50 protein-coding genes (2 of these 50 cut by a window edge) are annotated in these 57,671 nt (G+C 29.9%); 45 read left to right on the top strand and 5 right to left on the bottom strand.

The features are described 5' to 3' along the window. Positions 1-2,113, top strand: the 3' portion of a protein-coding gene (locus GXK56_RS08785) for a helicase C-terminal domain-containing protein (protein WP_160687095.1). It extends 845 nt beyond the left edge of the window; only the last 2,113 of its 2,958 coding nucleotides appear in the window; the start codon falls outside the window, past its left edge; the stop codon is at positions 2,111-2,113. Between the two features lie 305 nt (positions 2,114-2,418). On the opposite strand, the gene GXK56_RS08780 is transcribed toward GXK56_RS08785, so the two are convergent. Further along, positions 2,419-2,760, bottom strand: coding sequence for a helix-turn-helix domain-containing protein (locus GXK56_RS08780; protein ID WP_160687094.1), 342 nt, complete (start codon positions 2,758-2,760; stop codon positions 2,419-2,421). Positions 2,761-3,036: 276 nt separating this feature from the next. Here GXK56_RS08780 and GXK56_RS08775 point away from each other — a divergent pair, with 276 nt between their 5' ends. The 8 genes from GXK56_RS08775 to GXK56_RS08740 all read left to right on the top strand — a co-directional run bounded on the left by GXK56_RS08775 (position 3,037) and on the right by GXK56_RS08740 (position 12,437). Next, on the top strand, positions 3,037-3,672 hold the full coding sequence (locus GXK56_RS08775; RefSeq protein ID WP_160687093.1) for a flavodoxin family protein: 636 nt from the start codon (positions 3,037-3,039) through the stop codon (positions 3,670-3,672). A gap of 119 nt (positions 3,673-3,791) precedes the next feature. Next, positions 3,792-5,516, top strand: a complete 1,725-nt coding sequence (locus GXK56_RS08770; protein ID WP_160687092.1) for a sigma-54-dependent Fis family transcriptional regulator — start codon at positions 3,792-3,794, stop codon at positions 5,514-5,516. A gap of 282 nt (positions 5,517-5,798) precedes the next feature. Beyond that, a complete protein-coding gene (locus GXK56_RS08765; protein ID WP_160687091.1) occupies positions 5,799-7,343 on the top strand; it encodes an acyl CoA:acetate/3-ketoacid CoA transferase in 1,545 nt (514 codons plus the stop codon). Between the two features lie 75 nt (positions 7,344-7,418). Next, complete coding sequence (locus GXK56_RS08760) at positions 7,419-8,813, top strand: GntP family permease (protein ID WP_160687090.1); 1,395 nt, start codon at positions 7,419-7,421, stop codon at positions 8,811-8,813. 61 nt (positions 8,814-8,874) lie between these two features. Continuing rightward, a complete protein-coding gene (locus GXK56_RS08755; protein WP_160687089.1) occupies positions 8,875-9,291 on the top strand; it encodes a MaoC family dehydratase in 417 nt (138 codons plus the stop codon). Between the two features lie 198 nt (positions 9,292-9,489). Further along, entirely contained in the window at positions 9,490-10,488 is a 999-nt protein-coding gene (locus GXK56_RS08750) for a hypothetical protein (RefSeq protein WP_160687088.1), read from the top strand. 73 nt (positions 10,489-10,561) lie between these two features. After that, on the top strand, positions 10,562-11,209 hold the full coding sequence (locus GXK56_RS08745; protein WP_160687087.1) for a class I SAM-dependent methyltransferase: 648 nt from the start codon (positions 10,562-10,564) through the stop codon (positions 11,207-11,209). A 208-nt stretch (positions 11,210-11,417) separates the two neighbouring features. After that, on the top strand, positions 11,418-12,437 hold the full coding sequence (locus GXK56_RS08740) for an Rpn family recombination-promoting nuclease/putative transposase (protein ID WP_160687086.1): 1,020 nt from the start codon (positions 11,418-11,420) through the stop codon (positions 12,435-12,437). A gap of 177 nt (positions 12,438-12,614) precedes the next feature. On the opposite strand, the gene GXK56_RS08735 is transcribed toward GXK56_RS08740, so the two are convergent. After that, positions 12,615-13,454, bottom strand: coding sequence for an AraC family transcriptional regulator (locus GXK56_RS08735; protein ID WP_160687085.1), 840 nt, complete (start codon positions 13,452-13,454; stop codon positions 12,615-12,617). Between the two features lie 196 nt (positions 13,455-13,650). Between GXK56_RS08735 and GXK56_RS08730 the strand changes: the two genes are divergently transcribed. The 13 genes from GXK56_RS08730 to GXK56_RS08670 all read left to right on the top strand — a co-directional run bounded on the left by GXK56_RS08730 (position 13,651) and on the right by GXK56_RS08670 (position 28,197). Next, entirely contained in the window at positions 13,651-15,168 is a 1,518-nt protein-coding gene (locus tag GXK56_RS08730; protein ID WP_160687084.1) for a glycosyl hydrolase, read from the top strand. Positions 15,169-15,170: 2 nt separating this feature from the next. Continuing rightward, on the top strand, positions 15,171-16,928 hold the full coding sequence (locus GXK56_RS08725) for a glycosyl hydrolase family 28 protein (RefSeq protein WP_160687083.1): 1,758 nt from the start codon (positions 15,171-15,173) through the stop codon (positions 16,926-16,928). A 233-nt stretch (positions 16,929-17,161) separates the two neighbouring features. Next, entirely contained in the window at positions 17,162-18,652 is a 1,491-nt protein-coding gene (locus tag GXK56_RS08720; protein WP_160687082.1) for an HTH domain-containing protein, read from the top strand. A 291-nt stretch (positions 18,653-18,943) separates the two neighbouring features. Beyond that, positions 18,944-19,960, top strand: a complete 1,017-nt coding sequence (locus GXK56_RS08715) for an oxidoreductase (RefSeq protein ID WP_160687146.1) — start codon at positions 18,944-18,946, stop codon at positions 19,958-19,960. Between the two features lie 27 nt (positions 19,961-19,987). Then, the gene (gene rpiA / locus GXK56_RS08710) at positions 19,988-20,671 is read left to right on the top strand and encodes a ribose 5-phosphate isomerase A (RefSeq protein WP_160687081.1); all 684 of its coding nucleotides are present in this window, start codon (positions 19,988-19,990) and stop codon (positions 20,669-20,671) included. A gap of 51 nt (positions 20,672-20,722) precedes the next feature. Then, positions 20,723-21,715 (top strand): Gfo/Idh/MocA family oxidoreductase, encoded by a 993-nt coding sequence (locus GXK56_RS08705; protein ID WP_160687080.1) that lies wholly within the window; start codon positions 20,723-20,725, stop codon positions 21,713-21,715. 351 nt (positions 21,716-22,066) lie between these two features. Further along, entirely contained in the window at positions 22,067-22,771 is a 705-nt protein-coding gene (locus tag GXK56_RS08700) for a lantibiotic protection ABC transporter ATP-binding protein (RefSeq protein WP_160687079.1), read from the top strand. Positions 22,772-22,773: 2 nt separating this feature from the next. Further along, positions 22,774-23,523 carry a lantibiotic immunity ABC transporter MutE/EpiE family permease subunit gene (locus GXK56_RS08695; protein WP_160687078.1) on the top strand — a complete coding sequence of 250 codons (750 nt, stop codon included), beginning with the start codon at positions 22,774-22,776 and terminating at the stop codon, positions 23,521-23,523. A gap of 1 nt (position 23,524) precedes the next feature. Next, positions 23,525-24,283 (top strand): lantibiotic immunity ABC transporter MutG family permease subunit, encoded by a 759-nt coding sequence (locus GXK56_RS08690; RefSeq protein WP_160687077.1) that lies wholly within the window; start codon positions 23,525-23,527, stop codon positions 24,281-24,283. Between the two features lie 93 nt (positions 24,284-24,376). Further along, positions 24,377-25,036, top strand: a complete 660-nt coding sequence (locus GXK56_RS08685) for a response regulator transcription factor (protein ID WP_160687076.1) — start codon at positions 24,377-24,379, stop codon at positions 25,034-25,036. After that, entirely contained in the window at positions 25,036-26,388 is a 1,353-nt protein-coding gene (locus tag GXK56_RS08680) for a HAMP domain-containing sensor histidine kinase (RefSeq protein WP_347707948.1), read from the top strand. The genes GXK56_RS08685 and GXK56_RS08680 overlap by 1 nt, the downstream gene beginning before the upstream one ends. 181 nt (positions 26,389-26,569) lie before the next feature. Continuing rightward, positions 26,570-26,992, top strand: coding sequence for a helix-turn-helix transcriptional regulator (locus tag GXK56_RS08675; RefSeq protein ID WP_160687074.1), 423 nt, complete (start codon positions 26,570-26,572; stop codon positions 26,990-26,992). A 137-nt stretch (positions 26,993-27,129) separates the two neighbouring features. Further along, positions 27,130-28,197, top strand: coding sequence for an acyltransferase (locus GXK56_RS08670; RefSeq protein ID WP_160687073.1), 1,068 nt, complete (start codon positions 27,130-27,132; stop codon positions 28,195-28,197). A 335-nt stretch (positions 28,198-28,532) separates the two neighbouring features. Here GXK56_RS08670 and GXK56_RS08665 read toward each other — a convergent pair whose 3' ends face one another. Beyond that, positions 28,533-28,919, bottom strand: a complete 387-nt coding sequence (locus GXK56_RS08665; RefSeq protein WP_160687072.1) for a thioesterase family protein — start codon at positions 28,917-28,919, stop codon at positions 28,533-28,535. A gap of 490 nt (positions 28,920-29,409) precedes the next feature. On the opposite strand from GXK56_RS08665, the gene GXK56_RS08660 reads away from it, so the two are divergent. The 5 genes from GXK56_RS08660 (at position 29,410) to GXK56_RS08640 (ending at position 33,467) form a co-directional block, all read left to right on the top strand. Beyond that, complete coding sequence (locus GXK56_RS08660; protein ID WP_160687071.1) at positions 29,410-29,874, top strand: phage tail protein; 465 nt, start codon at positions 29,410-29,412, stop codon at positions 29,872-29,874. Then, positions 29,875-30,399 (top strand): VanZ family protein, encoded by a 525-nt coding sequence (locus tag GXK56_RS08655; protein ID WP_160687070.1) that lies wholly within the window; start codon positions 29,875-29,877, stop codon positions 30,397-30,399. A gap of 220 nt (positions 30,400-30,619) precedes the next feature. After that, positions 30,620-31,735, top strand: coding sequence for a helix-turn-helix transcriptional regulator (locus tag GXK56_RS08650; RefSeq protein WP_160687069.1), 1,116 nt, complete (start codon positions 30,620-30,622; stop codon positions 31,733-31,735). Position 31,736: 1 nt separating this feature from the next. Further along, a complete protein-coding gene (locus GXK56_RS08645; RefSeq protein WP_160687145.1) occupies positions 31,737-32,654 on the top strand; it encodes an ABC transporter ATP-binding protein in 918 nt (305 codons plus the stop codon). Between the two features lie 18 nt (positions 32,655-32,672). Beyond that, a complete protein-coding gene (locus GXK56_RS08640) occupies positions 32,673-33,467 on the top strand; it encodes an ABC transporter permease subunit (RefSeq protein ID WP_160687068.1) in 795 nt (264 codons plus the stop codon). Between the two features lie 311 nt (positions 33,468-33,778). On the opposite strand, the gene GXK56_RS08635 is transcribed toward GXK56_RS08640, so the two are convergent. Then, a complete protein-coding gene (locus tag GXK56_RS08635) occupies positions 33,779-34,996 on the bottom strand; it encodes an MFS transporter (RefSeq protein ID WP_160687067.1) in 1,218 nt (405 codons plus the stop codon). Positions 34,997-35,122: 126 nt separating this feature from the next. Next, positions 35,123-35,758 (bottom strand): flavodoxin family protein, encoded by a 636-nt coding sequence (locus GXK56_RS08630; RefSeq protein WP_160687066.1) that lies wholly within the window; start codon positions 35,756-35,758, stop codon positions 35,123-35,125. 281 nt (positions 35,759-36,039) lie between these two features. On the opposite strand from GXK56_RS08630, the gene GXK56_RS08625 reads away from it, so the two are divergent. From GXK56_RS08625 to GXK56_RS08545, 18 genes are all read left to right on the top strand, one after another. Continuing rightward, complete coding sequence (locus tag GXK56_RS08625) at positions 36,040-36,618, top strand: TetR/AcrR family transcriptional regulator (RefSeq protein WP_160687065.1); 579 nt, start codon at positions 36,040-36,042, stop codon at positions 36,616-36,618. A 367-nt stretch (positions 36,619-36,985) separates the two neighbouring features. Next, complete coding sequence (gene ppsA / locus GXK56_RS08620; protein ID WP_160687064.1) at positions 36,986-39,601, top strand: phosphoenolpyruvate synthase; 2,616 nt, start codon at positions 36,986-36,988, stop codon at positions 39,599-39,601. A 227-nt stretch (positions 39,602-39,828) separates the two neighbouring features. Next, positions 39,829-40,608 (top strand): class I SAM-dependent methyltransferase, encoded by a 780-nt coding sequence (locus GXK56_RS08615; RefSeq protein WP_160687063.1) that lies wholly within the window; start codon positions 39,829-39,831, stop codon positions 40,606-40,608. 96 nt (positions 40,609-40,704) lie between these two features. After that, positions 40,705-41,376, top strand: a complete 672-nt coding sequence (locus tag GXK56_RS08610; RefSeq protein WP_160687062.1) for a M15 family metallopeptidase — start codon at positions 40,705-40,707, stop codon at positions 41,374-41,376. A 19-nt stretch (positions 41,377-41,395) separates the two neighbouring features. Continuing rightward, positions 41,396-42,085 (top strand): response regulator transcription factor, encoded by a 690-nt coding sequence (locus tag GXK56_RS08605; protein WP_160687061.1) that lies wholly within the window; start codon positions 41,396-41,398, stop codon positions 42,083-42,085. Continuing rightward, the gene (locus GXK56_RS08600; RefSeq protein ID WP_160687060.1) at positions 42,075-43,184 is read left to right on the top strand and encodes a HAMP domain-containing sensor histidine kinase; all 1,110 of its coding nucleotides are present in this window, start codon (positions 42,075-42,077) and stop codon (positions 43,182-43,184) included. Before GXK56_RS08605 ends, GXK56_RS08600 begins: the two co-directional genes overlap by 11 nt. 97 nt (positions 43,185-43,281) lie before the next feature. Further along, positions 43,282-43,767 (top strand): effector binding domain-containing protein, encoded by a 486-nt coding sequence (locus GXK56_RS08595; RefSeq protein ID WP_160687059.1) that lies wholly within the window; start codon positions 43,282-43,284, stop codon positions 43,765-43,767. A gap of 441 nt (positions 43,768-44,208) precedes the next feature. Beyond that, positions 44,209-44,838, top strand: a complete 630-nt coding sequence (locus GXK56_RS08590; protein ID WP_160687058.1) for a cobalamin-dependent protein — start codon at positions 44,209-44,211, stop codon at positions 44,836-44,838. After that, positions 44,838-45,881, top strand: coding sequence for a uroporphyrinogen decarboxylase family protein (locus GXK56_RS08585; protein ID WP_160687057.1), 1,044 nt, complete (start codon positions 44,838-44,840; stop codon positions 45,879-45,881). The genes GXK56_RS08590 and GXK56_RS08585 overlap by 1 nt, the downstream gene beginning before the upstream one ends. 4 nt (positions 45,882-45,885) lie before the next feature. After that, positions 45,886-48,228: an ATP-binding protein gene (locus GXK56_RS08580; RefSeq protein ID WP_160687056.1), complete on the top strand. Its 2,343-nt coding sequence runs from the start codon at positions 45,886-45,888 to the stop codon at positions 48,226-48,228. 423 nt (positions 48,229-48,651) lie between these two features. Then, complete coding sequence (locus GXK56_RS08575) at positions 48,652-50,286, top strand: PAS domain-containing hybrid sensor histidine kinase/response regulator (RefSeq protein ID WP_160687055.1); 1,635 nt, start codon at positions 48,652-48,654, stop codon at positions 50,284-50,286. A 417-nt stretch (positions 50,287-50,703) separates the two neighbouring features. Then, positions 50,704-51,471 (top strand): ABC transporter ATP-binding protein, encoded by a 768-nt coding sequence (locus GXK56_RS08570; RefSeq protein ID WP_160687054.1) that lies wholly within the window; start codon positions 50,704-50,706, stop codon positions 51,469-51,471. Further along, a complete protein-coding gene (locus tag GXK56_RS28110; protein WP_243156061.1) occupies positions 51,458-51,781 on the top strand; it encodes an FtsX-like permease family protein in 324 nt (107 codons plus the stop codon). The genes GXK56_RS08570 and GXK56_RS28110 overlap by 14 nt, the downstream gene beginning before the upstream one ends. A 90-nt stretch (positions 51,782-51,871) precedes the next feature. Next, positions 51,872-53,434: an FtsX-like permease family protein gene (locus GXK56_RS08565; RefSeq protein WP_243156060.1), complete on the top strand. Its 1,563-nt coding sequence runs from the start codon at positions 51,872-51,874 to the stop codon at positions 53,432-53,434. Positions 53,435-53,478: 44 nt separating this feature from the next. Further along, positions 53,479-54,204, top strand: coding sequence for a response regulator transcription factor (locus GXK56_RS08560; RefSeq protein ID WP_160687053.1), 726 nt, complete (start codon positions 53,479-53,481; stop codon positions 54,202-54,204). A 5-nt stretch (positions 54,205-54,209) separates the two neighbouring features. Further along, on the top strand, positions 54,210-55,613 hold the full coding sequence (locus tag GXK56_RS08555; protein ID WP_160687052.1) for a HAMP domain-containing sensor histidine kinase: 1,404 nt from the start codon (positions 54,210-54,212) through the stop codon (positions 55,611-55,613). Between the two features lie 167 nt (positions 55,614-55,780). Then, positions 55,781-57,202, top strand: a complete 1,422-nt coding sequence (locus GXK56_RS08550; protein WP_160687051.1) for a family 43 glycosylhydrolase — start codon at positions 55,781-55,783, stop codon at positions 57,200-57,202. A 364-nt stretch (positions 57,203-57,566) separates the two neighbouring features. Beyond that, a protein-coding gene (locus GXK56_RS08545; protein WP_160687050.1) for a DMT family transporter crosses the window boundary here: on the top strand, positions 57,567-57,671 show its beginning. 807 nt of this gene lie beyond the right edge of the window; 105 of the gene's 912 nt are visible here — the first part of the coding sequence; the start codon lies at positions 57,567-57,569; its stop codon lies off the right edge, out of view.

Below are 57,671 nucleotides of genomic sequence, written 5' to 3'. Positions count from 1 at the left end.
TTTATCAGCAACACCTTATAAGCCATACTCTACCATAGAAGAAATCAGTGAAAACAATGATGAATATCATTATGTAGAGTTTATGCAAGTAATGGATTTTCTTTTTACAGATGAAGTTAAAAGAAAAGAGTTTAGAGAGGTTTGGAACAACTATTCTAATACATTAATTGAATTTAAGAATAAGGATTACACAACCCTAAGAATATGCAAAAATGAAGCAGAAGATGCCATGTATCAAGGAGTGTGCAGGACTGAGCGCTTTAATGTAAATAAAAATGGAATTATAGATGATAGTCAAGCTAGAGAGATAGCAATTGAGGAAGGAGATATAATTTCCTATGTCAAGACACAGAGTTTATTGAAGGATATTGAAGCTAGTAACATACCTATAGATTATGTTAAGTCTTGTCCATATCTACTATCCTTTATGAATCAATATAAACAAAAGAGAGAAATCGTTAATTATTTTAATAAGCATAAGGATTATAGTCTTTTAAATAAAAGAAAGGACTTATTCTTAAATAGGAATCAGATTCAAAATTATAAAGAGATTCCAATGAATAATGCTAGGTTAGAGTATTTAAAGGAAATGTTATTTCAAAAAGGGAAAAATGGCCTTGAAAAATTATTATGGATACCATCTTCAAAGCCATATTATGTGACTAATAGTCTCTTTGATAAAAATCCTAATGCTTCTAAGGTTTTAGTTTTTTCTTCATGGGAAATGGTTCCAAAGATGATTGCAGGAATGATGACTTATGAGGCTGAAAGGCTTACAATTGGTAAGTTATATAATAGTGAAACAGAAAAAGCAGGTAAAGGATATTTCACAGAAGATGTGAAAAGAAAGTTTCTTAGACCAAGACTTCTAGAAGAAAGGGCTCAAACCTTAGCCTTAGCTTCAAAATCTTTAGCTGATATGTTTAATCCCTTAGAGCACATAGGTAAAAATATAAATGATATTAAGGATGAGCTAGAGAAAAAAGTAGCTGAGAAAATAAATGAAATAAAGACTAAGTATGGAATTGGTGAAAGTCAAAGAGGAGATGTATCCTGGTATGTTGATGCACCTGGCATTTGGGATGGAGAGATTTTAGAGGACCATCATGGGGATATGCCAGCGGATGCAGCAAAGGTTATAACTAATATGATAATTGGCTCTCCTGCAGTGTGTGGAATGAGAATTTTCAAAGACAAGGATATGGCTGAAAAATTAGGTGAACTATTTGTAAGATTATTTAATAAACCAGAATCAATTGCAGCAGTTGATTTATTTTATGGAAAAAGAAGTGAAAAAACCTATTACAAAAATGTATTAGCTTACTTGGTAGATGGAAATATACAAGCTGTTTTAGATGAGTATGCCCATACTCTAGGAGTAAAAGGTGCTGATTTATTAGAACAAATTTCAGAAGGAATGAATCTTAGAACTTCTACTTCAGAAATAGATACCTATGATTCTTTTACAGGACAAAGAAAAAAATCAGGGCTAAGAGCTCATTTTGCAGTAGGATACTATAATGCAAAAGGTGATGATGAAAATATTCAACGTACAGAAAATATAAGAACTGCTTTTAATTCACCTTTCAGACCTTTTGTCCTTGCAACTACCTCAATAGGTCAGGAAGGCTTAGATTTTCATTTGAATTGTAGAAAAGTAGTACACTGGAATTTACCATCAAATCCTATAGATTTAGAACAAAGAGAAGGCAGAATTAATAGATTTAAGTGCTTAGCTATAAGGCAAAATATCGCTAATAAATACGGCGACATAGAGTTTAATCAAGATATATGGGAAGAGATGTTTACTGAAGCCAGCAAACAAGAAAAGGGGAATAACTCAGACTTGGTGCCTTATTGGAGTTTACCTAATACTAATGAGGATACAATAAAAATAGAGAGAATAGTCCCTATGTATCCTATGAGTAAAGATCAAGTTAAATATAATAGATTGATTAAAGTTCTGTCCTTATACAGACTAACTTTAGGACAACCTCGCCAAGAAGAACTTCTAAATGCGCTTGGGAAAAACTTTGAGCAGGAAGATAATATAGAGGATTTATTTATTAATTTGAGTCCATTTAAAAGAAGAATGAGAGAAGTGGAAATTTAAAATATTGTTATGCATACCCCTTATATTTTTGATATTAGGGGTATGTATTTTTTGATGATATAATCATTACACGAAATAATATTTGAAGCAAAGAATTTGTATTTATTCAAGATAAATTTTTGTTTTAAGAAGTTATATGGTAAGTTATAATTAAAACAAAATATGAACCACAATATAATTCCAATTGCGCAAGTAAAAGGCAAGACCACCTCGTAGTGAGATAGCCTTAAGTTTATTATGAGTACACTATGGTGTCAATAATTCATGAATTAATTAACATCTTTAGTCAAATATATTACATCAGATTATTTGCATCCACTGTCTAAGTGAGAATAATGCTTAATAGCCCAAGACTCAATTTCTTTAATTATTTTAGTAAGGTCTGTTCCTTTTTCTGTAAGGTAATATTCTACTTTTGGTGGAATTTCAGGATAAATCTTTTTATTTATTAAATCTTCATTTTCTAATTCTTTAAGCTTTTCATTTAATACTTTTTGACTTATGCCTTTAGTTATTCGTTGAAGTTCTAAAAATCTTCTGGGTTCATCATATAAATGACATAATAAAACTGCCTTCCATTTACCTCTGATAAAATCCATTGCAAAATCTAATAAACATATATAGTGCCTACCATTATAATCTATCATTTGGTTACCTACCTTTAATTTTTTATATTTAATAAAACTTTATTAAATATCCATTATAATTACAGTATATATCAAGTGACTTTATAATAACAAATTTCTAAATTAAAATAAATATAGATTAGTAGTATGTAAATTTTTATTTTATGTTAATATAGATATTACGACAAATCTTACCTAAAGGTAAGTAATCTAACTAAAAAGTACGTACTTGTCACTAGTATTATTGAACCATATAATAAACCCATGTTTGAAAATAAATTATATGGAGGTATATATATGAAAGTAGTTGCATTTAATGGAAGTCCCAAAAACAATGGAAACACTTATGGGGCAATAAAAGCTGTAGCAGCAGAGTTAGAGAAAGAGAATATCGAGGTTGAGATTGTTCATGTTGGAAATAAGATAATACGTGGATGTATGGATTGTGGTGGATGTAGTAGAAACATGAACGAAAAATGCGTTATGAAAAATGATGAGGTTAATGATTGGATTCAAAAAATGAAGGAAGCTGATGGAATTATTCTCGGTTCTCCTGTACATTATTCAGCTATCCCAGGAACAATGAAATCATTTTTAGATCGTGCATTTTTAGTTACATCTGTAAATAATGGCATGCTTAGGCATAAGGTAGGAGCAAGCGTTGTTGCAGTAAGAAGATCAGGAGGCATTCCTGTATTTAATCAATTAAATAACTATATCAATTATTCTGAAATGATGATGCCAACATCAAATTATTGGAATGTAATTCATGGTACAAAACCTGGAGAAGTTATGCAAGATGAAGAAGGAATGCAAATTATGAGTGTTCTAGGAAAGAATATGGCATGGTTATTGAAGGTTATTGATTCTGGTAAAAATAATGTAAAAGAAAATGAAAGAGAAGATAAAATATTTACTAACTTTATAAGATAAGCTTTGAAGGTAAAGGTATTGAATTTTTATTAATTTAATAATCTACTTTATTTATTATGTTTTTTAAGATATCATTTAAAGCATAAAACATTAACTTAAAAGGAAGAAGGTACGAGTAGATGGTAAAGGAATCCTTACATTTAAGCTATTTTAATAAATTGAAAGTAATATTAGATAATATATTTAATGAAATAATTGTTGTTGATAGTAATAATAAAATATTTTTTATTAATGAAGCTGCTAGTATTCTATTCGATTTAGATTCCCAAAGTAGTTTAGGTAAAGATATTAATAAATTAATACCTGATTCAGAACTTTCTTATTTACTATCAACCAAAAAGGAAGAAATTAAAAAGCCTATAGTAATTAATGAATTAAGTTTAATATTGAATATTATACCCTTATCTAATCCTGAAGGGGTAGAAGGTTCAATATTAATTTTTAGTAATATAACAGATTATAATAAGCTTTTAGAAAAGCTTGATAAAGAGAGAAACAGCAGCGAAATATTAAATACTGTAATTGAGACAGCTTACGATGGTATGGTTATTATTGACAAGATGGGAATAATCACTATGATGAGTAAGGCTTATACTGATTTTTTAGGAATAAAAAGAGAAGATGCTATAGGTAAACATGTAACTGAAGTTATTGAGAATACAAGAATGCCAATAGTGCTTGAAACGGGTCAAGAAGAAGTGGCACAGCTTCATAAGATAAAAGGAAATTATATGATAGCATCGAGAATACCTATTATAAAAAATGGTGAAACCATTGGGGTTGTCGGAAAGGTATTATTTAGAAATGTTAAAGAATTAAATAGTCTTTATAAGAAAATAGGTGCTATAGAAAAAGAATTAGAAAATTATAAATCAAAACTTAAGGAATTTAATACAGCTAGCTACTCTATTGAAAATATTATAGGGGAGAGTGCTTCCATTATGGAGGCAAAAGCTATAGTACAAAAGGCTGCTCATACAAATTCAAATGTACTTATTTTAGGTGAAAGCGGTACTGGTAAGGAAATTTTTGCGCATGCTATACATTCAGAGAGTAATCGTCATGAAGGACCTTTTGTAAAGGTTAATTGTGCAGCTATTCCTAGTGATTTACTTGAATCAGAATTGTTTGGTTATGAAGCAGGCGCTTTTACAGGTGCAAAAAAAGAAGGGAAAATAGGAAAATTTGAAATTGCAAATGAAGGTACAATATTTTTAGATGAGATTGGAGATATGCCCCTTCATATGCAGGTAAAGCTTTTGAGAGTTATTCAAGAAAGAGAAGTGGAGAAGGTTGGTGGAGTTGCTACTAGAAAGATCAACATAAGAATAATTGCTGCAACAAACAGGAATCTTGAAAAATTAGTTTCAGAAGGAACGTTTCGAGAAGATTTGTATTATAGACTCAATGTTGTAACGATTGAAATTCCTCCTTTAAGAGAAAGAGGTAGTGATATTATACTTATTTCTAATCATCTCATTAAAAAGCTTTCAATTGACTTAGGGAAAAAAGTTAAAGGAATATCTAAAGAAGCTGAACAATATCTTAAAATTTATGAATGGAAAGGTAATGTAAGAGAATTAGAGAATGTCTTAGAGAGAGCAATTAATTTTATGGGAGATAGAGAGATAATTGATGTAGATGATCTGCCAAAAGAAGTTACAGGTAAAAAAGCCTCAATAATTCCTAAACGGCTTCAAGATGTTCTTGAAGAAAGCGAAAAAAACGCTATTATTCTTGCACTTAGAGCTTCAGATGGAAATAAAACAAAAGCTGCAAAAATTTTAGATATTGGTCGTACCAGTTTATATGAAAAAATAGAAAAATATAAAATACAAGTGTAGTTGTGCGGAAATCCGTACAACTACTTTTTTTATTAGATAGATATGTACGGATTATCGTACAACTATGTAAATGTTTACTTAAATTTGTGTACGAAAAACCGAACATAAACTTTAATTAGTAAATGATTTATACTCAATCAAAGTTTGATAAAGCTGGATTTTGTGTTTGTTCCTTCTTTAAATCTTTGGCATGACTATTGCTTATATAAATAAGTGTAAACGAACTCATTAATAAATATTTTACTTTTGCTTTATAAAGTATTTAAAAAAGGAGGACAAAATATGAGCAAGATAATGTCAGTTGAACAAGCAATTTCTTTAATTAAAAATGAAGACACAGTTGCAGTTGGCGGATTTATAGGAGCTGGACATCCAGAGGGAATTACTAAGAAGCTTAAGGAAATTTACCTTGAGCAAGGCAAGCCAAATAACTTAACTCTTGTTTATGCAGCAGGTCAAGGAGATGGTAAGGAGAAAGGCCTAAATCATTTAGGTCAGGAAGGTCTTCTTTCAAAAGTAATAGGAGGACATTGGGGGTTAGCTCCTAAGGTTCAGAAGCTTGCTATTGAAAATAAGATAAAAGCTTATAATTTTCCTCAAGGAGTAATATCTAGCTTGTATAGAGATATTGCGGCAGGAAAGCCAGGAACAATTACTCATGTTGGTTTAAAAACCTTTGTAGATCCAAGAGTTGAGGGAGGAAAATTAAATAGTTGTACTACTGAAGATATTGTAAAGGTAATTGAAATTGATGATAAAGAGTATCTTTACTACAAAGCTTTTCCTATAAATGTAGCAATAATTAGAGCTACTTATGCAGATGAAGAAGGAAATGCAAGTCTTCAAAAGGAAGCTGCAACCCTTGATGGCCTTGCAATGGCACAGGCTGCAAAGAATTCTGGTGGAAAGGTTATTATTCAGGTTGAAAAGATAGTATCAAAAGGAACTTTAGATCCAAGGCTAGTAAAGATTCCTGGAATACTTGTTGATGCTGTAGTCGTAGCTACTGCTGAGGATCACATGCAGACCTTTGATGAACCATTTAATCCAGCTTTCTGTGGAGAAATAAAAATGCCAGTTAATGCTATTAAATGCCTTCCAATGGATGAAAGAAAAATAATAGCAAGACGCTGCGCCATGGAACTTGTACCAAATGCAATCACAAATTTAGGAATTGGAATGCCAGAGGGAATATCAATGGTAGCAAATGAAGAAAATATAGGCGATACCATGAGACTTACAATTGAGTCTGGGCCAATTGGAGGAATACCAGCAGGAGGATTGAGTTTTGGTGCAGCTATTAATCCAGACAGTATAATAGATCAATCTTCTCAATTTGACTTTTATGATGGTGGAGGACTAGATGTAGCATTTTTAGGGCTTGCTCAATGTGATGAAGAAGGAAATATCAATGTAAGTAAATTTGGTCCTAAAATAGCTGGCTGTGGAGGTTTTATTAATATAACTCAAAATGCAAAGAAGGTTATTTTCTGTGGAACCTTTACTGCAGGAGGACTTAAAATTAATATTTCTGAAGGTAAGCTTTTTATTGAAAATGAAGGAAAGTCAAAGAAATTCATAAGGAATGTTGAGCAAATTACTTTTAGTGGAGATTATGCAAGAGATGTTAATCAACAAGTGCTTTATATTACTGAGAGAGCAGTTTTTAGATTAACTAAGGCTGGGATAGAGTTAGTAGAAATAGCGCCAGGAGTAGATCTTAAAAAAGACATTCTTGACCAAATGGATTTTGAACCAATAATGCCAGCTGAATTAAAAATCATGGATGAAAGAATTTTTGAAGAAAAACTTATGAATCTTAAGTAATGTATCAATACCAGTAAAAACTCAAAAAGATAAAGTTATTAATAAAAAAATAATAAAATAACGGAGGTTTTATATATGGCAGTTATAGGAATTTTATTAAGTTTAGTACTACTAATGGTTATGGCTTATAGAGGGTTCTCAGTTATTGTTTTTGCACCTATATTTGCAATTGCAGCAGCTATATTTTCAGGGATGGCAATAATGCCAACCTATACAGAAATATTTCTACCTAACTTAGGTAACTATGTAAAAGTATACTTTCCATTTTTCTTATTAGGTGCTGTTTTTGGTAAAGTTATGGAGCAATCCGGTGCAGCAAAATCTATTGCAAAATTTATTGTTGAAAAGTTAGGTAAGAAGCGTGCTATGTTATCTGTAATCTTATCAGCAGCTATTCTAACTTATGGTGGTGTAAGTCTATTCGTTGTTGCATTTGCAGTATATCCATTTGCAGCATCAATATTTAAAGAAGCAGATATTCCTAAGAGACTTGTTCCTGCAACTATTGCAGTTGGAGCTTTCACGTTTACTATGGATGCACTTCCAGGAACACCTCAAATTCAAAATTCTATACCAATGAAGTTTTTTAACACAGATCTTTATGCTGCTCCTGTATTTGGAACCTTAGGTGCAATTATGGTTTTAGTTTGTGGTGTATCTTATCTTGAATGGCGTAAACGTAAAGCACAAGCAAATGGAGAAGGTTATGGAGATAATCATAAAAATGAACCAGTACTTGTTGAAGATGGAAGTTTACCAAATCCATTTATATCAGCCTTGCCTTTAATATCTGTACTTGGATTGACTTTAATTCTTCAAAAATTAGTATTTCCTAAATGGGATATAGTTTCTTGGGTAACTAAAGCTCCTTACAACATTCCAGAAGCAGGAGTTGTAGGTTCAATGAATAACTGGGCATTAATGATTGCACTTGTATTTGGTATTCTTCTTGCAATTTCTATTAATCCAAAGCGTATGAAAGGTAACTTAGCATCATCAATTAATGCTGGTGCAATTGGATCATTACTTGCTGTTATGAATACAGCATCAGAAGTAGGGTTTGGTAATGTTATTAAGACTTTACCTGGATTTCAATCTATTGCTCATGCTTTAACAAATATTAATCCAAACGGAAGTCCATTACCTTCAGAAGCTATTACAGTAAATGTTCTTTCAGGAGTCACAGGCTCTGCATCAGGTGGAATGAGTATAGCTCTTGATACATTTGGTAAACAATATTTAACTTGGGCAAATAATGTTGGTGTAGATCCACAATTACTTCACCGTGTTGCTGCAATGGCTTCAGGTGGAATGGATACATTACCTCATAATGGTGCAGTTATTACACTACTAGGAATTGCAGGCTTGACTCATAAACAATCATATAAGGATATTTTCGTGATAACTTGCATTAAAACAGCAACTGTATTTGTATTAATAGCATTACAAAGCATATTACACTTTGTATAAAGAAATGGAGGAACTAAATAATAATTTAGAAAAAACATGAAATAAAAAGGAGGAATTGTAAGTGAAGGGCTTAACTATAAAAGAATTAAATATTGGTGATAAAGCATCTTTTCAAAAAACCATTACAGAAACAGATGTATACCTATATGCTGGTATAACTGGAGACTTAAACCCAGCCCACATAAATCAAGTTGAATCAGAAAAGACTATGTTTCAGGGCAGAATTGCTCATGGTATGTTAACAGCTGGTTTAGTATCAGCAGTACTTGGAATGCAACTGCCAGGACCAGGCTCAATATATCTTGGACAAGAACTTAAATTTATGGCTCCTGTTAAAATAGGAGATACAATTAAGGCTGAGGTAGAGGTTATAGAGAAGTTTGAAGAAAAGAATAGAATAAAATTAAGTACTGTATGTACAAATCAAAATGGTGTTGAAGTATTAATTGGTGTTGCAACTATAATGCCTCCAAAATAAAGACAAGCTTAAAAAACAGTGTGAATCTCATTTGTTTGAGACTCACACTGTTTTTGAGTTTTTTATTTAATTTATGATAGTGATTTAATATTTATAGAAATTTAGAACATTTAATATGTAATGATAATGTAAAATATGATAAAATTTCCTTGTAAGTATTTATAAAATAATATAAATTTCAATAAACAGGAGACTAAAATGAAAAGACATAAACAGTTAATAAAATTTTTTCTAATTTCAGTGCTTGCTATTTTTGCAATTACATTTTCTAGTGTAGATGTTTTTGCAAAGGGGACTACTAGTACAAGCTCAACTTCTAGCTCGTCAACCTCAAAAACTAGTGGAAGTGGTTATAGTTCAGGCAGTTATAGTGCTTCATCTGGATCAAAAAGTACTACAACCACTTCAACAACAAGTAGTACCAGTAAGAGTTCAGTTCCAGATACATCTAATACCTCAAGTAGTGGTTATAAATCTGGAAGTTATAGCGGAACCTCAACCAGTGGAAACGCTAATTCCACAACCAATAAACAAACTAATAGTACTAGCAATAGTACACAAGCTACAAATTCCAATACTAATACTAATACTAATACTTCTAATGCAGCTACTAGTGGATTTAAGTCAGGAACTTATAGTAATAGTTCTAGCACTAGTTCAACAAGCAATAAACAAACTAATAGTACTAGCTCCAGTGGTAGTTCCACAAATAGTAAAGATACTAGCAGTAGTAGCAACAGTAAACAATCTAATAACCAAAGTAAAGATACATCTAATGCAGCTGCTAGTGGATTTAAATCTGGAAGCTATAGCAGTGGCTCAGAATCTTCACAAAGTAAGAATAATGACAATGTAACAGCTAAGAGTCCACAAACAAAAACATCAACTGGCAGTGTAAGCGGCTTTAAATCTGGAAGCTATAGTAACAGTAATAATTCCGCAAATGTACAGAATAGTAGCGACAATAATTCATCAGCAGAATCAGATACTAGTACTGTAAGTGATACTGATAATGTAAAGACAACGCCTTCAGTAGATGATAAGCCTGATAATTCAGCAAAAGAATCAAAAACATCTACTGTAAGCAACAAAACGGCAGGTATAATAGCTGTATTAATACTAATGCTTATTTTCTTCGGAAGCATAGGAGGTTTAGTTTACTTTATTATAAGATTTATAAGAAAGTCGAAAAAATAATCTGATAATTATGTTGATATATGTGGTGAATAATGAAAAAAGTAGATAAACAAAATATATAGGCGGGATAATAATGTGTTATTCAAATTTAAACGAACATCTTTATGATGACATAGCTTTATGGGAGAAAACAGAAGGAATAGATTTTTTCAAAGAAATCCCCTTAAATGATAATGATATACCACAAATACTTGATTTTGGATATGGCTTTGGACAGTATATGTTTGCAGCTTCATATGCATTCCCAAATGGTACCATATATGGAGTAGAGAGAAATCCCATATGTGTAAAAGAGGTATCTGATAAAATTCAAGAGAGAAAGCTTACAAACATAAAGCTTATTACAGAGGATGCAGTGAATTTTAATCATTTCGAAGATAATTCATTAGATTTAGTTATTTTATATGATACACTTCATGCAGATTATGAAAAGAAAAAAATGCTTCTTGAGGAAAGTTGGCGTGTACTTAAAAAGGGTGGCTGTTTATCAGTTCTTCCTTTTCATTTAAGTAATTGGAGAGATAAAGATAATAATAAGAAAAAATATTCCATAGCAAAGTCTAAAGCAGAAATTGAAGAGTTTAATTTTAAATATGTAGGCACTTGCCAGACAAAAGGAGTTCACTGGGAAAAGTGTCATACCTTATATTATATTCAAAAGGGAACTATTACTTTTAATATGTTAGAACGGATGAATGTAATGAATTTTGTAAAGGAATAGAATTGAAAATACTGTAGCTTTTCACTCAATTTACATTCAATGTAGATTGGGTGTTTTTATATTATTAGTAATACAAACAAGTATAATTAAGAATGAATATGGAAATGATTAATTTAGGTTCATTTAAACATAGAATGAGCAAAGTTGAAGTTTAAATATATAAGATATTACGATATAATATAAGTATAAAAGTATTGGGAGTGATGCATTGAAAAAAACTAAAGTTCATCATGAGCACGATGTTGGTTATAAACATTTATTTTCACATAGAAGTACCTTTTTAGAATTATTAAAAAGCTTTGTAAAAAAGGACTGGGTGAATTTAATAAAAGAAGAGGATTTAATTCTAGTAGATAAATCATATATTCTTTCTGATTTTGAAGAGGAAGAATCTGATATATTATATAAAATAAATATAAATGGAAATGAAGTGATATTTTATGTATTACTAGAATTTCAATCAAGAGTGGATTTTCAAATGCCTATGAGATTATTATTTTATATGGTTGAAGTTTGGAGAGATATATTAAAAAATTCAACAAAAGCTGATAGAAGAAGAAAAGAATTTAGATTGCCAGCAGTAGTTCCAATAGTATTATATAATGGTAAGAGCAAATGGACAGCTAATAAAAGTTTTAAGGAAATATTAAGTGGATATGAATTATTTGAAGACAATATATTAGATTTCAATTATATATTTTTTGATATAAATAGATATTCTAATGAGGAATTATATAATGTATCAAATTTAGTATCAGCAATATTTCTATTGGATCAGCAAATGGATCAAGAAGAACTAATAAGAAGATTAAGAAAAACAATTTATATATTAAAGAAGATATCACCAGAACAATTTGATGTGTTCAAGCAGTGGCTTAAAAATATAATAAAACCAAGATTGGAAGAAAACTTACAAGAACAAGTTGATGAAATAATAGAAAAATCAAATCAACAGGAGGTGGATTTTATGGTATCAAATTTAGGAAAAACATTAGATAATATAATAGCAGATAATACACAAAAGGGGATACAAAAAGGGTTGCAAAAAGGAATACAGCAAGGTATGCAACAAGGTATGCAACAAGGAATAAAACAAGGTATAGAAAAACAAGCAACTGATACAGCAATACAAGCAATAAAAATGGGATTGAGTAATGAAATGATTACTAAATTAACAGGACTAAAAGATGAAGAAATAGATGAATTGAGGAAGATAAAAAATAATTAGAAGTGGTATATAAAGTAGAAAAATGAAATATGTAGGTGAAATAATTAATATATTTTATTGATGGATTTTAAAGGTTACACTCGCCCTCCACCATAAAATCCACGACCATTTGTATGTGGCTTAAATAGCTGCTTACAGGTGGTCGTGTTTTTTTGCTCCAAAAATCTCCTTATGAGTTTAAGTTTTTTTGAATTTTCCAGGTGAAGTTCCTTCGAGTTTTGTGAAACTTCGTATAAAGTTTGCATAATCATTGAAGCCAGATTGATAACAGGCTTCAGTTACATTACATCCGTTTAGAAGAAGTGATTTTGCTCGTGCAATTCTGCGATCTAGTAAGTAGTGGCGAAGTGTCATTCCAGTATGTTTCTTGAATTGCTGGCTAAGGTAATTTTTATCCTGATGAAATCTATTTCCAAGTTGCTGCAGAGAAATAGTTTCACTTAAATGATTTTCGATGTATTGCATTGTTTCAATAAGGTAGCCTGGCATTATGCTGATATTATTGCTTGTATTTTTTTCAAAAATTGAATTAACTAATACAAGCAAAAGAGAGAGGTAAGCTTCTTTCTGAATGCTGTGCCCATAATCAGTAGATGAAATTGCATTGTCAAGTAAGTTGCATAAACTAAGTAAATCTTCTGATTGTTTTGGTGTAAGACTTAAGATGTTACCTGTTCCAATGGGACGATGATAGAAACAGGCAGATAAATCAGTTGTTGAATTAGATAATTTATCCATGTAGGATTTTTTTATGTTAATTGTGATACGCTCATACAATGAATCATCATCACAGACAATTCGGTGCATCTCTTCTGGATTCATTATTATAAGGTCATAGGGAGACAACTGGTAACAACCATGTTCTAGATAAAATTTAACATTGCCCTTTAGAAATAAATATATTTCACAATTATTATGACGATGGTAAGGATAAGTAGCATCACCGATTGTTGATTTATTTTCATAGGTTAAATCTCTGTCTGTAGCCTCTAAATATGGATTGCTAGATATAGACATATAATAAGTTCACCTCGATTTCACGCAATAAAGTACATTTTATACGCAATAAATATTGCATTTTATAATGATATCATTTGAATATAGAGGTGTCAATTAAGTGTTTAATAGTTCAAAACTTATCGTTTAATATTTAAGAGTTAGTTGAAGTATGAGAATACTGGCATTTCAGATTAAATAAATGGAGGATTTATATATGAGTAAAGCAAAGAGCATTTTGGTTGAACATGGAATGGAAATACCTTTTCACAATGGAATGGATTTTTGTGTGGGTACTGGGCGTATGGGTCTAGCACTGCATAAAGAGTATTATGAGCAATTAAAGTTGGTGCAGGATGTAATTGGTTTCAAACATATACGCGGTCATGGGTTGTTTTGTGACGATATGGCAATTTGTCAGAGCTATGAGGATGAATCTGGAAAGCAAGTATTTGAGTATAACTTTACTTATCTTGATAGGGTTATGGATAGTTATATAAGTCTTGGAATCCGACCATTCTTGGAACTTGGGTTCATGCCAGAGAAAATGGCTTCTGGAAATCAGACCGTATTTTATTGGAAAGGAAATGTGACTCCACCAAAAAACTATAATGACTGGACGTCTATGGTTCAAGCGTTGTTACATCATTTAATTGAGCGCTATGGTAAAGAAGATGTATTACAATGGCCAATTGAAGTATGGAACGAACCAAATCTTAAGGGCTTTTGGAAAGATGCTGACATGGAGGAATATTTCAAATTGTATGAATATACAGCATTAGCCGTGAAAGAAGTAAATCCTGCTTTAAAAATTGGGGGACCTGCAGTTTGTGGTGGAACTGATAAAGTTTGGATTCGTTCTTTTCTTGAATATGTTCGAGAGAAGAAACTTCCTTTGGATTTTATTACTAGGCATCATTATGCAACTCATCTTCCTGAAAAATCAGGTCACTATGAGTATACAACACTTCATGATCTTAATGAATCATTTCAGTTATTGGAGACAACTAGAGAAATTGTAGATGGTTTCGAGGAATTTAGTGGAATGGATATACATATAACAGAGTTTAACACATCATATGTACCAGACTGTCCACTTCATGATACGAACTTAAATGCTGCTTATATTGCGGCAATGCTTTCACGCTTGGGAGACAAACATACATCATACTCTTATTGGACATTTGGAGATGTTTTTGAGGAAAAAGGGGTTCCGTTTACGACCTTTCATGGTGGGTTTGGAATGGTAGCAAATGGAGGTATACCAAAACCAACCTTTTGGACATTTGCTTTTTATAAGCAGCTGCAAGGAAATTGCATTCATCGTTCAGAGGAAGCAATTATAGTACAATTGCCGGATGGAAACTATCGAGGAATTTTGTGGAACATGGATGTTAATTATACTAGCGAATCATTGGAACTTGAAATTAAATTACCAAGTAAACATGCTGATTATTGTTTGATCTCTAAAACAGTGGATGAGGAATGCTGTAATCCACTTAAACTATGGCATGATATGGGAGAACCAGCTAATTTGTCAAAAGAACAGTTAGCTTTGTTAAAGGAACATGCAGTACCACTTATAAAATCAGAAAGTATCGTTTCAAAAGAATTAGAAATCGATATAAGTTTTAAGCTAAAACCAAATGCAGTTATTTATTTTGAACTGAAAAAAGTAGAAAGAAAAAGTGATCGTGGATATTCTTATGATCGAATTTTGAAAGGAGAAAAATAATAATGAAAAAAGATAAAATTGATGTGCGAAAATTTTCTGACATTAAATATTCATTAGCTGTAATGGATACAGTTTTACTTGAAAGTGGGGAAAATAAGAAATATGCATTTGAGCCTATTAGCGGAAAAGTGATTGCATCTACCATGTTTCGTTTTTGTGCAACAGGTCGTGGGAAAAACATCATGACATTGTATGATGAAAATGGAAAGCCAGCCCTATCAATATGGTGTGAGGGCATGTGCATTCTTGCTTATGATGGCAATGTTCGAAAAAAAATATACAGATATAAGGACGAATTTTGGTTTAGTGTATGGGTATCCCTTGATACTAATACCAAAACTTATGATGTTTGTGTCGATGGTGAAAAATGCTTGAGTGGTGCACTATTTATGAATCCTGTTAGTGAAATTGCTTCCTATGAAACAGGTTCACGTATGGGTAGTTTTATGGAAAAACAAATATTTGTATATAAAAACCCTGTCCAATCAATAGAAGAAGCAGCTGGTAAAAGAAAAATTTATAATGTGGCACATTTTGGTGCAGTAGCAGATGGTGTGACAGTTGTAACAGATAAGATTCAAAAAGCTATCGACGAGTGTTCAAAGAATGGTGGCGGAGTAGTATATTTGCAAGGAGGAACATATCTTTCTGGAATGATAGAACTTAAGAGTGGAGTTGAATTGTATTTAGAAACTGATGCGACACTTAAGGGAGTTACTGATACAGAGGCTTATCCAACTATGACTTCTAAAAATAATCCTAATTGGAATATGATAAAGCAAGGACCTCAAAAAGCCTTGATATATGCTGATGGAGTCAATGGAGTTATTATTCAAGGAGGAGGAACAATTGATGGAAGTGGTAATTTTCCAGGTGATTATGGATCAGAAAGCAGTAGGCCAAGCGCAATTTTGTTAGTAGGCTGCAATAATTCCAAAATACAAAATATTGCAGTAAATAATGCTGGCATGTGGACTATACCATTAGTAGAGTGCGACAGTTTCTATATGAGAGATGTGAATATTTGTTCATATTGGTTTCCAAACAGAGATGGAATTGACCTTTGTGACTGTCATGATGTTTTAGTTGAAAATAGTTATTTTACTGCAGATGATGATACTGTATGTTTTAAGAGTGGCCATGAAAGATGTTGTGATAATATTTTGGTACGTCAAATGATGATTATAAGTACTATGGCAAATGCAATTAAGTTTGGAACCTTCAGCTATGGCGGATTTACTAATTGTACAATTTGTGATTGTGTAGTTAAAGATACAAGATTTTGTGCTATGTGTGTAGAAGTTGTTGATGGTGGTATTGCAGAAAATATACATTTTGAGCGTATAGAAGTTAAGGATGCTGGTTCAGCATTTTTTATAGTGCTAGGTGATAGGGCTAATATTCCACCAGAGGGAATTCATCGCATGGGAAGTATTCAAGATATTTATTTTGAAGATATCTATGTTGAGAATCAGCTTAAAAATTATGGAAGCTATATATCTGGGGTTGAAAAAGATGGAGAAATACACAATATCAAAAATATATTTTTCAAAAATGTGAAGGCAGAATTTCGTGGTGGATTAACTAAGCAACCAAATGATCCACCTGAATATTCAGGAACAATCTATCCAGAAAGCGATATGTACAAGCAGCTTCCTGCATCAGCATTCTATTTGAGACATACTGAAAATGTAGTTTTTGACAGTTGTGAAACTATTGTTACTGAAGAAGATGTACGAAAGAAAATAGTAGAAGTGTAGAGTATTTATTTGAATTTGGAGTGGAGTTTAAAGATCAAGCTTTATCTCCATCATATAATCCACGACAGAAGTTCGTGGATTTTTTTGTAGAAATTGTGTATTAGATATTTACCATTCTGGTGGAGGCACACTAAAAACCTTTCATGTATAATAAAAATTAATAGTCTTATTATTAATATCTATATATAATATAAATATTAAAAGTAGACTTAATAAGGTAGGTGGCCACAAACTTGAATCGAAGACATCGAGATATTTTAAATTTAATTTTAAATACAGAAGAATACATTACGGGAAATGAATTAGCCCGACTTTGCAGTGTAACAATTCGAACAATAAGAAGGGATATTAAAGAAATTAACAATTTATTAAAAGAATACGATACAGAAATAGATTCTAACATAAAAAAAGGTTACTCCCTCAACAAAAGAAATAAAGTTATTTTAAAGAAAAATAATGTTATAAGAAAAGTGTTAGATTATGAGTATATAATGGAAACACCAAGTTTGCCAATAGACAGGCAAATGTACATACTATTAAAATTAACGACTAAAAAATATATGTCTGTAGAAGAATTGGAAGAAGTTTTATATGTATCTGCAGCTACTGTAAATAATGATATTGTTATTATTAATAAATGGTTAAAAAAAGAGCTGAAATTGGGAATAAGTTATTCTTTAAATGAAGGAATTACTCTTAAGGCAGATGAAAAAGAAAAAAGAAATATTATTAGTTGGGTTTTAGCCAAACGGATTAATATAAGTACTGTTTCAAAGTATTGGAATTATATATTTGAAGATAAAGATGTTATTACAATAGCTAGAGATATTTATCATTTGGTAAGTGCTGAAACTAAAAGGTATAATTATTATTTATCAGGACATAGCTCCCAACTTTTATGTTATGAAATATTAGTTGCAGTTAATCGTCAGAAATTAGGATTTTATTTAAATGATTCAGATGACATAAAAGGTGAACTTATGCCAGTTATGATTGCTATACGAGAAAAAGTTGAAAATAGATTAGAGGAAAAATTATCAGAAACAGAATGGCTTAATTTACAACAGTACTTTAAATCAAAGCAATTCCTTCAAGGAACAGACATTAATACTATGCAAACAGAAGAAGCTATTTGTATAGTAGAAGAGTTTTTCCAAACTTTATATAAAAAGTTTAAGGTAGACTTAAGTGTTAATCCAGATAATAAATATAAGATGATTTTATACATAGCTCCAATGATAAATCGCTTGAATTATAGACATTGTATATCAAATAAGATAGATGAAAATGTTGTTAAAACCTATAAAGCAGAATTTAAAATGGCTGTTGAAATTAAACATATTATTAAGAAAAAACTAAATTTGAATATAGAGTTGATTGATTTAGTTTATATAACGATTCATTTAGTTACCATGTGTGGGATTAGAAGATATAAGTTAAATACTATAATTGTTTGTGATTATGATGAGTCTATAGTAAGTTTTATTAAGGATAAAATTAAAAATTGTTTTGGAGAAAAAATAGAGGTATGTAGGTTTTATGATTATCAAGAATTTATGTATGAAAATAAGCAAAATCTTAAAAAGGTAGATTTAGTAATTACCACGTCAACAATAGCAGATATTACTAATATTCCTTTTATTAGAATAAATCCTGAATTTGAACAAAATGATATTGATATGATAGCAGAATATCTTAATGGCTATAAAAGTGAATTATTATAAATTAATCCTATAGTTCAATGTATAGAGAAAATCTATATTTTAAACTATAGGATTAATTGCATTATGAAATAATATAAATGCTAACATAAAGTATTTCACCATTTGAGGTGAAATATTTTAGTTTGTGTAAAGAATTTGGAATGATTATAATAAAACCAAAGCTTGGTGCTGATTATATTAATATACAGGTAGAAGCATAAGTTTTTATCTACATACATGAACGAAACACTTTTGAGAGAAAATAAAACAATTTCATCAAATGAAATAATATTATATTTTAAGGAGGTAACTATGCTTACAATTGGTTATATTGGAAATGGTAAAAGTACTAACAGATATCATCTTCCATTTGTGATGGAAAGAAAAAATATTAAGGTAAAAACAATTTATCAAAGAAATCCCAAAAATGAAAAATGGAATAGAATTGAAGGTGTGAATTATACTTCTGACATAGATGAATTATTAAACGATAAAGAAATACAACTTATTGTTATATGTACAATGCATAATAGTCATTATGAATATGCAAAAATGGTATTAGAACATAATAAACATTGTCTAGTTGAAAAACCATTTATGGAAAATTCTAAGCAAGCAAAAGAAATCTTTGCTTTGGCAAAAGAAAAAGGATTGATAGTTCAGCCTTATCAAAATAGACGCTTTGATAGTGATTTTTTAACAGTTCAAAAAGTTATCAAAGAGGGAAAATTAGGTGATTTAATAGAATTAGAAATGCATTTTGATTATTATAGACCAGAAGTACCTGAAGCTAGCACTAGTTTTATTCCTCATTCATCATATTTGTATGGCCATGGGTGTCATACCTTGGATCAAGTAATTAGTTATTTTGGTAAACCAGATAATATTCATTATGATGTAAGGCAATTATTAGGGCCAGGTAAAATGAATGATTACTTTGATTTGGATTTATATTATGGAAAATTAAAAGTATCCGTAAAATCTAGTTACTTTAGAATCAAGGAACGACCAAGCTTCATTGTATATGGTAAAAAAGGATGCTTTGTAAAAGAAACAAAGGATCGTCAGGAAGAACATTTAAAATTATTCTACATGCCTGAAAACAAGGATTTTGGTATTGATACCTTTGAGCATTATGGTGTACTTACATATATGGATGAAGCAGGGGATATACACGAAGAAAAGGTAAAATCTGTCCCTGGTGATTATGGCCGCGTATATGATGATTTATATGATGCAATTATAAATGGTAAAAGTAAAACCATCACTGATGAACAAGTATTATTGCAAATGGAAATATTAGAAACTGGAATAAAAGATTTAAAATAATTATCTAATATGGAGGAATGATATAGGGTGAATGAAGAGAATTTAAGAAGATTATGTGCAGAAAAAGCTATGGAGTATATAAAAAATAATACAGTGATTGGTTTAGGAGCAGGAAGAACTATTGCTTGTTTAATTGAACTCATAAGCAAAGCAACACAGGATAATTTGAAAATTAAAATTGTAACTCCATCTGATAATACCAAAAGTCTGTGTATTAAATATGGAATAGAAGTAATTCCAACCTGTTTTATAGATGAGGTAGATATTGCTTTTGATGGATGTGGTGAGGTAGATGAAAATTTTTATGCTTCAAAAGGTGGTGGCGGCGTATTCACCAAGGAAAAAATAATTGGGTCAATGGCTAAGGATTATATATTGCTTATAGATGAACAAAAATTAACTAAAGAATTAAGCTGCAAGATTCCCATATCACTAGAAATAGTTAAGGATTCGTTAGCTCATGTAAATAAAATGGTTAAAAATTTAGGAGGTAATCCTGTAGTTAGAGCTAGCAATAATAAAGATGGATATTTAATTACTGATGATGGCAATTTTTTGTTAGATGTAAAATTTGAGACGGTAAGTGATTTTAAGAAATTAAATGATGATTTAAAGGGTATTGCAGGAATAATTGAAACTTCTATATTTACCAAAGAAGTTACCAAAATAATAGTAGCAGGAGAAAATAGAGTAAGAGTTATTTCAAAGTGATGCATTTTAAATTATAGTTAACTTATTTTTATATACAATGGAGGTATAAACATGAAATTAGGTATTATTGGAGCTGGAATGATTGTTAATGAGTTTTTAACAATCACTTCATATTTAAAGGATATAGAATTATCAGCTATTTATGGACGAAAAAGTTCTGAAGATAAAATGAATGAATTAAAGAATGAATATAAAATTAAGAATATTTATTATGACTATGAGGAGTTGTTAAGTAGTGATGTAGATACTGTGTATATTGCATTACCTAATAATCTGCATTTTGAGTTTGCTAAAAAGGCGCTAATAGGGAATAAAAATGTTATTATTGAAAAACCTATAACATCAACATATAAAGAAGCATTAATATTAAATGATTTGGCTAGAGAAAGAAACTTATTTATATTTGAAGCAATCACTAACCAGTATCTGCCTAATTATAAAAAGATTAAAGAATTGCTTCCGGATTTAGGAAATATAAGAATTGTTCAATGCAATTACTCCCAATATTCTAGTAGATATAATAGTTTTAAGGAAGGCAATGTACTGCCTGCATTTGATCCGAATTTTTCTGGTGGGGCTTTAATGGATCTGAATATTTATAACATCCATTATTTAGTTGGCTTATTTGGAAAACCTAAAAATGTTGAATATTATCCTAATATTGAAAGAGGAATAGATACATCTGGAGTATTAATATTAGATTATGAAACTTTTAAAGGTGTTTGTATTGGAGCAAAAGATTGTAAAGCGCCTATTGCAAATAATATTCAAGGGGATAAGGGCTGCATATATCAAGATACTCCAGCCAATGTTTGTGAAAGATTTGAATTATTAATGAATGATGGAACTAGTTCTTTAATTAACGAAAACAATTATGATCATCGTATGGTTAATGAATTCATTGAATTTGCAGATATGATTAAAAATAATGACTTGGAAAAGTGTTATAAAATGTTAGAACACAGCTTAATAGTAAGTGAGGTTCAAACAATTGCAAGAAGCAAAGGTGGAATTATATTTCCTGGAGATGATAATCTAAAGTAATGTAGATAATTAGGTGGGGTTAAAGATTACGCTTCGCCTCCACCATGAAACTCACGAAAATCAGAAATTCGGATTTTCGTGAGTTATTTTAGTTTTTGTAGATTTAGAGAAATTAATAACCATGATATATCTCCTTTCATGGGGTGCAGTATAAAGAAAATGCCAATCATAGGATTGAAATTTTACTTACTTTCTTTCCTTGGAGAATAGGCGTGAAACATTTTTAATAGGAATCTATCCAGTAGGCTTAATCATGTTCGGAGCAATTATTAATTATATATAATTAATTTTCATTTCCTTATAAATTCCTTATATTTAAAATTTATTATTTTAACATGAGGAGGATGAAAAATGAATGATATAATTTTAGAAACAGAAAACTTATGTAAAACATTTAGGAAACAGGAGGTAAATAAAGATATTTCAATTTCAGTAAAAAGAAATTCTATCTATGGACTTCTTGGAGCTAATGGAGCGGGAAAGTCAACTTTACTAAAAATGATAACAGGGATGCTTAGACCAACTTCAGGTGAAATTATATTTGATGGACACAAATGGAGTAGAAAGGACTTAAGTAATATAGGATCCCTTATTGAATCCGCCCCTTTATATGAAAACTTAACAGCAATAGAAAATTTAAAAGTTCGTACAACAGTGCTTGGATTGCCAGATTCTAAAATAGAGGAAGTTCTTAATATAGTAGATCTAAAAGGTACTGAAAAGAAAAAATCAGGACAATTTTCAATGGGAATGAAGCAGAGACTTGGAATTGCTATTGCACTACTTAATAATCCAAAGCTCTTAATTTTAGACGAGCCAACTAATGGATTAGACCCATTTGGAATACAAGAGTTAAGAGAATTAATAAAATCATTTCCAAAGAAAGGCATTACAGTAATGTTATCTAGTCACATATTAAGTGAAGTAGAACAGGTAGCAGATCATATTGGAATTATATCTAATGGAATATTAGGATATCAAGGTGAACTAAAAAAAGGAGAAGACCTTGAAAAATTGTTTATGGATATAGCTAAAAAATATAGCAGGGGGGAATAGAAGTGTTGCAATATTTTTTAAGTGAAGATATAAAAATTAAACATACTTTTATGCAAAAGTTAATATGGCTGTCCCCTGCCTTACTAATTTTGCTTTCTATGAGTCTTACAGCAAGTTATTTTCAAGTTGATACTTATAACTGGTGGTACACTTGGATGCTGTCAGGTACTCTTTCTTTAAGTTGCGTTTATTTAAGCAGAGTGGATGGCGCAATGAAGAATCGAGCAACTATATCACTTCCATTAGATTTAAAAAAAGTGTGGATTGCCAAAGTTTTTGTAGGTATAAAAAATATAAGCATTTCCTGTGTGATTATTTTTGTGGCTGCTCAGTTAAGTGTGTTTATAATTCCTATAAATAGCATAGTCAATATTCCTATTTTCAGTGGATTTATTGGTACTATTATAATTATTGTAACATGTATATGGCAAGTACCCTTATGTATGTTTCTTGGAAGTAAAATTGGAATGTTTCCAACTATAATTTTAAATTTAGGGATAAATATTTTTTCTATTATTATGTCTGTAGGAAAATATTGGTGGGTTAATCCGTTTACTTATTGTGATAGATTTTTATGTCCAGTTTTAAAAATACTTCCTAATGGATTACCAGCAGAACCAGGTAATCCAACATTTACTCCAGAACTTCTCAATACGTCTGTAATACCTTTAGGAATTGGAATTTCTATTATTTTGTTTCTTATAATAACTTACTTGACAGCAAAATGGTATGAAGGAAAGGAGGCTATATAATATGGTAACAATTTTTCGTCTTATGAAAGCCGATTATATGAAGCTAAAAAGAACTTCTTTTTATTGGATTCACATTTGTATACCACTTATTGGGCTTACTTTATTTTTTCTATACTATTCTAATTCAGCTTTAAACTCAGAGAGCAAAGTGATTATGTACTTTGATGCATTATCAATGGCATTTCCGGCTTTAATTGGAATTGTATGTTCAATAGTAATAGAACAAGAATTTATGGCAGGAAGATTTAAAGAAATGTTGTCAACTGAATTTGGAAAAGGTAAAAGTCTTCTTAGTAAAATATTAATATTACTTTTTTCAGGCTTTCTTTCTTTAGTTTTAGCAATAGGCGGATTTATGGCTGCTTTCCAATTTATTTTAAAGCAAAATACTATGCCATTAAGTTTTTATATACACGAAACTTTAATTATATTTGGTTGTCAAATATGTATCTATCTATTTCATTTATGCATAAGCATTTTCTTAGGGAAGGGTCCATCTATAGGAATTGGAATAAGTGAAAGCTTATGCGGAGCATTAATGATAACAGGACTTGGAGATGGGAGATGGCAAGTGATACCTTGTGCTTGGAGTATAAGATTTAGTCAATATTATTTGGAAATTTATAAAAACTCTAGCTGGTTATTAAGTAAATTAGGAGAAGTAAGTGTTGGAATTAAATATAGCATAGTAATAACCATTATAGTTGGTATTATCTTTGGCGTATGTTATAACTTTTTTGAAGGCAGAGGAGAAAAGTAATAGATTGAAGGAATCATATTTATTGCTAAAATAGTTAATTGAATTTTACATGCATAAATGGTGGTTTATAATATAAGCAGGGGTGAGATAGAAATGGCAAATATTTTAGCAATTGATGATGAAGAAGGAATATTAAAAATAATAAAAAGTGCATTAAAAAAAGAGGGGCATAATGTAATGACAGTATCTAAGGTCAAGGAATTTCCTAAGGAGGATTATATAAAATATGATTTAATCCTTCTTGATGTTATGATGCCAGAAATAGATGGTTTTTCATTATGCAAGGAAATTAGAACCTTAGTTGATTGTCCAATAATATTTCTTACAGCAAAGGTAATGGAGCAGGATATTGTAATGGGACTTAGCATTGGTGGAGATGATTATATATCAAAGCCATTTGGAATTAGTGAATTAAGAGCTCGTGTAGCTGCACATTTAAGACGTGAGTATAGAGAAAAACAAAATGCTTTTGCAATTTCTGATTTAAAATTCAATATGACAGCAAAAGAAGTGTATTATAATGATGAATTAATATCTTTTACTAAAAGTGAATATAGTATTTGTGAGTATATGGCTGTTAATCATGGACAGGTATTTTCTAAAGAGCAGATATATGAAAAGGTATTTGGATTTGATGGAAATAGTGATTTAACAGCAATAGTCGAACATATAAAAAATATACGAAATAAGTTGAAAAAGTTGGAATTAAATCCAATAGAAACAGTATGGGGGATTGGATACAAGTGGAAGTGATGAAAAAACAAAAAAGCATTTCTAAGATTTTTGCTGCTTATATAGTGATCTTTTGCATAACTGCAATGATTTTAATGATATTTGATTTAGGTTTATTTACAATTGGATTTAGTAGTGGAATTATTTTACCAGCCAATTATTGTGAACAGCAGATTGAGCAGCATCGAAATGATATAGCTCAGGCTGAAGATGTAAAGAGTTTAATACCAAATGAATGTTATTATGCTGTTTATGATTTAGAAGGAAATGTATTGCAGGGAAATGCTTCAGAAGAAAAATCTCAGAAGATGTGGGATATTATTCAAAGTGGAAAAATCAGTGATGGACACTTGTATTATAAAACTATACAAAGAAATAGAGAAATATGTATTGTAGAATATACATTGATAAGCAAATTTTCTAATTCAACTTTAAGAAAGTTTATTCCAAATACTGAATTATTTATTCCATTAGTATATATCATTCTAATAATTAGTGAAATAATTGTTTTTTCTAAATGTTTTAAAAAGAAAATAATAAAAGAAATGCAAATCTTAAAAGATACTACCAAAAATATACAAATGGAAAATTTAGATTTTGAAATGAAGTATTCCAATGTAATAGAAATTAATGAAGTGCTTTCTGCTTTAGATAAAATGAAAACAGAATTGAATGTATCACTTAAGGAACAATGGAGGATGGAGGAAATACGCAAAGAGCAGATAGCAGCACTAGCTCATGATATAAAAACTCCACTTACAATTATTAAAGGAAATTCAGAATTGTTAAATGAATTGGAATTAAATTCTGATCAAAAGGAATTTAATGATGGTATATTAAATGCAGCTGATAATATTAAGTGTTACACTAATTCTTTGATGGAGATTATAAAATCAGATAAAGAAACAGCAATGAAAAAAAAGCAAATAGACTTAGAAAAATTTATACAAGATATAATTGAGCAGGGCAAATCTATGAGTATAAATAAAAAATTAAGTTTTATAAGTGAAATTAAAGAAATTCAAAAGTCTATTTTTGCAGATGAAGAAACATTAAAGAGAGCAATAATTAATGTTATTTCTAATTCAGTTGATTATTGTAAGTCAAATGGAAAAATATTATTTTCTGTTGATACGAAGGATAAAAACTTAAGAATTATAATTGAAGATTCAGGAAGAGGGTTTACACTAGAAGAACTTCATTCTGCTACTGAGCAATTTTTTCAGGGAGATAAAAGTAGAAATTCAAAAAATCATTATGGAATGGGATTATATATTGTAAGAAAGTTTGTAGAGCTTCATAATGGAAAGATTCATTTAAATAATTCCGAAAAACTTGGTGGGGCAAAAGTTATTTTGGAAATACCAGTATAATACTTGATATTTTAAAATAAAAATTTTCCTCATCCAGACTACAAAGTATTGAATATATTATCGGCACAAAATAAGCTTATTTCAAAACTCCAAATGTAAAGTAAATGTAACAATTTATGTTAATAACCATTGGTGGTATTATATAAGTTAAGGAAATATAATTAAGGGGAGATATGAAGGAATGCTTAAAGATAATCTAAAAGTCTTGAGGAAAAGATTTAAACTTTCTCAAGAGCAGGTTGCTGAAAAACTAAATGTATCAAGGCAGACCATAGCAAAATGGGAAAACGGAGAAAGTATGCCAGACATTAATAATTGTATGGCTTTATCGGAATTATATGATGTTACTTTAGATAATCTAGTGAATTATGCTGATGCATCAAATAGTAGGAAAATACCTCCAAGAGGAAAGCACATTTTTGGAAGTGTAAAAGTTGATGAGAATGGGCGCATATTCATTCCAGAAAAAGCACGAGAAATATTTAATATTAAGAGTGGAGACAGTTTACTTGTATTGGGAGATGAATTAGAAGGTGGACTGGCATTAATGTGTGAAAATGAATTCATGAAATTTGTTTCAGAATGTTCAAAATTAGAGGAATAACCTCCAAATTTGATATTAACATTAGTGAAATAAAAAAATGCAATTATATATACAAATTATCTATTCCTTTATATCGATTATAATTACTATATTTATTTATAGTACAATCAAATTTATTAAGATAAAGAGGGATAAAAATGAGAAAACATTATATTGATAATATTAGATGGACAATAATCATTTTGGTTGTAATCCATCATGTGGTTTGTATTTTTAACAGTGTAGGAGTTGTAGTAAACTTTAATGCACCAGGAATTCCAGTGTTAGATCTCTTTGCATATTTTGTATACCCATGGTTTATGCCATGTATGTTTTTAATTGCAGGAATAAGTGCAAGGTATTCAATGAATAAACGTACCAATAGACAATTCTTGAAAGAACGGGTTAATAAGCTTCTAATACCATTTTTATTTGGTATGCTGATAATTGCACCATTAGTTGGAATATTTACTTTTAATGCAAATGGCTGGTCTGGAATTGATTCATTACCTATAGTAGTTAAAGGATTAATTATTATGAATTGTGGCATGGGACCATTATGGTTTCTAGTAGAAATGTTTATAGTGTCAATGATTTTTCTGGTTGTAAAAGCTTTAGATAAAAATAACAAGTTATTGAAATTAGGTGGAAAGGCTAATATATGGATTTTGATTCTTTTGTATATACCATGCCTTGGATTTGCACAAATTTTTAATTTTTTGTATACATTTCGTAATGCATTATTTATAGTTTTATTTTTATTAGGATATTTTGTGTTTTCACATGATAAAGTACAGGTAGAACTGGAAAAGCATAGGATTATACTATTAATAACAGCTGTTATATTATCCGTTATTCAGATTAATGAATTCTATGGAAAGAAATTTGGAGATCTAGAAGTAATAAATAATTATCTTGTATTTCTTTATGGATGGATTATGATCCTTGCAATTATAGGAAATTTCAAAGCATATTTCAATTTTTCTAACCAATTTACAAAGTATATGAGTAGTAGAAGCTTTTATATTTATATCTTTCATTATCTTCCTATGAATATTATTGCTTATTATGTTGTAAGGTATTTGAATATTCCTATAATTCTTAACTATATACTTGTATTAATATTGTCATTTGTAGTAACAATTATTATATGCAAAGTAGTTTATAGAATTCGCCCAATTAGGTCTTTATTTGGTATTAAAGATAATAATATTAAAAGTATATAATGTGAATAAATTGAATATCATAACTACTAACTATATTAAGTTGAATATGCTTAGATTACAAGAGAAAGAGTTTTTGGAAATTGTGGATGAAGGTGTAGGAATAATTGGATATGATACCAATACTACTATTATCAAAAAATATAACCAGATAACAAATCATATTGTTAATAGGAGAAATCTATAACTGTATTCCTCCTTCAAAATATATAATTGATTGATTAAGACAAGAGCATTTGACGCTTACAAAGAGACTAGTTACAAAGAAAAAATAAGTAACTAGTCTCTTTTATCTTCCATAAGAAACAATACAAAAAGAATTTTAATATTGCAAAAAATTAACTTTTTATTCTTTTGATAAAATCATCTGAATTTACTACATATCTTATATGAGAGCCATTACCGATAGTGCCATGATCGTCATTTGCTTCAACATTAAAAAATAATTTTTTCCCCTCGGCTTTTATAAGGACAGCATTACATTTTATATTTGCACCTATTGGAGATGCTTTAATATGTTTAACATTCATTTCAATACCTACAGTTGTATATCCAATAGGAAGTTCATCGATTACTAAACTCTTTGCTGTATTTTCCATAAGGGCAATCATTGCAGGTGTAGCATAAACTTCTAAATCTCCTGATCCCATCTTTAATGCTGTATCATTTTCAGTAACTATTGCTTCCTTAACAATTGAAATTCCTTCTTTAAAATTAAATTCCATCTAACATAATTCCCCTTTCTATAGATATGACTATTAATTTAAATTATAAATCCATAGCCATTCTTTTATATGCTAATAAGTGCAATAATTTCATAGTACTAAAGATTTTGTTACCTTTCAAGTATAATAGAAATTAAAATTAGTTTTTCTATATAATTAATTTTAAATAGATTTCATAGATAAAAAATTAATTTTTTTCTTATTGTTTTTATGACATGTTTTAGAGAATAAATTTACAAATTCTTATTTTATGAAATTATATGTTAAGTTATAATAAAATAAAAAGGTCGTAAGATATGTGAATTGAAGCTTTTAAGGATTTATTGGTTATTTATAAAAGTGCACATAGGAAATGTTCAGTTTCAGATTGGTTAAACGATACCTCTTGGTTAGAAAAGAAAATACTTGAGTTTTGAGTTAATAAAAAAATAGCTGAAAATAATAAAGCATAATTAAATGTAGAAAGGTAAAATCTAAAGGAGGAATGGATATGTCTTATATTGTTGATTTTAAAAATGTATCTGTTGTTGGCTTGGAGTCTTCACCTGTAGTTGAAGCACTTGCTGGTTTACGAGCTAATGAAGCCCGTTACTTTATGAACAAATATAAGCATGAATTTATGGTTGTACCAGCTAGTGAAAGTCAAAATACTCTAGATTATGTGAACAGAATTTTAAAGGAAGAACGTGACATAAAGTTTGCAGCTAAACCTTTGGAAACCTCTAGCTTTCAAGTAGAAAATATCAAATGGACCTATGTCTTTTATGAAGATGGCCTTTCGGTCAATGTCTTGTATAATATTGATGATCCAAAGAAGAGAGCAGTTGGGTTTAAACTTTCTGAGGGGATGGAGATACCAAATGAGTTAGAGGGCAAGTTTAAGTTTGCCAGACAGAAGTCTAAACTAGCAGGTACAATTAGAGGTTCGTTTTTTGTAATTAAAGGAGAATATTAAATGAATAAACGAGTTAGAATTAAAGCAGTCCTTTTGTATGGTGTTTTCATTTTTTACATACTTTTATTAATCAAAATATTGTTTTTATCTAGAATTTCTCAGCCAAATCATAGATCAATCAACCTAATTCCTTTTTATAGTATAATGCAATATATAGTAGGAAGCTCTGCCAATATAAAGAGATTCGCTTTTGGTAATGTAATTGGTAATATAGCTATCTTTACTCCACTTGGTACATATTTGTTATTATTTAAAAATGATAAAAGAGTAAAAACTAATCTGTTGTTTATATTTATAGTGAGTTTATTGATTGAAATTATTCAGGGGATTTTTGGGATCGGAGCATCAGATATTGATGATATAATTTTAAATTGTTTGGGTGGATTTATTGGTATTTTAGGGTATAAGGTTTTATTGTTTATTTTACGAGATGAGAAAAAAGTGCATACTTCGGTCACAATATTATCTTTTATAGGGTTACCTTTTATATTATTTTATTTATTCATGGTGAGAATGAGGTTCTAAACAGTTTAATATTAAGATGTTAGAACAGATGACTGTAATAAATTTTACAAAGGAATAGAAATCAAATTTATAATAATTGCCTTGCTTAACTAAAATAAGCAAGGCTCTATTATTAAAATCAAGTTTCCTGTTAGTTAACTTTTTCTACAAATATCAACTAGGAATCCATTTACATAGAGTAGGTCACATCATAAAATGTAATTAGAGGTAGGTGATAGATATGAAAAAACTAAATATAGGCAAATGCATTATTGAGAAGAGAAAAGCAAAGGGAATAACACAGGAACAGTTGGCAGATTACATTGGAGTTTCTAAAGCATCTGTTTCAAAATGGGAATCAGGGGCAAGCTTTCCTGATATTTTACTTCTTCCTGAACTTGCAACCTATTTCAATATTTCGGTAGATGAATTATTAGGTTATTCTCCACAGCTTACAAAGGAAGATATAAAAAAAATATATAATGAACTTTCACATGAATTTGCCACAAAGCCATTTGATGAAGTAGTTAATCAGTGTAAAGATTTAATAAAAAAATACTATTCCTGCTTTCCATTTTTGCTTTCTATGATTCAATTGTTATTAAACTACTCAATTTTAGAAAAAGATGGCGAAATAAGAAAAGAAATTCTTAAGAAGTGTATAGTGCTTAGTAAAAGAATAAAGGAAGAATCAAATAGTATTTCTGATATAAAAAATGCTAATACTATGGAAGCATTAGCAGAGATAACCCTTGGAAATAGCGATAAAGTTATTCAACTATTAGATAACAAATTATTACCATATAGTGGCGAAGATGTCATATTGATAAATGCCTATCAAATGAAGGGAGAAATCTCCAAGGCAAATGAAGTGAATCAAATACTGCTATTCAATAAGGTAATAAATATGTTGACTCTGTTAAACAATTATCTTTATTTAAATATAAATGACTCAGATTTGTTTGAAAAAATATATTCTCAAGGCATTCAACTTATTGATTCTTTTATGCTTAATGATATTTTTACAAATGATGTTTTAGGAATTCATATTGTTGCTGCACACGGATATTTAATTCAAGAAAAGAAGGAAAAGGCTATTGATGCAATAAAACAATATGTAAACACTGTTTGTAATATTAAGTTCCCATTGAAGTTTAACGGAAATCAATATTTTACTAAGGTTAACAAATGGCTTGAGGAAAGTAATTTTATTGGAGTAAACACTCCAGTTGACGAGAAAACCATTAAAGAAAAACTTGTTAGCTCTATTACTGAAAATCCTGCATTTTTATCATTAAAAGAAGATGAACGATATAACTTACTTGTTAAAAAATTGAAAGGGAAGTTAGATGGATAAGATGAATGCAATAAATATAGAAAATCTTAAAAAATCCTATGATGGGCAGATTGACGCTTTGAACAATATAAGTCTTAGTATACCTAAAGGTGAGATATTTGGATTTTTAGGTCCCAATGGTTCAGGTAAGACAACTACAGTTAGAATTCTTAATGGAATTCTTTTAGCAACATCAGGTCATGCCGATATTTTAGGGATACCTATTGGAAAAAATAATCTTGAAATTCATAGATTATGCGGAGTTATGACTGAAAGTTCCTCTTGTTATGAGAATCTTACTGTAAAGCAAAACCTAATATTTTTTGGGAAAATGCATGGAATTGATGAAAATCTACTTAATAAACGTGCTGATTTTATATTGGAAAGACTTGAGTTACTAGAAGTAAAGGATAAAAAGGTCAAAGCTTTAAGTACAGGAATGAAAAAGAGGGTATCCCTAGGAGTATCATTAATCCATAATCCTAAAGTGTTATTCCTTGATGAACCAACTTCTGGTTTAGATCCAGAAAATGCATTGAATGTTACAAAGCTAATAAAAGAACTTGCAGAGGAAAATGAGGTTACAATTTTTCTTTGTACTCACCAATTAAAATATGCTGAAGATATTTGTACTCTATATGGTTTTATTAATAATGGAAATATCCTTGGTTTAGGTACATTTGATGAGCTGGCTTCAAGGAAAAATGCAACTCTTCAATTAAAAATTAGAGGCAAAAATATTTCAGAGAAACTTAATTTTACACATGGAGAAAATGATATATATATTAAATCTATTTCAGGTGATGAAGAGGTGAATTATCTAATACAAAGCATACTAAAAAGTGGTGGGGAAATCTTTGAGGCAACTCAGCAGAAATGGTCTTTGGAACAACTGTACTTTAAATATATAAAAGGTCAGTCCAATGATATAACCTTATAAGTTTGGGGTGGTTTAAATATGAATAAAAGTGAAAAAGCATTGATATATAAAGATATAAATGAGATAACAAGTTCCAAAAGAGTTATATTGCCCATGACTATAGTACCAATCATTTTAATTGTAATCATGCCCATTGGACTTTTTATAGGTGTAAATTTTATTGGAAATGATTCAAGCATGCTTACTAAATTGGCACCTCTCATAAAAAAATTACCTTCTGAATATGGATCATATTCTCAAGCTCAACTTTTAATAAAAGTGATGATAAATTTTATGTTCCCATCATATTTTCTTATAATTCCTATAATGTGTTCAGGAGTAATTGGCGCCAGCAGTTTTGTAGGAGAAAAAGAGCATAAAACTCTAGAATCGCTACTTTACACTCCAATATCAATGGAACAATTGCTTAGAGCCAAGATTTTAGGTGTTCTTATACCATCTTATGTAATAACTTTGATTTCATTTATAGTGTTTGGAGTTATATGTAATGTAGGTGGCTTTATGTATTTTGGAAAACTTATTTTTCCAGATATAGAATGGCTTATAATAATATTTTGGATTTCACCTGCAATTAATTTATTATCCTTAATATTTACTGTTATGGTATCTGCAAAGTCAGAAACCTTCCAAGAAGCACAGCAGGTAAGCGGACTTCTTGTACTTCCAGTAATTCTTGTATTAATAGGTCAAATGACAGGAGTGCTTTTGATAAGTAATCTTGTAATGTTTATAGCTGGTGGTGTTCTCTTGATACTTGATTATATATTAATAAAGAGAATTTCCTCTAAATTTATTCCTGAGAAGCTGATTTAAATATCTATTATAATTGGCTTTCTCTAAGGATTATATGGGAACGCTTCACTTCCATCATGAAACCAACAAAATCCTCTAAATTGTTTTTTTGTTGGTCTTCTATTTTATGAAAGTAAATTCATCATAGAAAGCAAGTTTTTCCTTTAAAGGTTAGCAGTAGAACTTAAATTAATATTGTGTAAGATTAGATTCATTGGAGCAAGCCTATATATTAGATGTTTTAAAAAGGAATTATGACAATATAAGATAGTAGAGTCGGGCTTATTTTATCAAATAAGCCCGACTCTATAATAAATATATAAAATATACTTTTATGCTTTTTTTCTTACATTGTGTAGAATAAGTGCAATTACTTGGGTTGACATTCCAAAAGTACAAACTCCATACCATCCAAAGTGGGAATAACTATAAGAACCTAAAAATGAACCGAATGCTCCTCCAAGAAAAAAGCTGACCATATAAATAGTATTGAGTCTATTACGAGTTTTTTCGTTTAATGAATGTATTCTAGCCTGATTAGAAACATTACAGGATTGAACTCCTAAATCTATAAGAATGATTCCTATAATAAGTCCCCAAATCTTAAATCCGAATAGAAAGAAGAATAAATAAGCAATTATAACTACGATTATGCATATACCTATAGCAAATCTTGAACCTCTTTTATCTGCTATTTTTCCAACTAGCGGTGTAGCAAGAGCACCACTAATACCAACTAATCCCAATAAACCAGCAGCTTCAGCTCCTAAATTGTAATGAGAGCTTTCAAGTAAAAATATAAGGGCTGTCCAAAAAGCACTAAATGCAGAAAACATCAATGCACCATTAATAGAGGCTTCTCTTAAAACAGGTTCGTTTTTTATTAAATCTATCATTGAACTTAGCAGTTGGGTATACTTTATATCAGATTCAGGTTCACATAACGGGATGAATTTTCTTAGAATAACCACGAGTACAAGCATCATTATTGCTGCAATAAGATATACAGTTCTCCAGCCAAAGTAGCTGCCTAAGAGTCCACTGATTGTACGAGAAAGTAATATTCCAATTAATAAACCACTCATTATTGTGCCAATAGTTTGTCCTCTTTGTTCTGGATTTGATAATTGTGCTGCTAAAGGGATAATAAGTTGAGGGATAATAGAAGTAAAACCAACAGCAAAGGATGAAATTATGAGAATATATATATTTGAAGAGAAGAACATACTTATTAGTGAGATTATTGAGCATAAAAGCACTATTACTATTAAACTTCTCTTTTCTTTTATATCTCCTAATGGCAATATAAATATCATTCCAGCTGCATAACCTATTTGGGTAAGCATAGCTGCAATACTTATACTTAATTGAGATACATGAAAGGTTTTTGCTATATCAGCCAAGAGGGGTTGTATATAATATAAATTTGCTACAGTAAGTCCACAGGCTATAGCCATGACTAAAATTAATAAATTAGATAATGCTAGTTTAGCTTTAGAATTATTTATTGATAAATTTGGTTTAACAATTGTGTTACTTAGTTGATACATTTGTAAATCACTCCTTTGGATTATAACGATATATTTGACACGATAAATGTTTAAAATTATAAGTGATAAAATCTATTTTAAGATTCATATTAATAAAAATTATTATATTATGAATAAAATAGGTATTTATCGTATGAAATTAGTAAAAATCTTTTCTTCTCTTTCCGGTTTTTTTATAACCCCTTGTCCATTTTCAATAAGTTTCATAAGCCAAGCCATATTTTGCCCTAATATCCTCATTATTTGAATTCCTTCTTCATCTTGCATAGCCTCACCTGATAATCTTCCGTTAATTATGTTCCAATAGTTTGAAGTAGGGATGATCATTTCAGAATGATTAATATAATTATTCAATTGATCGAAGGTTGGAATTCCCCCTGCTCGTCTTACTGCTACTACAGCAGCTCCAACTTTGTGTCTAAGCATGCTATCACTGGCTTCTGCCACACGAAAGGCTCTATCTAAAAATGACTTCATTGTTCCTGCAATTGATGAATAGTGCACAGGTGATCCTAGTATTATTCCATCGGCATCATTCATCTTTTCAATCCAATTGTTAACTGGGTCAGTAGTAATAGCACATTTTCTATTCTTATTTTTTGTACAATATCCACAAGCAATACAACCTCTAATAGATTTATTTCCAACATGAATTATTTCCGTTTCTATTCCTTCTTTTTCTAGTTCGTCAGCAACTATTTTTATTCCGTGATAAGTATTTCCTTCTTTATTAGGACTTCCATTAAAAATTATAACTTTCATTATATTTTCCTCCTCATATATTTAATAATATTTGACACTATACCTATTAAGGTAAGTACACAGAAAGTATTTCATCTAACAGTGTTTTAGTAAATAAAACATACACTTGAAAAACAAATTTTAATATTAAACTGAACGTTTAGTTTATAAATATATAATATACTAAACGTTCAGTATTGTAAATAGTTTTTTTATCTTTTCAAAAAAAATATATATAGTATAATATACGTATAGTTTATTAAGTGCATTATTATAATTTAAATACTGTGGAGGTAAATATAATGGAGAAAAAATTAGGACGTCCTCGTAGTGAAAAAACTAAGAATGCAGTTCTTTCTGCAGCATATGATTTATTACTTGAAAATGGATTTGGAGCTGTTACAATAGAAAAAATAGCTGAAAGAGCAGGGGTTAGTAAAGCTACGATTTACAAGTGGTGGCCCAATAAAGCTGCAGTTATTATGGATGCTTTTTTTGATGCAGCTGTTGTGAGACTTCCAGTACCTGATACAGGATCAGTTGTCAATGATATGATAATTCAAGTAAGTAATTTAGCAAATTTTCTACTTAGTCAAGAGGGGAAAGTAATTAATGATATAATAGCAGAAGGACAATCAGATCTAAAATTAGCCGAAACCTACCGAACAATATATTTTAAGCCGCGTAGACTTGATTCAAGACATATTTTAGAGCGTGGGATTTCAAGAGGAGAGCTAAAGGAGGATTTGGATATAGAATTAGTTATAGATTTAATTTTTGGACCATTATTTTATAGATTATTAATAACAGGGGATGAAATAAACAAGGATTTTGTGGAGCATATAGTTAGATACATACTTAAAGGTGTAGATGGAAACTAATATTTACTCCATTCAATTAAAAAAGAATAATAAGTATTTTATACGTACATAAGAATTTAGGGTGGATTTGAAAGGTTGTGCCTTGTCTCCACCATAAAACCCACGAAAAATATTCTTTTTCGTGGGTTATATTATCAACAAAATTATTTAATAATATAAATGTATTTATAAGTTAAAAAGTTTTACTGTAAATTATACATATTTAACTACATGTTTTCTAGAAAACTGAATAGATGTGTATACTGGTTTAAAAACTAAACCTCTTCACTTTAATTATACCATATAAAAAATAGCATATATAGACTGTTTCTTCTCATTTACTATTGTTATAATTTAATTCACTAGAATTGCCATAGGAGGATAAGGTATGATGCATTATGTATTTGGGTTCCAGGATATTGACAAATCAAAACTTATGATTGTTGGGGGAAAAGGTGCGAACCTAGGAGAACTTTCCAAAATTAAAGGTATAAATGTACCAGATGGTTTTTGTATTTCTACTGGAGCATTTAAAAGAATTATTGGAGAATCGTCATATATTAATAAATTACTTGATGAGTTATCACTTCTAAAAGTGGAAGATAGGGAGAAAATCAGTTACCTTAGTAGAGAGATTCGTAGAAGCATCGAAGGTATAGTTATCCCTAAAGATATTATTGAAGAGATTAACCTTAACCTTTCTAAACTTAATGAAAATAATGGTTATGCAGTACGCTCCAGCGCAACAGTGGAAGATTTACCTACAGCTTCTTTTGCAGGACAACAGGATACGTATTTAAACATTTTAGGAAAGAAGGAAATCCTAAAACATATCAGCAAGTGCTGGGCATCACTATTTACTGAGAGAGCAATAATTTATCGCCTTAAAAATGGCTTTGATCATCGTAAAGTTAGCTTATCTGTTGTTGTTCAAAAGATGGTTTTTCCGCAGGCAGCAGGAATTTTGTTCACTGCTGACCCAGTCACTTCTAATAGGAAAGTGTCTTCAATTGATGCTAGCTTTGGCCTTGGTGAGGCCGTGGTTTCTGGCTTAGTAAATGCAGATATATATAAAGTAAGTGACGGCAAAATTTTAGATAAGAAGATATCCCCTAAGAAACTGGCTATTTATGCCTTAGAAGATGGTGGTACGAAAAAACAAGAGATTGAATATGAGAGGCAGAATATTCAAGCGTTGACAGATGAGCAAATTTTAAGCCTTAAAGACATAGGCAGAAAGATAGAAGAACATTTCAATTGTCCACAAGATATAGAATGGTGTTTGGTTGATAGCACATTTTATATTGTTCAGAGTCGTCCAATCACTACTTTATACCCAATAACTGAAACAAACCATGAAGAAAATCATGTTTACTTATCTGTTGGTCATCAACAAATGATGACCGACCCAATAAAACCATTGGGAATGTCCATATATAAGTTAACATCCTTTGGACCAAGGTTTGAAGCTGGTGGAAGATTGTTTGTTGACGTTACACAAATGCTTTCTTCACCTGATAGCAGAAATATGTTATTAAATAACATGGAGCAACATGATCCGCTTATGAAGGATGCACTTATGACCATAATAGAACGAGGAGATTTCATAAAACTTTTACCAAAGGATAATGAAAAGCAAAATAATCATAAAATTAATAAAAGTATGTCATCTTCTAAGTCAGAAGCAGAAATTGAAAATAACACTACAATAGTTTTTGATTTGATTAAGAAGAATCAAGCATCCATAGAGCTATTAAAACATAATATTCAAAGGAAATCAGGAGTAGATTTGTTTGATTTTATTATAGAAGATATCAAAGAATTAAAGAGGATTTTATTTGACCCACAAAGTACAGCTGTATTTATGGCAGCTATTAATGCTTCAGCATGGATCAATGAAAAAATGAATGAGTGGTTAGATGAAAAAAATGTAGCAGACATCCTTTCTCAATCTGTACCAAATAATATTACTTCGGAAATGGGATTAGAACTACTTAATGTAGCAGATGTGATTAGACCTTATTCTAAAATAATTGATTATTTACATCATGTGAAAGATGATAACTTTTTGGATAAGATAGTTGAGTTTGAAGGAGGACAGGAAACTAAGGCTGCAATATTGTCTTATCTGAACAAATATGGAATGCGCTGTAGTGGAGAAATTGATATTACAAACCCCCGCTTTAGTGAGAAGCCAATAATACTTGTGCCTATGATTCTAAGTCACATTAATAATTTAGAACCTAATGCTAGCAATAGGAAATTTGAGCACGGTAAGCAGGAAGCTTTAAAAAAGGAACAAGAATTATTAGAAAGATTAAAGAGATTGCCAGATGGTGAACAAAAGGCTAAAGAGACAAAACAAAAGATAGATATAATTCGAAATTTTATAGGCTATCGTGAATACCCAAAATACGGCATGGTTAATCGTTATTTCCTTTATAAGCAAGCTATGATGGAAGAAGCTAAAAAACTAACAGAAGCAGGTGTCCTTTTTGAAAAAGAAGATATATACTATCTCACAATTGAAGAATTTCGTCAGGTCGTAGGTACAGAAAAAATAGACTACCAAATCATTAACAAGCGAAAAAATGAGTATAAATTATATGAAAAGTTAAATCCACCTCGTGTTTTAACATCTGATGGTGAAGCACTTTCTGGTAAGTATAAACGAGAAGATCTTCCAGCTAGAGCTATTGCAGGTTTACCTGTTTCATCAGGAGTAATAGAGGGAAGAGCTCGCGTAATCTTAAAACTGGAAGATGCTGAGCTAGAAGCCGGGGATATACTAGTCACCACCTTTACTGATCCTAGCTGGACAACATTATTTGTATCCATAAAAGGCTTAGTTACAGAAGTTGGAGGACTAATGACCCATGGAGCAGTTATTGCACGTGAATATGGTTTACCAGCAGTTGTAGGAGTAGATAATGCTACTAAATTAATAAAAGATGGAGATAGGATTCGCGTAAATGGAACAGAAGGATATGTAGAAATTTTATAATTAAAAGTTGTTGTATTCTTCTTGGAGAATTAAATGGTAGATAAAAGCTAGAAAGCGACTCAATTAGGGTCGCTTTCTCACATATAAAAAATATATTATCTTATTGTATTTTAGTATTTACAAATAAAACTCAAACTTTAATTGAAATATAGTATATAATAATTGTTAGCATGAAAATAAATCATAGCTAGAAAAAACAAATGAATAAATAATAAATGAGGGAAAAGATGAAGATTGCAGTTACAACTACAAGAGATACCAATGAAAGTTTAAATTATAAAGCAAAAGAGATATCTAAAGATTTAGATATACCATATATAAAAAGAGGTTACGGTAGCATTAAAAAAACAATTTTAAAAGAGGGTTTTGATTACTTATTAGTAGTTGAAAGAGATAAAATTGTTATAAAGGGTGAGGATAGTACATTATTTTGGCATCCTAATATGTCAGAGCTTAAGATTAAATCAATAAGACAAGGCAATAAAGATGCTATGATAGAAGCAACAAGATTAGAAGAAGGAAATAGTATATTAGATTGCACATTAGGTCTTGCAGGTGATTCACTTGTCTTTTCAGCAGTGGTTGGGGAAAAAGGAAAAGTTGTAGGGACAGAAATCAATAAGTATATAGCTTATTTAAGTAAATGTGGATTAGAAAGTTATAAGGATGTTGATGGCAAAACTATGAATAATATAAAAGTCGTTAATGAATCCTATGAAGATTATATTATAAAGCAAAATGATAATAGTTTTGATGTAGTATACTTTGATCCTATGTTTAAAGAACCAAATAAAAAGTCAACAACGATAAATTCCTTTAGGGATTTTGCAGATCACAGAGGCTTAACAAAAGAGATTTTAATGGAGGCTCTTAGAGTCTGCAAAAATAGAGTGGTAATAAAAGAAAGACAAGGTTCCAATGAGCTTGAAAAGCTAGGAATAGAAAAATATTATGGTGGCAAAAAAAGCGGTGCAATTATTTATGGAGTAATTGAAAAAATATACTAGTTTTTTAAAACTTAAGATTTCGTAAGGTTTATTTATAATTCCTGTAAACTTTATCTTCTACAATGAAATTATGATATTTGGAAGGAAGTAGAAGAAATGATAAAAGTATATAGGAAAATACTAGGATTGATAATAATAATTTGCGGAGTTTGGTATATTACAGGTAATGCAAGTATTTTTAGTTCTAATGACAAAGACTACTTAGTAACCACTGCTAATGGAAAGGAAAAAATACTATTAGTAAATGAAAAGCATGGATTAAGCGATAATTATGTACCAGAAAGATTAAGCATACCTAATATACCATTTTCGAATGGAGCCGAGAATGAAGAAAAACATGTGGCAGGAATTATTGTAAAGCCATTAGAAGAATTAGTAAAAGCAGCTAAAAAAGATAATATAACATTACTTGGTAATTCGGGATATAGATCTTATAAGTCACAAAAAAATATTTATGAGGATAGAGTTAAATCTCAAGGAAAAAAGCTTGCAGATGCATATGTAGCTAAACCTGGTTTTAGTGAACATCAAACAGGGTTATGCATTGATATCACTAATAAAAGTGGGAATTTTACAAAGGGAACTATTGAAGCAGATTGGCTTGCGGAAAATTGCCATAAATATGGTTTTATTATAAGATATCCTTATGGAAAGAAAAATTTAACAGGAATTGAATATGAACCATGGCATATTAGATATGTAGGAAAGGAAGCTGCTAAGTATATTCATGACAATGGAATTACATTAGAAGAATACTTACAAAAATAGTTCCGAAATGGAGGAGTAAATGAATAATATTCTTGTAGTAGATGATGAAAAAGAAATAAGAGATTTGCTAGAAATAAACCTTAGTAATGAAGGCTACAATATATTTAAGGCAAACTGCGGTGAGGAAGCCTTTGATATTTTGGAAAAGGAAGAAATACATTTAATAGTTTTAGATGTAATGATGCCAGGTATTGATGGGCTAGAGGTTTGCAGAAGGGTAAGGGAAAAGAATAACATACCAATACTTATGTTAAGTGCAAAATCAGAGGATATGGATAAGATTAAAGGAATTATGACAGGTGCAGATGACTATGTATGTAAGCCATTTAATCAACTAGAACTTATAGTTAGAGTAAAGGCATTACTTAGACGAGCATATTATCTAAATACTAAAATACAAGCTTCGGTAGATTTAATAAGAATTGAAGCAATGGTTATAGATAAAAGTAAACATACTGTAACTGTAGATGATAAAGAAGTGGATTTAACAGCTAGGGAATTTGAAATATTATATCTTTTAGCTACAAATAGAGGAAGAGTTTTTAGTGCAGAGGAAATTTTTGAAAAGGTATGGAAGGAAAGATATTTTCAATCTAATAATACTGTTATGGTACATATGAGCAGATTAAGGGATAAAATAGAACATCATATGGAAGGAAATAAAATAATTCATACTATATGGGGAGTTGGATATAAAATTGAAAAATAAAAGATTCTATAAATATTGGTTATCATCATTAGGAGAGATTGCAACTGCTGTGATAGTAAGTTATATAAGTATAGTAGTGATTTATAAAATATTATTGTATTTATATATAAATACTAAAATTCAACTCATTAATTATATCTTTAAAATATTCAGAATTTTTGACACTGAAATTTTTCAAGGTGCAAGTTTGGAAATTAGTGGAGTCATATTATTTGTGGTGGCATATTTACTCATTATCTATAGAAAAACTAAAAGTTTGGTAGCTATTATTGATCAAGCTGAATTAATGGCTAATGGTGACTTGGATAGATTAATAGAAGTAAATGGGGAAAATGATATTAAGAATTTAGCAGAAAATATAAATAATATATCAAAACAGCTTAAAGAAATAACAATAGTAGAAAGAAAAGCGCAACAAACTAAAAATGATTTGATAACTAATGTTTCTCATGATTTAAGGACTCCTTTAACTTCTATAATAGGTTATTTGGAAATAATTGATGCTGATAAATATAAAGATGAAGTGAGATTAAGATATTATGTTAATATAGCATTTGAAAAGGCAAAAGCATTGAATTTACTTATTAATGATTTGTTTGAGCTTACCAAAATGCAAAATAACACCATTAATTTAGATAAAGCTGATATAAATTTAGTAGAATTGTTAGGACAGGTTGTTGCCTGTTTTGAATATCAATTTAAAAATGCAGAAATGGAATCAAGAATCAACTTTTCTGAGGATAAGCTTATAGTAAATGCAGATTCAGGAAAACTAGTCAGAGCATTTGAAAATTTACTGTCTAATTCAATTAAGTATGGCCGAGATGGGGTTTATGTAGATGTAACTACAAAAATGGAAGATAATATGGCAGTAGTTCAAGTTATAAACTATGGTCAATCAATATCACCAATAGACTTGCCATATATATTTGATAGATTCTATAGGGTGGAAAAGTCTAGAAATAGCCATATAGGTGGATCTGGATTAGGGCTGGCTATTACAAAAAATATTATAGAATTGCATCAAGGAACCATATCGGCATATAGTGATGAGACTAGAACTGTTTTTGAAGTAAGGTTGCCGGTTATTTTGATTTAATTCAACCAATGCAATAAAGCAATATAACTTCTATTTACATAAATACCTATATATGATATAAAAATGGTATTATGATATTTAGAAGGGGGATTTGTAAATGTACAATGAAATGTGCAATATTGAGGTTATAACCTTTAGGGAAGATATTATAGTTTATGGGTTGAATTTACAGAGTTCTGGCTTGCCTATTAATTTTCAAAGTCTTGGAATGATGTGGGACAAGTACACTGAGGATATTAAGAAGAATACCCCGAATCGTACTGACAAAGATATTGAGTATGCAGTTTGTCTTAATAAAGTGCCTGACTATATAGTTGGTGTTGAAATAACTGAAATTCAAAAGGAAAAGATAGGGTTCAAGGGTTTTACAATTCCAGCAGGAAAATATGTGAAGGTAGAATTTAATGGAGAAAATCATCAGGATCTTGTGGATGCAAAGTTAATGGCAAGACAAAAAGAAGCTAAGAAATGGGCAAAGAATGAAAAGATTAAGCTTAATAATGAATTTACAGTGGAAGTATATCCAAAGCAAACCATAGAAAAGGATTATCCTGAGATGTATTGTTTGTTTCCGATTATATAGATGAGAAGATTATATATTTTGAATGTATTTCAGGTTTTAAACGAATATTACAAATGTGTTATATGTTTCCAAAGACTAAGGTTTTGGGAAATTTTTTTGTTAAAAAAATCTAACTTTTATTCATAACCAAGAAGATTTGTGTAAAGATTTGATAATACCAAAGGTAAGAATAAAGAATTTTAGTGCTAATTAATGGAAATTTATGTACAAATAATGTTAAAAAATATAGGAAAATATAACAATAAGTAGTATAATAATTATAATGACTTGATTAATAGCACAATTACTTATTAACATACCTAAGAGGAGAATCTATTGAATTCATATAATAATTTTTAATTATCTTAGACGTAAATTTTTCCCGCATAAACGATTACAATATTAAGTAATAAGAAAATATTAAGTAGACTAAAAATACTTAATAAAGAAGGGAGCTAATTGATGAACTGGGAGACATTTGAAAAGGCTTTGCTTGATTACAATAAATTCGAAGTTAATAATATTCTATCCCATTTTTTAGCTAAAAAAAATGGGATAAACTTTATAGATGAGTATATAGTTAAGTCTCTGACTTCTATTGGTGATAAATGGGAAAGAGGGGAAGTAGCTTTATCTCAGGTATATATGAGTAGTAGGCTTTGTGAGGAAATTGCTATCTCAATTTTGGCTGAAAAGAAATTTCCAATTAAGAATGAAAAGCCAATTGCAATAGTAACCCTTGAGGACTATCACACTCTTGGAAAGAGAATTGTAAGTGCAGTGGTGAGATCAAGCGGTTTTGAGCTTATAGACTATGGTACTATAAGTGAACCCGAGGAGATAATAAAGAAAGTCACTGAAGATAATATAAAGATACTTATGATATCCGTATTAATGTATCCTTCTGCTTTAAAAATCAAGAAAATATCTCAATTGTTTCATGAAAAGGCTCCTTCAGTAAAAATATTGGTTGGAGGTGCACCTTTTTTAATAGACAGCACACTTTGGAAGGAAGTGGGCGCTGATGAAATGGGTAAAAGCGCAGCTGATAATATTGCTATTATAGAACGGTGGATAGAGGAGGATTCTTAATGGAAAAAAATTATACTTCTATGGAAAGAGTGCTGACAGCTATGAATAAGCAGGAGCCAGACAAGGTACCATTGTTTCTAATGTGTACACATTATTGTGCAAAATTTTTAGATATGTCGATTGAAAATTATTTTTCTAAACCTGAAAATGTTGCAAAGGGACAAATGATGCTTTTTAAAAAATTCCACAATGATTGTTTGAATTCATTTTATTCTGCTGCTCATGAGTATGCGGCTTTCGGTAGTGAAGTTATTTTCAACGAGGACGGACCTCCTAATGCTGGCGAACCAATAATAAAAAATTTTGACCATATTTTAAAATTACAACCGCCTGATGTTAAAAACTCAAAAATTCTTAAAAACTGTCTTGAGACAATATCAATATTAAGGAGTGAAGTAGGAACATCAGTACCTATTAGTGGTAGTGTATTATCACCGTTCTCACTTCCTATTCTTCAACTGGGTTTCGGTAAATATATTGAGCTGATTTATGAAAAACCAGAGTTATTAGATCATCTTATAAAAATCAATGAGAAATTTTGCACTGAATGGGCTAATATGCAATTGATGGCAGGCGCATCATTTATATCATTTATAGATTCTATGTCTGTATCCTCAGTTATTCCTAAAAGCTTATATTTAATAAACGGATTTCCTTCTGCAAAGAGAACAATACCAACTATTAAAAGTGATGTAGCCATTGCTACTTCCTCAGCTAGTTCAGCTTCAATACTTGAGGAAATACTTGAAGCTGGGATTAAGGTTATTTTAGTAAGCCATACTGACGATCTTGCTGAAATAAAGAAGAAAGTCGGTAAAAGAGCTACCTTACTTGGAAATTTAAATGGTATTGAAATGTGCAAGTGGACCCCATCTGATGCTGAATTTAATGTTAAGGAGGCAATAAGAAAAGCTGGGGCAGGCGGAGGATTTATCCTATGTGACAGTATAGGAGATATTCCTTATCAGGTTAATGAGGATATTTTGTATGAAATCTCAGAAAGTGTAAATAAGTGGGGGAGATATCCATTAAATTGGAGGTGACGGTATGGATGATAAACTATATATTTTGATTTGTGAATGTTTTAAGATTGAAGCAGAGAGTATTGGAGAAATATTAAAAAATAAAAATATTGAATTTAAATACTATTCAATGGACTGTATTAATTGCAACTGTCAAAGGCAGAAAGTTTATGATCGTCTTATTGCCTCAGGTTATAACAGAGATGCAGTCATTTTGCTTCCAATTCAAAAGTGTTCTGGAAAAGGTGAGAATCTTGCTTGTGAAAGTACTTTCAATTCATGTATATCATTATTGTCTGGTAGTGAGTTACTAAAATACCTTGCTTCAAAGGGATATTACTTAACTACACCAGGTTGGTTAAGAAGATGGAAACACATCATTATAGATACATATGGATTTAATAAAAAAAATGCACGTGAATTTTTCTCAGAATTCTGCAAAAAAGTGGTTCTTATTGACAGTGGTGCATATAATAATATCTTATCAGATTTAATGGAGTTTTCTGACTATATAGGAATGGAATATGAAATTATAGATGCTGGGTTGGATACCTTTTTGAGTACCATAAACAACTCATATATAAACTGGAAAGTTAGTAGACTAGAATACATTTTAAATTCAAAAAACAAACAGGTTACGGATTATGCTCTTGTATTTGATTTTTTTGAAAAAAAAGCAACACTTTTAAAGCGAGAAGATCTGATTAAAAATATATTTACTTTATTTGAAATGTTGACTGGTGCTAAGCAGCTCGCATTTCTTCCCATAATAGAACATAAAAAAGGAGAGCTTATTTTCAATCAAGGAAAGTCATATAAAAGTGAGTTATATGACATTGAAAATTTAGAATTTAAGCAAAACTATTTTCTTACTCCCTCTGGAACAGGATATATTTTCAGGATAACTTTTGATAATGAATTGCTGGGTTATATGGAAGTGGAAAATATTATGTTTCCTAATTATATGGAAAGCTATTTAGATTTATCAAAAACAATTATGACAATTCTAGGAATAATGCTTTTTAACTCAAAGATTTATGAGAAATTAATAGATACAAATGAAGAACTTCTTTCGCTTAATACTGAGCTTGAGATGCTCGTTGATAAACGTACTTCAGAGTTGTTGGATGTAAATAGGAATCTCGAAGAAACAAACTGTATTTTAGAAGAAGAAATTGAAGAACGAAAGTTAACTGAAAGTCAGCTTAAGGTTGCTAAAGAAGAAGCAGAAAGGGCCAATTCAGCTAAAAGTCAGTTTTTGGCAAATATGAGCCATGAAATAAGAACACCTATGAATGGTATTTTAGGAATGACTAGCTTATTGCAATACACAGAGTTGACATGCGAACAAACTGATATAGTAAAAACTATTGAAACTTCTTCAAAACATCTGCTCCAAATTATTAATGATATCCTCGATCTTTCAGTAATTGATGTAGGCAAGGTTCAATTACAGCCTGAATGTGTTAATATATTTAGTTTAATGAATGAGAGTAGAAATTTATTTACATATTTAGCGGAGAATAAAGGACTGAGTCTTTATATTACTGTAGACAATAATTTACCAAATGAAATCATTTTAGATAAAGGCAGATTAATGCAAGTTTTAAGTAATCTAATAGGAAATGCAATTAAATTTACTGAAAAGGGTAAAATTAATATATCTGTAAATAAGGTTGAGGATATTGATAATAAAGTTAAGATAATGTTTTCTGTAAAAGATACTGGAATTGGAATTAAGGAAGAAGACCTTCCTAGATTATTTAATTATTTTACACAATTGGATATTTCCACAACAAAAAAATTTCAAGGAACTGGTTTGGGACTTGCAATTTCTAAAAATCTCATTAGGCTCATGGGTGGAGAAATATATGTTGAGAGCCAGTATGGTAAGGGAAGCAATTTTTACTTTACTTGTTTGTTTGATATTTGTAATATTAATAAGGATGGGGCAAATGATCAAAATATGTTTGTACAAAATAAACCTTGTCCAGAAATTAAAATATTACAAATTGAAGATGATATGATCAGCCAAAGATTTATGAAGCAATTATGTAAATATACAGGTTGGAAAATAAAAGTAGCTTCAAATGGGTTAGAAGCATTAGATATACTTGAAAACGAGAATTTTGATATAGTTCTTATGGATATTCAAATGCCAGATATGAGTGGAATTGAAGTTACAAAAATAATTCGTGAAAGAGAAAAGTTAACTGGTAAGCATATTATTATAATTGCAACCACAGCATATGCAATGGGGGGAGATAGAGATATATGTCTTAATACTGGTATGGATGATTATATTACTAAACCAATTGAAGTTACGAAACTTAAAGAAGTTATTAATAAATATAGTAATAACTGTTAGTAATGTTTATATAAAATTTTATTAATTTCTACAGAAATTAGACAATGGGATGACTTGGATTATACTCACTAATTATTTAGGTGTTTTTATATGTCTTTAAATAGTGGATTTTGAGATTACATTTCGCCTCCATTATAAAATACACGACTATTTGTATGTGGTTAAAATAGTGGCTTACATATAGTCGTGTTTTTTTTATTGTCCTCGGTAGTTCAGCTATAGTTGATAGAAAATAAATTTGAAAACATAGAATAAGAGAATTGAGTTCAAATAGTTTAAAACAAAATATTAAGGATCATATGGAAAATTAGAATATTTAAGGATATAATATTATGTAATGTTAAATTAATGGAAAATTATTTGTTATGTTATGGTATATTAAGTTAGAAAATATATATTTTGTTAAAAGTAAGAGGGTTATATATGAATCTAAATGATGAGTTTTGGTTAAAAGAAGCACAAAAAATAGCAAGGCTTGGGATGTTTGCCTATGATTTAAAGAAGGACAGGTGGAGTAGTTCTGAGATACTTGATGAAATATTTGGTATTAATGATTGTTATATCAAGGATTTTCAAGGTTGGCTAAACCTTGTTCACCCAAGTCAAAAAAATCATATGATGTCATGGTTTTATGAGTCAATTAAAACTGGAGATTATCTTAATAGAGAGTTTATGATAATAAATCAAATTGATAAAGCTGAGAGATGGTTAAAAGCAAAATGTAAAATGGATTTCGATAAAAACGGAATGCCAGAAAAGTTAGTAGGAGTCATTCAAGATATTAGCGAGCTTAAACAAAGTGAAGAAAGTTATAAAAAGCTTGATAGAGAATTCCAACAAAACCAATCTTTTTTAATGTCTATTATTAATTCAATTCCAGATTTATTTTTCTACAAGGATATTAATAGCAAATACTTAGGGTGCAATAAAGCTTTTGAAGAGTTTACAGGAATTAAGGAAGAAAATCTTATAGGGATGACAGATTTTGATGTTTTTGAAACAGATATAGCAGAATCCTTTATAACTAAAGATTTAGAAATGATTAATCAAAAGAATTTTGTTAGGTTTGAAGAATGGATTAAGTACCCTAATGGTAACTCTATATTATTAGATACAATAAAAACTCCTTACTACAATTCCAAAGGTCATGTAGTAGGTATTATTGGAATATGCAGGAATATAACTGAGCGAAAGCTGAAGGAAGAATTACAGAAAAATGTTGATGAAGAGAGAAGAAGAATAAATGAATTAAAGGAACACGATAGAATTAAAACAGAATTTTTTGCAAATATTTCACATGAACTGAGAACTCCAGTAAATGTTATTTTTTCAGCTTTACAAATGTATGAACTTAAATTAAAAGACTGTTCATGCTTAAACACATCTGAAGAAATCCATAAATATACCAAGATGATGAAACAAAATTGTTATCGTCTTTTGAGATTGATTAATAATTTAATTGATATAACTAAGATAGATAATGGTTACTTACAGTTAAATGAAATCAATTATGACATAATAAGCTTAGTTGAAAATATAACATTATCAGTAGCTGCACACATTGAAAATAAAGGATTAACCCTTATATTTGATACAAATACTGAGGAGAAAATAATTGCTTGTGATCCAGAAAAGATAGAAAGAATTATTTTGAATTTATTATCAAATGCAGTAAAGTTTACTCCTTATGGTGGCAATATTAGAATTAATATAGAGGACAAAACTGAAAATATTTATATAAGGGTTAAAGATAGTGGACGAGGTATTCCAATGGAAAAGGTGGATTCTATATTCGAGCGTTTTGTACAAGTTGATAAGACTTTAGCAAGAGATCATGAAGGAAGTGGAATAGGATTATCACTTGTAAAAGCCTTAGTTGAACTACATGGTGGAACAATTAGTGTAGTGAGTGAATTGAAAAAAGGAAGTGAATTTATTGTTCAGATTCCTGTAAGGGTATTAGAAAGTAGTGAATTTAAACAAAGTCATCATTTCGCTGAAGACTCTAAGTTTTATGTGGATAAGCTTAATATTGAATTTTCAGATATATATTTTTAAGATAAAATATACATATCCATAAAATTTATTATGGAATTATAATAGGTAAAAACTCCGATAATGCATTTATCGGAGTTTTATTGTTATAAGTAACCACTTATAAAATAGGCTTCATTTATAAATTGCTTGTGGATATGAAAGGAATACAGAATAATCCATGACTAACTTAAGTATAATCTTAGATTTTTAATAAAATAAAGATCAATTATTAAATTTTAAACACTGAGATTTATAAAATGATAAAAACTTAAGATCAAATTAAGATGAGTTTAAAATCAGATTAAAATAGCACATTTACAATAATAACTGAAGTTAGGACATATAAGAAAAACAAAGTATAATAAGTTATTTTTCTTATATGGATAAATTTTAGATTAATAGTTTTGCAAAGCAGCAAAACATTCAGGAGTGATTATTGTGAATATAATGGAAGTTAGAAATGTAAAAAAAGTTTATGGTTCGAAAAACGGAGGAAGTGAGTCAAATGCATTAAATGGAGTGAGTTTTTCTGTTGTTAAAGGAGAATTCCTAGGAATAATGGGGCCCTCAGGAGCAGGTAAATCAACTTTGCTTAATGTAATATCATCTATTGATAGTCCAACCTCAGGAACAATTACAATTGGAGGAAAAAGCTTTATAAATCTAGATGAAGACGAATTATCCTTATTCAGAAGAAAACAGCTTGGATTTATTTTTCAAGATTATAATCTTCTTGATACATTAACCTTAAAGGAAAATATTATTTTACCACTATCTTTATCTAAAGAAGATGTTACTATTATGGAAGAAAAATTAAAGAAGATTAGCAGCATTTTAAATATTGAAGATATCTTAGGTAAATATCCTTATGAAGTTTCAGGGGGACAAAAACAAAGAACAGCAGCTGCAAGGGCAATAATTACTGAACCAGAGATAGTTTTTGCTGATGAGCCTACAGGAGCTCTTGATTCTAAATCTTCAACAGAACTTTTAAACAATCTTACTTCATTAAACCAAAATAATGAAGCAACAATTGTTATGGTAACTCATGATGCATTTGCAGCAAGTTATTGTAACAGAATCATATTTATAAAAGATGGAATACTTGATACTGAACTTGAAAAAACAGGGAGCAGGAAGGAATTTTATAATGAAATACTTAGCACTCTTGCAAATGTAGGAGGTGCTGAAAGTGACATTATTTAAACTTGGACTTAATAATGTAAAACACAATTTTAATAACTATGTTTCTTATTTTATAAGTACATTAATATCTGTTTTCATTCTTATGATATTTTATTCTATATATTACACTGATCAAATACAAACTTTTAGCTCAGCAAAGGTTAAAGTTGGTGTTATTTTTGAAGCTGCATCGTTCATAGTTATAATATTTTCAGCTATTTTTATATGGTATTCAAATAGCTTCTTTATAAAAAACAAAAAGAAAGAAGTTGCTATATATTCCCTTGTTGGAATAAAAAAAAAGGAAATAGGAAAATTGATGTTTTTTTAAAATATTTATCTAGGTGTATTAGCACTAATTGTTGGGGTGCCTTTAGGTGCAATTACCTCAAGATTCTTTTTAAAAATACTCACTTTATGTATGAAGTCAGCAGTGCCTATTGAGTATAACTTTGATATTAGATCAGTTGTAATGACTATTTTAGTTTTTATGGTTATATTTTTATTAAATTCAATAAAAGCATATAGAATAATTTATAAATTTAAACTAATAGAACTTATTCATGCCTCTAAGGAAGGAGAAAAGCAGCCTAAGTTTTCAAAAGCATTAGCAATATTGTCAATATTAATGGTAGTGTTCGGATACTTTGGAGCCTTCATAATAGATGCTGAATCAGGTGGCATTAAGATGGTGTATGAGGGGCTTGTTGTAATTATACTTGTTATCTTAGGAACTTATCTATTGTTTAACAATTTAATAATTTACTTATTAAAGCTATTTGAGAAAAATAAAAGGGTCTATTACAAAGGAGAAAACCTAATTGGAGTATCTCAGATTATCTATAGAATTAAAGGAAACTCAAATCTTCTCGCAACAATAGCTGTTGTATCAAGTGTTGCAATTACAGCACTTTGCTTTACATTTAGTTTTAGCATGTTTATTGAAAAAGTAGGGCCAAATGGAAGTCCATTTTCAGTAATGTTTGAAGGAAGCAACGAAAAAATCAATAAAAGTGTTGAAGAAGTTATTAATAATAATAATGAAATTAAAGTAACTTATAAAAAAGACTATGTAATGATAAATGGAAGTGGACTTACAGATAAATACAAAGGTCCATTTGGTCGAGATCTAAAGGGGCCTTTTGACATGTATATAATGTCAGAATCTGAATATAAGGATATTTTAAGCAATTCAGGCTTTAATAGAGGTACAGACATTGTAGATAGGGTTACTGATATTGAAATAAGTAAGAAAAACCAATGTTTTTTTATTGAAGTTAGCAGCTTAGCTAGTGGAAGACGAAGATTAGCTGGTGATAAACTTAATGCAACAATTAATGATGAAGCTTATGAATTTGATATTTCTGATTCAGATGTAAGATGTGTTTTAGGTTCTGAATTTCAAAAAGCTACTATAGTAGTACCAGATATAACTTTTAACAAGCTTTTAAAAGATAATAAAAATCTTACTATTATAAGAACATATAATTTTGATAAGGAATTAAAAAGTGGAAAAGTTGTTAAAGAGCTTAGACAGATAATTCCTAATGGATCTCCCTTATCATCATATTATGATATATACACATCTACACATACTCTTTATGGCAGTTATGTATTTATAGGTATATTTATTGGAATTCTTTTTGTCATTTCCACTGGAAGCATAATGTATTATAAGCAATTGACAGAAGCACATGAAGATAAGGATAGATATTCTATACTTTCTAAAATTGGCTTAAGTACAAAGGAAACTTTAAGAATTATATCTAAACAATTAGGTTTTATTTTTGTGATGCCACTTTTATTTGCAATTCTTAACAGCATGGCAGCACTTGGAGCTTATCTAAAATATTGTGGCTGGTCATTAGCTCTTATAGAATATGTAGGTGGAACTATAGTGGTATATGTATTAATTTATTTATGCTTTTATCTGTTATCAGTTAAATCTTATATGAGAATTATAAAACGAAATGCTGTATACTAATATATAGAATGATTGGTATTTTATAGATTAAGAGGTGTTTTGAAGTGGACTTTATAAACAATGCTGAGAAGAAAATATTACTTATAGATGATGAAAAAGATATAACTGATTTAATTGAAGATATTCTGTTAAAAGAAGGTTTTAAAAATATAAGAAAGGCATATTGCGGCATAGATGGTATAACCATATGTAGGGATGAAAAGCCTGATGTTGTTGTACTAGACATAATGCTTCCAGATGTTGATGGAATTGAAGTATGTAAAAGAATAAGAGAATTTTCTTATTGCCCAATTTTATTTTTATCTGCTAAGAATAGTGATGTTGATAAAATTGTTGGATTAGGTATGGGCGGAGATGATTATATCACAAAGCCTTTTAGTCCAAGAGAAATAGCTTTTCGTATAAAGGCACAGCTTAGAAGACAAAAATATGATGGCTTAAAAGAAGAAATTAAAAATGAAACTATAAGGTTTGGAAATATTACTATTGATAAAGCTCATAGCCAAGTATATAAGGAGGATATAGAAGTAAATCTTACAGCAAAAGAATATAAGCTTCTTTTATATTTGGCAGAGAATTCAAACAAAATAGTCAATAAGGAAAGATTATGCGAAGTAGTATGGGGAGAAGATTATTTGGGCTATGATAATACTATTTCTGTTCATGTGAGGCATTTAAGAGAAAAGCTTGAGGAAAATCCTTCTAAACCAGAAATTATAGTGACTGTTATAGGACTAGGCTATAAACTTGTAAAAAGAAATGAGCAGTGATTTAAATGAAAAAATTAGGATATAAAAGAGTCTTCAATTTATACTTTAAATTCCTTATTGCTTTTCTTATTTTAATTATAATTTTTATTGGAATAAGTTTTTACTTATTAAATGTTAACATAAACGATAAAAACAGTAATGCCAATTGGGCTAGCTGGCCAGCAAACTTTACTTCGAATTTTTCTGATAAAATATATTTTAAAGAAGGAAGACCACAATTAACAGATGAAGGCATAAAAAAAATAGAAGAATACAAGCTTAGCTTTCAAATGGTGGACAAAGAAGGAAATGTAATATTGGTGTATAATACGCCTAAAGAAGCTTTAAATCATTATACTCCTATGGAAATGGTTCAGTTATATAAAACTGGAGGTGGAATTAAGGATTTCACTATGTTTGTTGGGAGTATTCAAAATAATGAAGAAGAATGGGCATATATCATAGGTTTTCCAGCAAAAATATCAAAGGTAACACTGTATTTAAATTATGACAATTATTTAAATATTAAGTTTGTTTTTATAGGATTGTTTATATTACTTATATTATTTGCTGTAATTTATGGTATATGTATTAATCGTACATTATCAAAAATAGTAATAGGTATAAAAAATCTTGCATTAAATGCTTATGTACCTATAAAGGAAAAAGGAATGTACAAGGAAGTGTTTAATAATTTAAATCTTTTGAATATTAAGCTTAAAGCTAGTGAAGAGGAAAGAAAAAGAACTGAGGTTTTAAGGGAAGAATGGATAGCCAACATTTCTCATGATTTAAAAACACCTTTATCACCAATTAAAGGTTATGCAGAAATATTAGCTGATGAATATTCTGTTGATTTAGATGAAGTGAAAAAGTATGCACAAGTGATTCTTAAAAATGTTCAAAATGTAGAAACCATAGTTGAAAATTTAAATTTCACATATCAGTTAAAGAATGGTATGCTTCCTGTAAATCGTCAAGAAGGAAATTTAACGCGTTTATTAAAAGAAGTTATTATTAGCATATTAAACCACCCACAATATGAAGATAGAAATATTATTTTTAACTGCTTAGAAAGCAATGTGAACTTTAACTTTGATAATAACCTTTTAACAAGAGCTTTTACTAATTTATTATATAATTCAGTCATTCATAATTCCAAAGAAACCACAATAAAAATATCTATAGCTAAGAAAGATAAAATATATATTGTGATTGAGGATAATGGAAAAGGCATTAGAGAAGAAGATACAAAAAAACTTTTTGAAAGATACTACAGAGGTACAAATAGTAATGTCAATGTCAAAGGATCAGGGCTTGGAATGGCAATTGCAAAGCAGATTATAGAAGCACATGAAGGAAAAATAACTGTAGAAAGTATTTTAAAGGTTGGAACAATCATATATATAGAATTTCTAAATGAAATGTAAGTGGATGATTTGATATATATATAATCTTAGAATATGTCAATTTAAAATTACAATATATCATTGTTTCAATCTTATTAGTATTTTAAAATGATATTGATGACTTTCAACGAGTTAACCAAGTTATTCGGGTGAATGCCACCAAGTTAAAATGAAGGGAATGGTAATTTATGAAAAGACAAGGCTTTAATCCATATCTTCCATCTTGGGAATATATCCCTGATGGTGAACCTTATGTATTTGGTAATAGAGTATATGTGTATGGCTCTCATGATAGATTTAACAGCCATGCATATTGTATGAACGATTATGTTTGCTGGTCAGCTCCTGTAGATGATTTAACTGATTGGAAATACGAAGGAGTTATTTATAAAAAAACTGATGATCCAAAAAACCCCGATGGAGAAGCATGTTTATATGCTCCAGATGTTACTTTAGGCAATGACGGCAAATATTATTTATATTATTGTCTAGATCATTTTCCTATAGTGTCTGTTGCAGTTTGTGATACACCAGCTGGTAAGTATGAGTTTTATGGATATGTGCATTATAAGGATGGTACAATTCTTGGTGAAAGAGAAAATGATCAATTTCAATTTGATCCTGGCGTAATAACAGAAGGAGATAATGTATACCTTTATACTGGTTTTTGTATGCCTGAAGATAAATCAAGAAAAGGATCAATGGCAATAGTACTAGAAACAGATATGCTTACTATTAAAGAAGAACCAATAACTTTAGCTCCAAGTAAACCATATGGAAAAGGTACTGGATTTGATGGGCATGAATTTTTTGAAGCTTCTTCAATTAGAAAAGTAGGCGAAACATACTACTTTATTTATTCATCTATCAATATGCATGAACTTTGTTATGCAACAAGTAAACATCCAACTAAGGATTTTGTATACAGAGGAACAATTGTAAGCAATAATGATATGTACATAGATTCTTACAAACCAGCTGAAAAGCCAATGTTCTATGGTGGAAATAACCACGGAAGTATTGTTGAAATAAAAGGTCAATGGTATATATTCTATCATAGACACACTAATGGAACTAATTATAGTAGACAAGGCTGCATAGAACCAATTGAAATACTTGAAGATGGTACTATTCCTCAAGTAGAAATGACATCTTGTGGTCCTAATGGTGGTCCATTAATAGGTAAAGGTGAATATCCAGCATACCTTGCATGTAATTTATTCTGTAAGCATGAAGAACCAATGACTGCAGGACCAGGAGACTGGATGGATTGTCGTTTTCCTAAGATTACCCAAGATGGTAAGGATGGAGACGAAGAAATTGGCTATATTGCAAATATGAGAGATGGAGCTACAGCAGGCTTTAAATATTTTGATTGCATGGGAGTAACTAAGGTTAAAATCAAGGTTCGTGGTGGCTTATGGGTTGGCGGAACCTTTGAAATCATGACTAAATGGAATGGTACCCCTATTGGTACAATTGAAGTAGGTACTAGTAACGACTGGGTGGAATACTCATCAGATATTTCAATTCCAGATGGTGTGCATGCTTTATACTTTAGGTATGTAGGTGGAAGCCAAGCGAGTCTTGCATCGTTTACTTTGGAATAGTTAAAGATCAGATTAAAGCATCATTACTGCAACAAAAACAAAAAGAAACCTATGATTCTAAAATAGAAGAATGGAAAACAGAATTAAAGGTTAAAATTTATGAGAACAAACTATAATTACAAGTTAATAAAATTGATACTAGAATGATGTTGATTTGTAAAACTTTTGAGTGTTCTGTCCAGTATATTAGAATATTTACTTTTTGCTTGACAAATTGTATTAATGTATTTATTATAATACATGGAAATTTAATAATAAAACCGTTTTGGATGTGGATTTTTCTAGAGAAATTCTATTTTCGCCACACAATTATCAATATGATAATTGTGTGGCTTTTTCGCGTTTTAAAGAAGGAGGAGTAAATTTGAAAAAATGGCATTATGCATTAATTGTTTTCTTTGGTGGATGTTGTTATGGAGTATTATCAACATTTGTAAAGCTTGCTTACTCGGCAGGTTTTTCATCAACA

This window comes from Clostridium sp. C2-6-12, assembly GCF_009928485.1.
Classification (GTDB): domain Bacteria; phylum Bacillota; class Clostridia; order Clostridiales; family Clostridiaceae; genus Clostridium.
The sequence above is the reverse complement of the archived record's forward strand: the minus strand, read 5'-3'. Positions and strand labels throughout refer to the sequence as shown.

Bases quoted from the DNA above. Each gene is read 5' to 3' on its own strand.
- GXK56_RS08565 (WP_243156060.1), top strand. From the start codon at position 51,872: ATGAAGTCAGCAGTGCCTATTGAGTATAACTTTGATATTAGATCAGTT.
- GXK56_RS08700 (WP_160687079.1), top strand. From the start codon at position 22,067: ATGAATGATATAATTTTAGAAACAGAAAACTTATGTAAAACATTTAGG.
- GXK56_RS08760 (WP_160687090.1), top strand. From the start codon at position 7,419: ATGGCAGTTATAGGAATTTTATTAAGTTTAGTACTACTAATGGTTATG.
- GXK56_RS08575 (WP_160687055.1), top strand. From the start codon at position 48,652: ATGAATCTAAATGATGAGTTTTGGTTAAAAGAAGCACAAAAAATAGCA.
- GXK56_RS08690 (WP_160687077.1), top strand. From the start codon at position 23,525: ATGGTAACAATTTTTCGTCTTATGAAAGCCGATTATATGAAGCTAAAA.
- GXK56_RS08780 (WP_160687094.1), bottom strand. From the start codon at position 2,760: ATGATAGATTATAATGGTAGGCACTATATATGTTTATTAGATTTTGCA.
- GXK56_RS08670 (WP_160687073.1), top strand. From the start codon at position 27,130: ATGAGAAAACATTATATTGATAATATTAGATGGACAATAATCATTTTG.
- GXK56_RS08665 (WP_160687072.1), bottom strand. From the start codon at position 28,919: ATGGAATTTAATTTTAAAGAAGGAATTTCAATTGTTAAGGAAGCAATA.
- GXK56_RS08625 (WP_160687065.1), top strand. From the start codon at position 36,040: ATGGAGAAAAAATTAGGACGTCCTCGTAGTGAAAAAACTAAGAATGCA.
- GXK56_RS08745 (WP_160687087.1), top strand. From the start codon at position 10,562: ATGTGTTATTCAAATTTAAACGAACATCTTTATGATGACATAGCTTTA.
- ppsA (WP_160687064.1), top strand. From the start codon at position 36,986: ATGATGCATTATGTATTTGGGTTCCAGGATATTGACAAATCAAAACTT.
- GXK56_RS08650 (WP_160687069.1), top strand. From the start codon at position 30,620: ATGAAAAAACTAAATATAGGCAAATGCATTATTGAGAAGAGAAAAGCA.
- GXK56_RS08605 (WP_160687061.1), top strand. From the start codon at position 41,396: ATGAATAATATTCTTGTAGTAGATGATGAAAAAGAAATAAGAGATTTG.
- GXK56_RS08775 (WP_160687093.1), top strand. From the start codon at position 3,037: ATGAAAGTAGTTGCATTTAATGGAAGTCCCAAAAACAATGGAAACACT.
- GXK56_RS08715 (WP_160687146.1), top strand. From the start codon at position 18,944: ATGCTTACAATTGGTTATATTGGAAATGGTAAAAGTACTAACAGATAT.
- GXK56_RS08750 (WP_160687088.1), top strand. From the start codon at position 9,490: ATGAAAAGACATAAACAGTTAATAAAATTTTTTCTAATTTCAGTGCTT.
- GXK56_RS08610 (WP_160687062.1), top strand. From the start codon at position 40,705: ATGATAAAAGTATATAGGAAAATACTAGGATTGATAATAATAATTTGC.
- GXK56_RS08675 (WP_160687074.1), top strand. From the start codon at position 26,570: ATGCTTAAAGATAATCTAAAAGTCTTGAGGAAAAGATTTAAACTTTCT.
- GXK56_RS08660 (WP_160687071.1), top strand. From the start codon at position 29,410: ATGTCTTATATTGTTGATTTTAAAAATGTATCTGTTGTTGGCTTGGAG.
- GXK56_RS08770 (WP_160687092.1), top strand. From the start codon at position 3,792: ATGGTAAAGGAATCCTTACATTTAAGCTATTTTAATAAATTGAAAGTA.
- GXK56_RS08590 (WP_160687058.1), top strand. From the start codon at position 44,209: ATGAACTGGGAGACATTTGAAAAGGCTTTGCTTGATTACAATAAATTC.
- GXK56_RS08640 (WP_160687068.1), top strand. From the start codon at position 32,673: ATGAATAAAAGTGAAAAAGCATTGATATATAAAGATATAAATGAGATA.
- GXK56_RS08635 (WP_160687067.1), bottom strand. From the start codon at position 34,996: ATGTATCAACTAAGTAACACAATTGTTAAACCAAATTTATCAATAAAT.
- GXK56_RS08615 (WP_160687063.1), top strand. From the start codon at position 39,829: ATGAAGATTGCAGTTACAACTACAAGAGATACCAATGAAAGTTTAAAT.
- GXK56_RS08655 (WP_160687070.1), top strand. From the start codon at position 29,875: ATGAATAAACGAGTTAGAATTAAAGCAGTCCTTTTGTATGGTGTTTTC.
- GXK56_RS08685 (WP_160687076.1), top strand. From the start codon at position 24,377: ATGGCAAATATTTTAGCAATTGATGATGAAGAAGGAATATTAAAAATA.
- GXK56_RS08550 (WP_160687051.1), top strand. From the start codon at position 55,781: ATGAAAAGACAAGGCTTTAATCCATATCTTCCATCTTGGGAATATATC.
- GXK56_RS08645 (WP_160687145.1), top strand. From the start codon at position 31,737: ATGAATGCAATAAATATAGAAAATCTTAAAAAATCCTATGATGGGCAG.
- GXK56_RS08595 (WP_160687059.1), top strand. From the start codon at position 43,282: ATGTACAATGAAATGTGCAATATTGAGGTTATAACCTTTAGGGAAGAT.
- GXK56_RS08630 (WP_160687066.1), bottom strand. From the start codon at position 35,758: ATGAAAGTTATAATTTTTAATGGAAGTCCTAATAAAGAAGGAAATACT.
- GXK56_RS08705 (WP_160687080.1), top strand. From the start codon at position 20,723: ATGAAATTAGGTATTATTGGAGCTGGAATGATTGTTAATGAGTTTTTA.
- GXK56_RS08580 (WP_160687056.1), top strand. From the start codon at position 45,886: ATGGATGATAAACTATATATTTTGATTTGTGAATGTTTTAAGATTGAA.
- GXK56_RS08725 (WP_160687083.1), top strand. From the start codon at position 15,171: ATGAAAAAAGATAAAATTGATGTGCGAAAATTTTCTGACATTAAATAT.
- GXK56_RS08680 (WP_347707948.1), top strand. From the start codon at position 25,036: ATGAAAAAACAAAAAAGCATTTCTAAGATTTTTGCTGCTTATATAGTG.
- GXK56_RS08730 (WP_160687084.1), top strand. From the start codon at position 13,651: ATGAGTAAAGCAAAGAGCATTTTGGTTGAACATGGAATGGAAATACCT.
- GXK56_RS08585 (WP_160687057.1), top strand. From the start codon at position 44,838: ATGGAAAAAAATTATACTTCTATGGAAAGAGTGCTGACAGCTATGAAT.
- GXK56_RS08765 (WP_160687091.1), top strand. From the start codon at position 5,799: ATGAGCAAGATAATGTCAGTTGAACAAGCAATTTCTTTAATTAAAAAT.
- GXK56_RS08735 (WP_160687085.1), bottom strand. From the start codon at position 13,454: ATGTCTATATCTAGCAATCCATATTTAGAGGCTACAGACAGAGATTTA.
- GXK56_RS08555 (WP_160687052.1), top strand. From the start codon at position 54,210: ATGAAAAAATTAGGATATAAAAGAGTCTTCAATTTATACTTTAAATTC.